The sequence below is a fragment of the Rhodococcus sp. PML026 genome (assembly GCF_000963615.1).
Lineage (GTDB): Bacteria > Actinomycetota > Actinomycetes > Mycobacteriales > Mycobacteriaceae > Rhodococcoides > Rhodococcoides fascians.
In genome coordinates, this window is sequence record NZ_KQ031375.1 from 57,672 (window position 1) to 115,342 (window position 57,671).

The 57,671-nt window shown below is 65.1% G+C and carries 52 protein-coding genes and 1 riboswitch (2 of these 53 cut by a window edge); of the genes, 25 read left to right on the forward strand and 27 right to left on the reverse strand.

Annotated elements, in window-relative coordinates; all coding sequences use genetic code 11:
• The 3 genes from VF34_RS15890 to VF34_RS25330 all read right to left on the reverse strand — a co-directional run.
• Positions 1-873, reverse strand: partial view of a cupin domain-containing protein gene (locus VF34_RS15890; RefSeq protein WP_052061584.1) — the 5' portion only. Its footprint begins 390 nt before the window's first position; 873 of the gene's 1,263 nt are visible here — the first part of the coding sequence; it begins with the start codon at positions 871-873; the stop codon falls past the left edge of the window.
• On the reverse strand, positions 870-1,124 hold the full coding sequence (locus VF34_RS15895; protein WP_027497175.1) for a hypothetical protein: 255 nt from the start codon (positions 1,122-1,124) through the stop codon (positions 870-872). The genes VF34_RS15890 and VF34_RS15895 overlap by 4 nt, the downstream gene beginning before the upstream one ends.
• 104 nt (positions 1,125-1,228) lie before the next feature.
• Complete coding sequence (locus tag VF34_RS25330) at positions 1,229-1,390, reverse strand: hypothetical protein (protein ID WP_179274192.1); 162 nt, start codon at positions 1,388-1,390, stop codon at positions 1,229-1,231.
• A gap of 44 nt (positions 1,391-1,434) precedes the next feature.
• On the opposite strand from VF34_RS25330, the gene idi reads away from it, so the two are divergent.
• From idi to gcvP, 12 genes are all read left to right on the forward strand, one after another.
• Positions 1,435-2,043, forward strand: coding sequence for an isopentenyl-diphosphate Delta-isomerase (gene idi, locus VF34_RS15900; RefSeq protein ID WP_032372389.1), 609 nt, complete (start codon positions 1,435-1,437; stop codon positions 2,041-2,043).
• Between the two features lie 24 nt (positions 2,044-2,067).
• On the forward strand, positions 2,068-2,694 hold the full coding sequence (locus VF34_RS15905; protein ID WP_032372390.1) for an NUDIX hydrolase: 627 nt from the start codon (positions 2,068-2,070) through the stop codon (positions 2,692-2,694).
• A gap of 67 nt (positions 2,695-2,761) precedes the next feature.
• Positions 2,762-3,367 carry a CDP-alcohol phosphatidyltransferase family protein gene (locus VF34_RS15910; protein ID WP_032366166.1) on the forward strand — a complete coding sequence of 202 codons (606 nt, stop codon included), beginning with the start codon at positions 2,762-2,764 and terminating at the stop codon, positions 3,365-3,367.
• A gap of 59 nt (positions 3,368-3,426) precedes the next feature.
• Complete coding sequence (locus VF34_RS15915) at positions 3,427-4,224, forward strand: DUF881 domain-containing protein (RefSeq protein ID WP_230595108.1); 798 nt, start codon at positions 3,427-3,429, stop codon at positions 4,222-4,224.
• 56 nt (positions 4,225-4,280) lie between these two features.
• Entirely contained in the window at positions 4,281-4,661 is a 381-nt protein-coding gene (locus VF34_RS15920; protein ID WP_027497171.1) for a small basic family protein, read from the forward strand.
• Positions 4,662-4,664: 3 nt separating this feature from the next.
• Entirely contained in the window at positions 4,665-5,396 is a 732-nt protein-coding gene (locus VF34_RS15925) for a DUF881 domain-containing protein (RefSeq protein WP_027497170.1), read from the forward strand.
• Positions 5,397-5,436: 40 nt separating this feature from the next.
• Positions 5,437-5,841 carry a glycine cleavage system protein GcvH gene (gcvH, locus tag VF34_RS15930; protein WP_027497169.1) on the forward strand — a complete coding sequence of 135 codons (405 nt, stop codon included), beginning with the start codon at positions 5,437-5,439 and terminating at the stop codon, positions 5,839-5,841.
• Between the two features lie 229 nt (positions 5,842-6,070).
• A complete protein-coding gene (garA, locus tag VF34_RS15935; protein WP_027497168.1) occupies positions 6,071-6,568 on the forward strand; it encodes a glycogen accumulation regulator GarA in 498 nt (165 codons plus the stop codon).
• Entirely contained in the window at positions 6,565-7,302 is a 738-nt protein-coding gene (gene ftsR, locus VF34_RS15940) for a transcriptional regulator FtsR (RefSeq protein WP_027497167.1), read from the forward strand. Before garA ends, ftsR begins: the two co-directional genes overlap by 4 nt.
• A 97-nt stretch (positions 7,303-7,399) precedes the next feature.
• On the forward strand, positions 7,400-7,873 hold the full coding sequence (locus tag VF34_RS15945; protein ID WP_027497166.1) for a bifunctional nuclease family protein: 474 nt from the start codon (positions 7,400-7,402) through the stop codon (positions 7,871-7,873).
• Between the two features lie 413 nt (positions 7,874-8,286).
• A complete protein-coding gene (locus VF34_RS15950; RefSeq protein WP_157226114.1) occupies positions 8,287-8,826 on the forward strand; it encodes a MerR family transcriptional regulator in 540 nt (179 codons plus the stop codon).
• Between the two features lie 12 nt (positions 8,827-8,838).
• Positions 8,839-8,936, forward strand: a riboswitch (glycine riboswitch).
• Positions 8,937-9,141: 205 nt separating this feature from the next.
• Positions 9,142-11,982 (forward strand): aminomethyl-transferring glycine dehydrogenase, encoded by a 2,841-nt coding sequence (gcvP, locus tag VF34_RS15955; protein ID WP_032372753.1) that lies wholly within the window; start codon positions 9,142-9,144, stop codon positions 11,980-11,982.
• Positions 11,983-12,013: 31 nt separating this feature from the next.
• On the opposite strand, the gene VF34_RS15960 is transcribed toward gcvP, so the two are convergent.
• The 9 genes from VF34_RS15960 to VF34_RS16005 form a co-directional block, all read right to left on the reverse strand.
• A complete protein-coding gene (locus VF34_RS15960; protein WP_032372392.1) occupies positions 12,014-13,153 on the reverse strand; it encodes a metallophosphoesterase in 1,140 nt (379 codons plus the stop codon).
• A gap of 3 nt (positions 13,154-13,156) precedes the next feature.
• Positions 13,157-14,821 (reverse strand): VWA domain-containing protein, encoded by a 1,665-nt coding sequence (locus VF34_RS15965; RefSeq protein ID WP_230595109.1) that lies wholly within the window; start codon positions 14,819-14,821, stop codon positions 13,157-13,159.
• A 67-nt stretch (positions 14,822-14,888) separates the two neighbouring features.
• A complete protein-coding gene (locus VF34_RS15970) occupies positions 14,889-17,063 on the reverse strand; it encodes a malate synthase G (RefSeq protein ID WP_032372755.1) in 2,175 nt (724 codons plus the stop codon).
• Between the two features lie 64 nt (positions 17,064-17,127).
• Complete coding sequence (locus VF34_RS15975; RefSeq protein ID WP_032372393.1) at positions 17,128-18,042, reverse strand: hypothetical protein; 915 nt, start codon at positions 18,040-18,042, stop codon at positions 17,128-17,130.
• The gene (locus VF34_RS15980; protein ID WP_032370576.1) at positions 18,043-19,164 is read right to left on the reverse strand and encodes a hemolysin family protein; all 1,122 of its coding nucleotides are present in this window, start codon (positions 19,162-19,164) and stop codon (positions 18,043-18,045) included.
• Positions 19,157-20,536, reverse strand: a complete 1,380-nt coding sequence (locus VF34_RS15985) for a hemolysin family protein (RefSeq protein ID WP_027497158.1) — start codon at positions 20,534-20,536, stop codon at positions 19,157-19,159. The genes VF34_RS15980 and VF34_RS15985 overlap by 8 nt, the downstream gene beginning before the upstream one ends.
• Positions 20,537-20,867: 331 nt before the next feature.
• Complete coding sequence (locus tag VF34_RS15995; RefSeq protein ID WP_027497156.1) at positions 20,868-22,304, reverse strand: GMP reductase; 1,437 nt, start codon at positions 22,302-22,304, stop codon at positions 20,868-20,870.
• 11 nt (positions 22,305-22,315) lie between these two features.
• Positions 22,316-23,215, reverse strand: coding sequence for a DMT family transporter (locus tag VF34_RS16000; RefSeq protein ID WP_032372395.1), 900 nt, complete (start codon positions 23,213-23,215; stop codon positions 22,316-22,318).
• Entirely contained in the window at positions 23,212-24,540 is a 1,329-nt protein-coding gene (locus tag VF34_RS16005; protein ID WP_032372396.1) for a DEAD/DEAH box helicase, read from the reverse strand. Before VF34_RS16005 ends, VF34_RS16000 begins: the two co-directional genes overlap by 4 nt.
• Positions 24,541-24,627: 87 nt before the next feature.
• Between VF34_RS16005 and VF34_RS16010 the strand changes: the two genes are divergently transcribed.
• Positions 24,628-25,155: a DUF4262 domain-containing protein gene (locus tag VF34_RS16010; RefSeq protein WP_052053297.1), complete on the forward strand. Its 528-nt coding sequence runs from the start codon at positions 24,628-24,630 to the stop codon at positions 25,153-25,155.
• A gap of 71 nt (positions 25,156-25,226) precedes the next feature.
• Here VF34_RS16010 and gndA read toward each other — a convergent pair whose 3' ends face one another.
• The 4 genes from gndA to VF34_RS16030 all read right to left on the reverse strand — a co-directional run bounded on the left by gndA (position 25,227) and on the right by VF34_RS16030 (position 30,283).
• Positions 25,227-26,678 (reverse strand): NADP-dependent phosphogluconate dehydrogenase, encoded by a 1,452-nt coding sequence (gene gndA / locus VF34_RS16015; protein ID WP_032372397.1) that lies wholly within the window; start codon positions 26,676-26,678, stop codon positions 25,227-25,229.
• Positions 26,679-26,842: 164 nt separating this feature from the next.
• On the reverse strand, positions 26,843-28,606 hold the full coding sequence (locus VF34_RS16020; RefSeq protein ID WP_032370571.1) for a DEAD/DEAH box helicase: 1,764 nt from the start codon (positions 28,604-28,606) through the stop codon (positions 26,843-26,845).
• Positions 28,607-28,886: 280 nt separating this feature from the next.
• A complete protein-coding gene (locus VF34_RS16025; RefSeq protein ID WP_027497150.1) occupies positions 28,887-29,843 on the reverse strand; it encodes a M56 family metallopeptidase in 957 nt (318 codons plus the stop codon).
• Between the two features lie 23 nt (positions 29,844-29,866).
• Positions 29,867-30,283 carry a BlaI/MecI/CopY family transcriptional regulator gene (locus VF34_RS16030; RefSeq protein WP_032366177.1) on the reverse strand — a complete coding sequence of 139 codons (417 nt, stop codon included), beginning with the start codon at positions 30,281-30,283 and terminating at the stop codon, positions 29,867-29,869.
• 194 nt (positions 30,284-30,477) lie between these two features.
• On the opposite strand from VF34_RS16030, the gene VF34_RS16035 reads away from it, so the two are divergent.
• Entirely contained in the window at positions 30,478-31,779 is a 1,302-nt protein-coding gene (locus VF34_RS16035) for an alpha/beta hydrolase (RefSeq protein ID WP_032372398.1), read from the forward strand.
• Positions 31,780-31,880: 101 nt separating this feature from the next.
• Positions 31,881-34,403, forward strand: coding sequence for a bifunctional lysylphosphatidylglycerol flippase/synthetase MprF (locus tag VF34_RS16040; RefSeq protein WP_032372757.1), 2,523 nt, complete (start codon positions 31,881-31,883; stop codon positions 34,401-34,403).
• Positions 34,404-34,412: 9 nt separating this feature from the next.
• On the opposite strand, the gene VF34_RS16045 is transcribed toward VF34_RS16040, so the two are convergent.
• The 3 genes from VF34_RS16045 to VF34_RS16055 are packed head-to-tail and all read right to left on the reverse strand — an operon-like array spanning position 34,413 to position 37,854.
• Complete coding sequence (locus tag VF34_RS16045; RefSeq protein ID WP_032372399.1) at positions 34,413-35,282, reverse strand: ABC transporter ATP-binding protein; 870 nt, start codon at positions 35,280-35,282, stop codon at positions 34,413-34,415.
• Positions 35,279-36,331: a FecCD family ABC transporter permease gene (locus VF34_RS16050; RefSeq protein ID WP_174557250.1), complete on the reverse strand. Its 1,053-nt coding sequence runs from the start codon at positions 36,329-36,331 to the stop codon at positions 35,279-35,281. Before VF34_RS16050 ends, VF34_RS16045 begins: the two co-directional genes overlap by 4 nt.
• A gap of 47 nt (positions 36,332-36,378) precedes the next feature.
• A complete protein-coding gene (locus VF34_RS16055; RefSeq protein WP_080733139.1) occupies positions 36,379-37,854 on the reverse strand; it encodes an iron chelate uptake ABC transporter family permease subunit in 1,476 nt (491 codons plus the stop codon).
• A gap of 222 nt (positions 37,855-38,076) precedes the next feature.
• Here VF34_RS16055 and VF34_RS16060 point away from each other — a divergent pair, with 222 nt between their 5' ends.
• The 8 genes from VF34_RS16060 (at position 38,077) to VF34_RS16095 (ending at position 45,282) form a co-directional block, all read left to right on the forward strand.
• On the forward strand, positions 38,077-38,799 hold the full coding sequence (locus VF34_RS16060) for a hypothetical protein (RefSeq protein ID WP_228139410.1): 723 nt from the start codon (positions 38,077-38,079) through the stop codon (positions 38,797-38,799).
• 222 nt (positions 38,800-39,021) lie between these two features.
• Positions 39,022-39,483: a PaaI family thioesterase gene (locus tag VF34_RS16065; protein WP_027497142.1), complete on the forward strand. Its 462-nt coding sequence runs from the start codon at positions 39,022-39,024 to the stop codon at positions 39,481-39,483.
• A gap of 5 nt (positions 39,484-39,488) precedes the next feature.
• Positions 39,489-40,760, forward strand: coding sequence for a DUF6986 family protein (locus VF34_RS16070; RefSeq protein ID WP_045841896.1), 1,272 nt, complete (start codon positions 39,489-39,491; stop codon positions 40,758-40,760).
• Positions 40,761-40,810: 50 nt separating this feature from the next.
• On the forward strand, positions 40,811-41,443 hold the full coding sequence (locus VF34_RS16075; RefSeq protein WP_045841750.1) for an urease subunit gamma: 633 nt from the start codon (positions 40,811-40,813) through the stop codon (positions 41,441-41,443).
• Positions 41,443-43,164, forward strand: a complete 1,722-nt coding sequence (locus VF34_RS16080; RefSeq protein ID WP_032372401.1) for an urease subunit alpha — start codon at positions 41,443-41,445, stop codon at positions 43,162-43,164. The genes VF34_RS16075 and VF34_RS16080 overlap by 1 nt, the downstream gene beginning before the upstream one ends.
• Positions 43,164-43,853, forward strand: a complete 690-nt coding sequence (locus VF34_RS16085) for an urease accessory protein UreF (RefSeq protein ID WP_045841751.1) — start codon at positions 43,164-43,166, stop codon at positions 43,851-43,853. The genes VF34_RS16080 and VF34_RS16085 overlap by 1 nt, the downstream gene beginning before the upstream one ends.
• A gap of 61 nt (positions 43,854-43,914) precedes the next feature.
• Positions 43,915-44,619 carry an urease accessory protein UreG gene (ureG, locus tag VF34_RS16090; protein WP_045841752.1) on the forward strand — a complete coding sequence of 235 codons (705 nt, stop codon included), beginning with the start codon at positions 43,915-43,917 and terminating at the stop codon, positions 44,617-44,619.
• Positions 44,620-44,622: 3 nt separating this feature from the next.
• Entirely contained in the window at positions 44,623-45,282 is a 660-nt protein-coding gene (locus tag VF34_RS16095) for an urease accessory protein UreD (RefSeq protein WP_027497138.1), read from the forward strand.
• A 90-nt stretch (positions 45,283-45,372) separates the two neighbouring features.
• Here VF34_RS16095 and VF34_RS16100 read toward each other — a convergent pair whose 3' ends face one another.
• The 5 genes from VF34_RS16100 to dapA all read right to left on the reverse strand — a co-directional run bounded on the left by VF34_RS16100 (position 45,373) and on the right by dapA (position 51,772).
• Entirely contained in the window at positions 45,373-46,776 is a 1,404-nt protein-coding gene (locus VF34_RS16100; protein ID WP_032372402.1) for an NAD(P)/FAD-dependent oxidoreductase, read from the reverse strand.
• Positions 46,777-46,887: 111 nt separating this feature from the next.
• Positions 46,888-47,688 carry a HugZ family pyridoxamine 5'-phosphate oxidase gene (locus VF34_RS16105; protein ID WP_032366230.1) on the reverse strand — a complete coding sequence of 267 codons (801 nt, stop codon included), beginning with the start codon at positions 47,686-47,688 and terminating at the stop codon, positions 46,888-46,890.
• A 99-nt stretch (positions 47,689-47,787) separates the two neighbouring features.
• Positions 47,788-48,348 carry an isochorismatase family protein gene (locus tag VF34_RS16110; protein WP_032372403.1) on the reverse strand — a complete coding sequence of 187 codons (561 nt, stop codon included), beginning with the start codon at positions 48,346-48,348 and terminating at the stop codon, positions 47,788-47,790.
• Positions 48,349-48,380: 32 nt separating this feature from the next.
• Positions 48,381-50,762 (reverse strand): ATP-binding cassette domain-containing protein, encoded by a 2,382-nt coding sequence (locus VF34_RS16115; protein ID WP_032372404.1) that lies wholly within the window; start codon positions 50,760-50,762, stop codon positions 48,381-48,383.
• A gap of 71 nt (positions 50,763-50,833) precedes the next feature.
• Positions 50,834-51,772: a 4-hydroxy-tetrahydrodipicolinate synthase gene (dapA, locus tag VF34_RS16120; RefSeq protein ID WP_230595110.1), complete on the reverse strand. Its 939-nt coding sequence runs from the start codon at positions 51,770-51,772 to the stop codon at positions 50,834-50,836.
• 79 nt (positions 51,773-51,851) lie between these two features.
• On the opposite strand from dapA, the gene VF34_RS16125 reads away from it, so the two are divergent.
• A complete protein-coding gene (locus tag VF34_RS16125) occupies positions 51,852-52,772 on the forward strand; it encodes a LysR family transcriptional regulator (protein WP_032372405.1) in 921 nt (306 codons plus the stop codon).
• On the opposite strand, the gene helR is transcribed toward VF34_RS16125, so the two are convergent.
• Positions 52,728-54,890, reverse strand: a complete 2,163-nt coding sequence (helR, locus tag VF34_RS16130) for an RNA polymerase recycling motor ATPase HelR (protein WP_045841753.1) — start codon at positions 54,888-54,890, stop codon at positions 52,728-52,730. The two genes, VF34_RS16125 and helR, sit on opposite strands and share 45 nt — an antisense overlap.
• Positions 54,891-54,984: 94 nt before the next feature.
• Here helR and VF34_RS16135 point away from each other — a divergent pair, with 94 nt between their 5' ends.
• Positions 54,985-55,494 (forward strand): hypothetical protein, encoded by a 510-nt coding sequence (locus VF34_RS16135; RefSeq protein ID WP_155289450.1) that lies wholly within the window; start codon positions 54,985-54,987, stop codon positions 55,492-55,494.
• Here the strand turns inward: VF34_RS16135 and VF34_RS16140 are convergent.
• Both VF34_RS16140 and VF34_RS16145 read right to left on the reverse strand, forming a co-directional pair.
• Positions 55,467-55,874: a hypothetical protein gene (locus VF34_RS16140; protein WP_032372764.1), complete on the reverse strand. Its 408-nt coding sequence runs from the start codon at positions 55,872-55,874 to the stop codon at positions 55,467-55,469. The two genes, VF34_RS16135 and VF34_RS16140, sit on opposite strands and share 28 nt — an antisense overlap.
• Positions 55,875-56,091: 217 nt before the next feature.
• Positions 56,092-57,671, reverse strand: the 3' portion of a protein-coding gene (locus tag VF34_RS16145) for a sensor domain-containing protein (protein ID WP_230595111.1). The gene runs 697 nt beyond the window's last position; the window shows 1,580 of its 2,277 coding nt (coding positions 698-2,277); its start codon lies beyond the right edge, outside the window; its stop codon occupies positions 56,092-56,094.

A 57,671-nucleotide genomic window follows, 5' to 3' on the forward strand; every position in this document is an offset into this window, starting at 1 on the left:
GTCGCCGAGCACGCGGCGTACGTGGGGGAGAACGGACTCGGAGTCGGTCGGGTCCCATCCGGCCGGCAACGGTGCGCGCAGTCCCTCGACGTCCTGAAGAGCACCGAGGGTGTGATGGGCGATGTCGTAATCGTTGAACGACGCGACGCCTATCGTCAGATGCACCGTCGTCTCGCCCAGGGCCTGCGCCGAATGGATCCAGCCGCGCGGGAGATACAGAACGTCACCGGGATCGAGCACGATGTCCAACTCCGGGGAGTCGTCGGCGTGACGTTCCACTGCTGCTCGTCGGTCCGACCACGGCTGATTGTTCAGTGGATGGCGATGCACCGGCGAGTGAATCGTCCACCGCTTACTACCGGCGATCTGCACGACGAACACGTCGTGAACATCGTAATGCGGCGAAAAGCCCTGGGACGCAGCCGGAGTGACGTAGGAATTGACCTGTACCGGGTGGCCGAGCTCGCGAACGAGCTCGCCGGTGAAAGCAATCAAGGGCGGCCACAGGCGATGCAGGCCCTGCAGCACCAGAGTGTTGCCGGCCGCGAAGGCCGACAGAACCGCCGCGGAATCGACCTGGTCGGTGATCTCGGCGCCGAACCCTCCGGACCCCGTGAACTTGTTCTTCTCCAGAAGGCGGCCGTCCTTGGCCATCCGCACGAATGGGGTGCGTACGCCGCGCTCGGCGATCAACTCGTCGACTGCGTCGACCGTCATCAGATCCTCGAACGATCCGGACAGTTCGGCAGATCGGGTGAACTTGGGTGCTGTGCCCCAGTGACGCTCCGCGAAAGTGGCGGCGTCGATTCCGGTGAGACGACGAAGCGCGGACCGGTTGCCCGGTCCGCGCTCGTCGTTCGACTCGATGATCAAGCGGAACCGTCCGCACCGCCGTCGTGTCCGCCGGGGTTGGATCCGCCGTCGGCCGGGCCTTCTCCACCCGCTGGGCCGTCGGCTCCGCCGTCGTGTCCGTCAGGATTCGATCCGCCGTCAGCGGGTCCTTCGCCTGCTCCGGCCGGGCCGTCTGCTCCGCCGTCGTGTCCGCCGGGATTGGATCCGCCGTCAGCGGGTCCTTCGCCTGCAGATCCGCCTGAGGTGGTGATGTCGTCGTCGTTGATGCTCATCGAGGTCCTTCCGTTGATGGAGGTTCGTGCTCTCGCACAGCGCGGGAACATCGGGGGTATTGACGCAATCTCTGTGATTCAAACAGCGACGGCACCGGGAAATATCATTCCTGATCGTCGGCGATCTCCGGGGCGTTCTCCCGTGTCGCCATCCCACCGCCGCCTCCGCCGTCCACCGGTCCGGGGCGGCCGCCCTTGGGGGAATCCGCCGTGTCGTGTTCGGTCGAGGTGCCGCCGTTTGTCTTGTCCTTGTCGTCCTGTCCCATGGTTCGACACTAGACCGGCCGTCCGGCCGTGGGAGCATGGAACGATGGATCGATCCCCTGCGCAGCACGTGGTGCTGCTCGACGACGAAGGCCGCGCCGTCGGCACCCAGGACAAGACCACGGTGCACACCGAACAGACCCCGCTGCACCTGGCGTTCTCCAGCTACGTGGTGCGTGAGGACGGTGCCGTGTTGCTCACGCGACGGGCGTCGAGCAAGACGACATGGCCCGGCGTGTTGACGAACAGTTGTTGTGGACATCCAGCACCCGGCGAGGACCTGGAGTCGGCAGTGCTCCGGCGCATCGGCGAAGAGCTGGGTCTGCAGGCACGGTCCGCGGAACTGGTGCTGCCGCATTTTAGGTACCGCGCTGTGATGGACAACGGGATAGTCGAGAACGAGATCTGCCCCGTCTACCGAGTGACGGTCGGCGACGACGCGACACTCGACCCGGATCCTGACGAGGTCGACGAAACGCGGTGGGTGTCCTGGGCCGAATTCTCGGCCGACGTGCTCGCAGACCGAATCGATGTATCGCCCTGGTGTCGAACACAAGTGGAGCAACTCGCCGGGTTGGCCGAGCACGCACTGGCCTGGCCCGCGTCCGCCGACGAACTCCTTCCTCCGGCAGCGCGTCTCGCGGATTCCCCATGACGGCAACCGAATCGGTGGGTACTCATGGCGGGTAGCGACGAATCGAGCGACTGCCTCGGCCGCGACTCGATGGAGCGTGCACTCGGCCACTTCGAGTTTCGGACAGCCGATGCCGACGGTCTGCGCCACGCAGCTGTTGCTCTGGCGGTCGGCGGGGAGCGCGGAGACCGTCGCCTGCTGTTGACCAGACGGCCGAGCCGATTGCGCGCTCACCCGGGTCAGTACGCGCTACCTGGTGGCGGAGTCGATCCGGGCGAAACCCCGGCACAGGCCTGCCTGCGTGAACTCCAGGAAGAGTTGGGCATTCGTACCGACCCGGGTGAGGTACTCGGGCGCCTCGACGATTACGTCACCCGTTCGGGTTACGTCATCACACCGTTCGTGGTGTGGGTGGGCGAGTACTCGTCGTCGCTGCAGCCCAGTGCCGACGAGGTGGCCGAAGTGTTCGAGGTGACCGAGGCCGAACTCGATGTCGATGCGGAATTCGTCACGATCCCCGAGTCGCCCCGACCCGTGATTCGGTGGCCGTTCCGAACCGGTGCCATCCATGCTCCCACGGGTGCGATAGTGCACCAGTTTCGTGAAGTGGTCCTTCGCGGTCGACACACCCGGGTCGCGGACTTCGAGCAGCCGGTGTTCGCGTGGCGCTAACGTGGCCTCGAACCGCCGGTGCGCTCGCGCCGGCTGCCACGACGCCCGAGGCGACAGGAGGTGAGCGGTGACGGACAAGAGCGAACTCGAGGTAACGGATCGGATCGCAACTGTTCCCAACCTGCTCAGTGCCGTGCGACTCGCCGGCGTTCCGCTGTTCTTGTTTCTTCTTCTCGGCCCCCAGGCAGACGGCTGGGCGCTGGTCATTCTGCTCGTCAGCGGCGGCACCGACTGGCTCGACGGAAAACTCGCGCGTTTGCTCGGGCAGTCGTCGCGGCTGGGGGCGATTCTCGACCCGCTCGTCGATCGCTTGTACGTCGTCAGCACGCTGGTCGCATTCGTGGTGCGCGGCATCATCCCGTGGTGGGTCGCTGCCATCCTGATCGGGCGAGACGCGGTTCTCGGCCTGACCATGTTCGTCTACCGACGTCGCTCCCTCCCGCCTCCGGACGTGATCTATCTCGGGAAGGCAGCCACGTTCGTGGTCATGATCGCGCTGCCGGTGCTGTTGGTCTCCGTGGGCACCGGTTCCGTGGCCGACGCCGCTGGGCCGCTCGGTTACGCGCTCCTGATCTGGGGGACGGTGCTGTACACGTGGACCGGTGCGTTGTACCTCGGCAAGGCAGTGGCCGTCGCGCGAGCGATCGCGCCCACCTCCGCACCGGGCAGGTGACGGTGCAGCCACCAGCACGACCGAAGAGGAACCCGACTCCGTCACTGCTCACATCGCTGTTGACGGATCACCTCGATCCGGGTTACGCAGCCGCTGCCGTCGAACGGTCGGCGCACCACGTGCGTACCCCTAGGGTGCCGCCTGTCCTCTGGCTGATCACCGGTGCCGTCGCTGTCGGAGTGGTCTTCGGGGTCGCGATGTCGCAGCTGGCCTCCGACGCGGCGGAGATCGACCGGGCCAGTGCCGACGCCTCTGCTGCAGTGCGTGCTGCCCAGGAGCGTGAGGCCAGACTGGACGTCACGAGGGACGAACTCGCAGCCCAGGTATCGACCGAGCGTGATCGCGCGCTCCAGTCCGATGCTGCCGGGAGCGAGCTCCTGGACCGTCTCGATGCGGTCGAGTCGGCGGCCGGTATCGACTCGGTGACCGGTCCCGGCTTGTCGGTCGTCGTGACAGAACCTGCCGCAGGCGGTGCATCCAACAGATCGGTCCGTACCGGTTCCGGCGCAACCGTTCTCGACCGCGACATCGCTGCCGTCGTCAACTCCCTGTGGGCCAGCGGCGCCGAAGCGGTGTCCGTCGACGGCAATCGAGTCGGGCCGAACGTGACGATCAGACAGGCAGGCGGCGCGATGCTGCTCGACAATCGCCCGATCACCTCGCCCTACGACATCGATGCGATCGGTCCACCGCAGCGCATTCAGGTGCAGTTCGCCGTCAGCGACGCGTACCTGCGCATGAGCACGGTCGCTCAGCTCTACGGTGTCGGTTTCTCGGTACGGCCTGCCACCGATCTCGAGTTCGGGCCGGCCGTCGCCAGGGAGTCGTTCGAGGCGAAGGAGGTGGCCCCACGATGACGGCGAGTGACGTCCCGGACGTCGAGGCATCCGACTCCGGCAGCCCCGGTCCCGAGGTGCCCGGCGGCACCGAGCCCGCCGCCACCGGCCGCGCCGGATTCGCGCTCGCAGCATTGGTCGCGCTCGTCGTCGGAGTCGTGATCGGTCTCGTCGCCGGGCCTCGAGTTCCAGCAGTCGTCGCCCCATACCTGCCGATCGCCGTCGTGGCCGCTATCGATGCAGTGTTCGGCGGCGTGCGCGCCTTTCTCGACGGCATTTTCGACGCCAAGGTGTTCGTCGTGTCCTTCGTCTTCAACGTCCTCGTCGCGGCGCTCATCGTGTGGCTCGGCGATCAGCTCGGAGTCGGAACGCAACTGTCCACCGCCATCGTCGTCGTGCTCGGAATACGTATCTTCGGCAACGCCGCTGCGTTGCGCCGACGGCTTTTCGGTGCCTGACCGATGAACGCAGGCCCCGGACGGCACGGTCGGCGCACCCGACGTGGACAGCGCACGTGGTTCGGCATTCTCGCTCTCGTGTTGATGTGTGCCCTCGGAATCGGAATCGCGACACAGGTGCGGGAAACGAGCACGTCGGGCAATCTGGAGAACTCGCGGCCCGAGGACCTGTTGGTGGTGTTGGACTCCCTGACGCGACGCGAGGCGTCGATCCGCGACGAGATCAGCGCGCTTCAAGGCACGCTCGCCACCCTCCGGCAGTCCGGTTCCGGGTCGGACGCCGCGGTGGCGGAAGCCCAGGAAAGATTGTCCGCGTTGTCCATTCAGATCGGCACCGTGGCGGCCCGAGGACCCGGCGTCACGTTGACGATCGACGACACCGACGCCGGCGTCGGAGCAGAGGTTCTGCTCGACGCGTTGCAGGAGCTGCGGGCCGCCGGTGCCGAGGCGTTGCAGATCGACGGTGGTGGGGTCGCCGTCCGCATCGGTGTGGATTCGTGGATGGCCGGACCGGCCGGCCGAGTCGTGGTGGACGGCCGAGAACTACGCGCTCCCTACACCTTCACTGCCATCGGAGATCCGGCGACTCTGGAAGCTGCACTGAACATTCCGGGAGGGGTGATCGACACGGTCGCCCGCAACGGGGCGAGCTCGCGAGTCGAGCGATCGGACCAGGTCACGGTCTCCGCCTTGCGGGATCCGCGCCCACGTCAATACGCTCAGCCCGGAAACTGATCGCCCGCTCGCCCCGGGCACGATGGAAGGGAATGCCGCGTTGAGCGACATCGACACACCAGCTGATCTGCTTTACACCCCCGAGCACGAGTGGGTGCAGCGGACGGGGCCTGCGACGGTTCGAATCGGTATCACCGACTACGCCCAGACTCAGTTGGGCGACGTCGTGTTCGTTCAGCTTCCGGCGATCGGTGACAGCGTCACCGCGGGCGAGTCTCTCGGTGAAGTGGAATCGACCAAGAGCGTGTCCGACGTGTTCAGTCCTCTCACGGCCAAAGTCGTTGCCGTGAACGAAGATCTGGATTCCGAACCCGAGAAGGTGAACTCCGGACCGTACACCGGCGGGTGGCTGATCGAGCTCGAGGTCGCATCCTCGGAGGCATTGGACGCGGCGCTGGCACCGATGCTCGATGCCGCCGGATATGCTCTCATCACAGCTGAGTGACGAAGGGCCGTACACACCGGCCAACCGACCACAGGTCCTCGGCGCGCAGGGTACGGTCGACACCGAGCGAACAGCCTGTCGGGGCGAAGGTCGCGCATGGTGAGTGGTCCGCCACGCACCGAGGAACCGAAACGCACCACCGAACGCCAGCAGAACCAGAAGTGAAGACCATGTACTGCGTTACCCGAGGTGATCGTTGCCCGGGTCAACGGACTGAGAAGGAGTAACGGTGAGCCAGAACGACAACGACAGCAACTACGGGGAGTCGCCGGCCGAGACCACCTCGGTCTTCCGCGCCGATTTCCTCCAGGAGCTGGACAACTCCGCTACCGCCCAGAGCACCGAAGCTCCGGTATCGGGTGTCGAGGGCTTGCCTGTCGGAGCTGCCCTGCTCGTCGTCAAGCGTGGTCCCAACGCCGGATCCCGATTCCTGCTCGACCAGCCGACCACGTCGGCCGGTCGTCACCCCGACAGCGACATCTTCCTCGACGACGTCACCGTGAGCCGTCGACATGCAGAGTTCCGCCAGGACGAGGACGACTTCCAGGTCGTCGACGTGGGCAGCCTCAACGGCACCTACGTCAACCGTGAGCCGGTCGACTCCGCCGTGCTCGCCAACGGTGACGAGGTGCAGATCGGCAAGTTCCGTCTGGTCTTCCTCACCGGGCCGCGTGGCGGCAATGGATCTGCAGTCGGCGAGTCGTCTGCGGGTGCAGGAAGCCAGTGACCGCCGTCGGGCAGCAGTCCAGCGGGGGGATGTCGATTGGCTCCGTCCTCGATCGACTCCGGCCCGACTTTCCCGACGTGACTATCTCGAAGATCAGATTCCTCGAAGCCGAGGGTCTGATCTCTCCGGAGCGCACTCCGTCGGGCTATCGGCGTTTCTCGATCGCGGACTGCGAACGGCTGCGGTTCGTGCTCACCGCTCAGCGTGATCAGTACCTGCCGCTGAAGGTGATCAAGGAACAACTCGAAGCGATCGACCACGGCGTTGCAACCGTCGAGAGAGCAGACGCCTCGGTCAAGCGCCCACGGTCGTTGACGATCGCGGCCGGTGAAGTCTCGCCGGAGGAGTTCCTGCCCGATCGCGAGGTCCGCATCAGCAAGGCAGATCTACTGGCTCAGGCCGGCATCGACGACGCCTTCCTGACCGAGTTGCTGCGCAGCGGTCTGATCACTCCCGGGCAGGCCGGGTTCTACGACGACGGTGCCGTCACGCTCGCTCGTACCGCGCACGCGATGTTGCAGTTCGGGCTCGAGGTTCGTCACCTCCGTGCGTTCAAGCTCGCGGCGGACCGCGAAGCGGGTCTCGTCGCTCAGATCGCCGGGCCGGTCGCCAAGGGGCGCGATGCCGGTGCACGTGATCGTGCCGAAGAGATGATCCGGGAATTGGCAGCTCTGTCGTTGACCTTGCATACGTGTCTGGTCAAAGCAGCGGTGCGTGGTGCGCTCGACCGGTGAGGTTCGCTCGCGCCGGTTCGGATTCCAATAGACTCGGTTCTGGTGAGCTGGACCAGCGACGACCAGCGAAGATTTCTCGAGGTGTGAGGTGGACACGATGAGTGAAATGCGTGTGGTCGGTATTCGTGTCGAACAGCCGCAGAACCAGCCCGTGTTGCTGCTGCGTGAATCCGACGGAGATAGGTACCTCCCGATTTGGATCGGCCAAACCGAAGCTGCCGCAATAGCTTTGGAGCAGCAAGGTGTGCAGCCGGCTCGGCCGCTGACGCACGATCTGGTGAAGAACCTGATCTCTGCGTTGGGGCACGAGCTCAAGGAGGTGCGCATCGTGGACCTCCAGGAAGGCACCTTCTACGCCGATCTCGTATTCGACAAGGACATCCGCGTGTCGGCGAGGCCGTCGGATTCGGTTGCCATCGCGCTCCGTGCCGGAGTCCCGATCTATGCGGAGGAGCCTGTGCTCGCCGAGGCCGGCCTGCTGATGCCGGACGAGCGGGAGGACGAGGTGGAGAAGTTCAAGGAATTCCTCGAATCGGTGTCGCCGGACGACTTCAAGGCCACCGACGGGTAACGGAATAGTCTCAACCTCAACTTTAGGTTCAGGTTTACGGCGCGTTGCGTTGAATCTGGTCGATCGCCCCCATAACGTTCGTGCCAGTGAAGTTCATCGCCGGCGCAGTTCGCACCGACGCAGTTCACGCCTCTTCGGTTGCCGCCGAGGCGTAGTCTGGCCCTGGTACACGGTATGACTTCACGCGAGTACACCGAGGCGTTCAGGCGCGCTTCGGACGGATCCCAGTACTGACTGGATCCGAACGCAGTGAGACATCCGAGAGGGAGCAGTCAGTGGGAGATCAGCCGCAGCAGCATCACGGCAGTCGAGAATCCGACGCCGCAAGCCGGACAGAGGACGCGTCCGCAGCCGATGCTCGGGTCGAGACCCCCGACGAGGCGTCGAATCGCCCTGTCGCACAGCCGCAGGACATTCAACCCGGCCTGTTCCCCGACGATTCGGTCCCTGACGAACTCGTCGGATATCGCGTACCCAGCGCGTGCCAGATTGCCGGCATCACCTATCGGCAACTCGACTACTGGGCGCGTACGGGCCTGGTCGTACCGTCCATCCGAGGCGCAGCAGGTTCGGGCAGCCAGCGGCTGTACTCGTTCAAGGACATGCTGGTCCTCAAGATCGTCAAGCGCCTACTCGACACCGGAATTTCGTTGCAGAACATCCGCGTCGCCGTGGATCACCTGCGCCAGCGTGGCGTCGGCGACCTCGCCAACATCACCCTGTTCTCCGACGGCACAACCGTCTACGAGTGCACGTCGGCCGAGGAAGTAGTCGACCTGCTGCAGGGCGGGCAGGGCGTCTTCGGTATCGCCGTCAACGGCGCGATGCGCGAACTCACCGGCACCATCGCCGACTTCCCGGCCGAGCGAGCAGACGGCGGAGAGAGCCAGCCGAGCCCCGAAGACGAACTGGCGTCCCGCCGCAAGAATCGCGCGAGTCGTAAGACCGGCTAGACTTCTCACCGTCGCGCCTGCGCGGGAGAGTTCCGAGGCATCCAGTCTCGGACGCCGAAGGAGCAATACCTCCCCGTCAATCTCTCAGGCACACGGACCGTGTGGGCTTCGACAACTCTGGAAAGTGGTGGGAGCACCCACCCGCCCAAGGGGAAAGGTGCCGGTGCGCGCACGTCAGCGCGCCGTGTTCTACCGAATCTCTCAGGCGCACGCGTCAGCGAGCACACGACAGAGGGGGAGGAGCGGTCGGCGCGTATGCCCCGGCCGTCCGACGCCTTGTCTTGGGACCCCTGGGAGTAGACCGTGACCGACCGAATGACTTCGACCGCATCGGCTTTCGTCGACAGACACGTCGGCCCCGACACCACCGAACTGGCCCGCATTCTCGATGCAATCGGTGTCGACGGCCTCGACGAGCTGGCCCGCAAGGCTGTTCCCGAGTCCATTCTCGATACCATCGTCGACGGGGTTCCCGATGGTCTGGCAACATTGCCGCCTGCTCTGAGCGAGCACGATGCGCTGGCCGCGCTGGCCGATCTCGCCGGCCGCAACACGGTGGCCACCTCGATGATCGGCCTGGGCTACTACGACACCCTGACGCCTCCGGTGCTCACGCGCGGCATCCTGGAGAATCCGGCCTGGTACACCGCCTACACCCCCTATCAGCCCGAGATCAGTCAGGGCCGACTCGAGGCACTGCTCAATTTCCAGACGATGGTGTCGGATCTGACCGGTATGGATGTCGCGAATGCCTCCATGCTCGACGAGTCCACTGCCGCAGCCGAATCCATGACGCTCATGCGTCGCGCCAACCGAGGCTCGAAGTCACCCCGCCTCGTCGTCGATTCGGATATCTTCCCGCAGACCAAAGCCGTCCTCGCCACGCGCGCCGAACCCCTCGGGATCGAGCTGGTGTACGCCGACCTCGCCGACGGCCTGCCCGAAGGCGAGTTCTTCGGAGTGCTGGCGCAGCTGCCGGGAGCGTCAGGCCGTCTGGTGGACCACACCGCCACGATCGAGGCTGCACACCAGCGCGGTGCGCTGGTTGCAGTCGGGGTCGATCTGCTGGCCGCCACCCTGGTGACCGCGCCCGGCGAAATCGGTGCCGACGTCTGCTTCGGAACCACCCAGCGCTTCGGGGTTCCGATGGGGTACGGCGGTCCGCATGCCGGTTATCTCGCAGTGCGCTCCGGGCACTCGCGCCAGCTGCCCGGGCGGTTGGTCGGAGTGTCCGTCGATGCAGACGGACATCGGGCCTACCGCTTGGCCCTGCAGACGCGCGAGCAGCACATTCGCCGTGAGAAGGCGACCTCCAACATCTGCACCGCCCAGGTGCTGTTGGCCATCGTGGCCGCGATGTACGCCAGCTACCACGGCGCGGATGGGCTGCGCGCGATCGCACGTCTCGTCAACACCCGTGCTCGAACCGTCGCAGCAGGGTTGCAGGCTGCGGGCATCGACGTGGTGCATGCCGAGTTCTTCGATACCGTGCTCGCCGCGGTCCCCGGCGCGGCCCACACCGTCGTCGATGCCGCCAAACAACGCGGTATCAACCTCCGACCGGTCGACGACGATCACGTCGCGATCGCCTGTGACGAGGCAACCACGGAGGCTCACATCGTCGATGTGCTCGCTGCATTCGGTGCCGAGCCCGCCGGACCGGGAGCCGAGTCCGTCCCGGCCGATTGGGCCCGTACGTCCGAGTACCTGACGCATCCCGCCTTCACGCGCTACCGCACCGAGACAGCCATGCTGCGCTACCTTCGGGCGCTGTCGGACAAGGACATCGCCCTCGACCGCAGCATGATCCCGCTGGGATCGTGCACGATGAAGTTGAACGCGACCGCTGAAATGGAGTCGATCACCTGGCCTCAGTTCGCGCGCCAACACCCGTTCGCGCCGTCGACCGACGTTCCCGGACTACTCCGGGTGATCGCCGACCTCGAACAGTGGCTCGTCGACATCACCGGCTACGACGCGGTCAGCCTGCAGCCCAATGCAGGAAGCCAGGGCGAGTACGCGGGACTACTTGCGATCCGCCGATACCACCAGGCCAACGGCGACACCGGTCGCACGGTCTGCTTGATCCCGTCGAGCGCACACGGCACCAACGCCGCCTCCGCGGTGATGGTCGGGATGCGCGTCGTCGTGGTGGCGTGCCGACCGAACGGAGACGTCGACGTCGACGACCTGCGGGCCAAGATCGCCGAGCACGCCGACACCCTCGCCGCCATCATGATCACCTACCCCTCCACCCACGGTGTGTACGAGCACGAGATATCCGACATCTGTGCCGCGGTGCACGACGCGGGTGGACAGGTGTACGTCGACGGTGCCAACCTCAACGCTCTGGTCGGGTTGGCTCGGCCGGGTCGTTTCGGCGGAGACGTCAGTCACCTGAACCTGCACAAGACCTTTTGCATCCCGCACGGCGGTGGCGGTCCCGGAGTCGGGCCCATTGGCGTCCGTTCGCATCTGCAGCCGTACCTGCCCGGCCACCCGCTGGCACCGCAACTGGGCGACGGTCCGACCGTTGCGGGCGCACCGTACGGAAGCGCGTCGATCCTGACGATCACGTGGGCATACATCGCGATGATGGGCGCGGAGGGGCTGCGCCGGGCGACCTTGACCGCCATCGCGTCGGCCAACTACGTCGCGCGCCGCCTCGACGAGTACTTCCCCGTGCTCTACACCGGCGACAACGGCATGGTGGCGCACGAGTGCATCCTCGATCTGCGAGGTCTGACGAAGGACACCGGCGTCACCGTCGACGACGTGGCGAAGAGACTGGCGGACTACGGCTTCCACGCGCCGACGATGAGCTTCCCGGTGCCGGGGACCCTGATGGTCGAGCCGACCGAGAGCGAGAATCTGGAGGAGATCGACGCATTCTGCGACGCGATGATCTCCATCCGCAGGGAAATCGACCGCGTCGGCTCCGGCGAGTGGACCGTAGAGGACAACCCGTTGCGCGGCGCTCCGCACACGGCGCAATGCCTCGTCGCCGACTGGAACCACCCGTACTCGCGGGAACTCGCGGCGTACCCCGCAGGCTACGACCGACCGAAGGTGTGGCCCGCGGTCCGGCGGATCGACGGCGCGCACGGCGACCGCAACCTGGTGTGTTCCTGCCCGCCGATCGAGGCGTTCGCCTGACCTGCTGTTCGCCCGATGGACGGGCAGATGGTCAGCCCCGCGTGAGTTCGAGCATCGCGATCTCGGGCGGGGCTGCCACGCGCACCGGCGGACCCCACGCGCCTGCACCGCGGGTGGTGTAGAGCGTGGTGTCACCGATCGTGTCCAGCCCCTCGACACTGGGCTGCTGGAGCGGCACCAGATAGCGGATCGGCCAGATCTGCCCGCCGTGAGTGTGTCCGGACACCTGCATGTCCACGCCCAGCTCGGAGGCCTCCACAGCCTGCTTGGGCTGATGAGCCATCAACAGCACGAAGCGATCCGGGTCGATGCCGTCGAGCGCAGCGCCGAGATTCGGTTCGTACGGTTCCGGGGCAGTGGCGTCGTTGATGCCGGCGATATCGATGGCAACGCCATCACGGGTGATCGTCGTGCGCTCGTTGCGCAACACGTCGATGTCGAGGGTCGACCAGAAGTCGAGCCACTCTCCGCCGTCGCCCGCGTAGAACTCGTGGTTGCCGCTGACAGCGAAGACCCCGAGAGGGGCTTCGAGGTCGCGCAGCGGCTCGAGGTCTTCTCCGACCAACTCCACTGTCCCGTCGATGAGATCGCCGTCGAGCAGCACGACATCAGGCTGCTGCGCGTTGACCGAATCCACGACCGTGCGCACGAAGCCCGCACCGCGAGACGGTCCGGCGTGAATATCGGACACCAATGCCACTCGCAGACCGTCGAATTCGGCCGGCAACCGGTCGAGCGCAACCTGGGTGCGTGTGACACGAGGCGAGGCGGCTTCGACGAGGCCGTACCCCACTGCGACGACGCTGACGAGAGCCACGACGACGGAGCCGACCCGCGATATGCGCAGCCGAACAGCAGTCGAATCACGATGCGACAGCGCGAACATCACCCGCACGACGGTGCAGATAAGAGCAACGAGGACCGTGCCGAGGAACAGATACAACACCACCGCCAACCAGGTCAGGCCGAGGAAAGCCGGGCCACGGGCCCAGGACGGATCGAACTCGACGCCGCTGCCGAAGCCGACCACCGCGCACAACCACAGAAGTATCAGCAACAGATCTGCAGGGCGTCCGACACGTGCCGGTGCCCTCGTTACGGAGAGAAACCGCCAGTGCAGGAAGAGCGTGACGAGGAGTAGGAAGACGCCGACAAAAAGTACACGAGACATGTTCTAGTACAGCAACTTTCCGAGTCGATCGAGGAGGTCTGGGGAATCCGATGTCGGGACCGTGTCCACGGTGCCGCCGGTGCGAGCTGCGATGTCGGTGAACACGGGGGCAGGGCTGCCGTCGCCGATGCGCACGACGTTCACCGCGACCGGCCGCGCCGGATCGGACGCCGATGTCAGTTCGGTGAGTAGCTCGTCCGCCGACAAGGGTGAGTCGTCCGGGCCGTCCGTGATCAGCACGACCGAATTGACGCGGCCGGGGACGTAACCGGCCACGGCGTCGAGATACGCGACGAGGACGGACGCGTACGTGAACGAGCCGGTTGCCGGCGTCAACGCCTCAGCGGTCGCATCGAGGGCGGAGCGCCTCGGAGTGGTCCCGACGGGAACTGTCATCGGTCCGGTCGGGACATCCACCCGGAAGGGCAGCGAGTTGTTCAGGTCTTCGCTGAAACTCCACAGACCGAGTTCGGTGGCGTCGGGGACTCGTCGGAACTGCTCGCTCAGTGCGCGAACAGTGTTCTGCAGCCGCGTCGCACCGCCTTCGGTGGTGCGCATCGACTCGGACACGTCGAGTAGAACAGTGGCACGGCGGGGCAGAACCGGATTGCGAAGCACAGCGAGCAGAGCGTCGGCAACCGGCCCCGATGGTGGGGCGACGATGCCCGCGTCCTGGGGCTCGTCCACGCTGAATCCCGCGTCCAGGAGTGTCTGCGTACCGTCGGGCTGACGAACGAAATCCACGAATGCCGCGGCTGCTCGGGTGGAGGTCTCGTCACCGGAGAGCACGACCGCCGGATGATCGGCGACAGGCGTTGCACCCTGTGGGCGAACGGCGGTCAGCGTCGAGGAATCGGTCGACGCGAGTTGCTGTTCGGTGACCGGGACCGCGTGGACGGCGGCGTCGGGGCCTGCAGCATTCTCGAGCGCCGCGAGGGCGTCGTACGTGGTGGAGGCCAAGGTTGCGGCAGCGCCGGTATCGGTCACCGCCAACTCCGACATCGCCGACACCAGTTGCGTCGAGGAGGCCTCCTCGACGGTGAGTGTGGTGGTCGGGTCACCGCGTACGCCTGCCGCGATGGCCGTGACCGCAAGAGTGCTCGCGCCGGTGTCGGAGCCGGACGGCACGGCGAGTCGAAGCCCACCCCACTCGGGGAGTCCGAGAGCCTGCGGGTCGCGTTGCAGTCGTATCAGATCTGCCCAGCTAGAGCCTGCAGCGACGACGGCGTCGGCCACCGCGCCCGGTGCAGCGAGGACGATCGGACTCGATGCGACGGGCCGCGGCGTACCGTCGATGGCTCCACGGTCTACGACGGCCTCGACGTCTGCCGAGGACTGGGGTATCCACAGACCTGGACGAGCGCCGAGCGCACCGACATCCCAGTTGTCGGCGCCGGAGTTCAGTGCCGCCCGCACCGCATCGGACGCGATGGCTCGAACCTCTACTGTTACACAGTGATCGCGAATTACCGGGGCGGTCGCGTCGAATCGTGTTGCCAGCTGTTCGATCGCGGCGGAGATGTCGGGGTCGGCCGCCACGGTGAGGACGGCCGGTCCCTCCACGCAGGTGTCGGCTGCCTCGATCCCCTGATCCGAAATTCGATCACGCAGCGCAAACCATCCGAACACGGCTGCCACCAGGACCGCGATCGTCAGTACGACGATCACGGGCCCGGCGGCTATGGAACGTCCGCGCCCTGAGTTCCGGTGTTCACCCACGTGGTCGACAAGTCCGTCAGGCGTTGACGGCCTTGTACTCCCGTCGGCGACGATGCAGGATCGGCTCGGTGTACCCGTTGGGCTGGCTCGTGCCCTGGAAGATCAGATCACTCGCAGCCTGGAAGGCGATGTTGGTGTCGAAATCGGGTGCCAACGGCTTGTACGTCGGATCGGACGCGTTCTGCCGGTCGACCACCGGTGCCATTCGCTTCAGCGATTCGCGCACCTGCTCCTCGGTGACAATGCCGTGCCGCAACCAGTTCGCGATGAACTGGCTCGAAATGCGCAGCGTCGCACGGTCTTCCATGAGAGCGATGTCGTTGATGTCGGGCACCTTGGAGCATCCGACACCGTGGTCGATCCAGCGCACGACATAACCGAGGATGGACTGCGAATTGTTGTCGAGTTCGTTCTGCTTCTCCTCGTCGGTCCAGTCGGTGGACGGCGCGAGAGGGATCTCGAGGATCTCGTCGACGGTGGCGCGCTTGGCTTTCGCGATCTCGTGCTGACGGGCGAACACGTCGACCTTGTGATAGTGCAAGGCGTGCAGGGTCGCTGCGGTGGGGGAGGGAACCCACGCAGTGTTCGCGCCGGCCTTGGGGTGGCCGATCTTCTGCTCGAGCATGTCGTGCATCAGATCGGGCATGGCCCACATGCCCTTGCCGATCTGCGCCTTGCCCTGCAAGCCGGCCGCCAGCCCGGTGTCGACATTGAAGTCCTCGTAGGCGGCAATCCACTTCTCGCCCTTCATCGCTCCCTTGCGAACGACGGGCCCTGCCTCCATCGAGGTGTGAATCTCGTCGCCGGTGCGGTCGAGGAAGCCGGTGTTGATGAACACGACCCGCTCGGACGCGGCCTGGATGCAGGCCTTGAGGTTGACCGTCGTGCGGCGCTCCTCGTCCATGATGCCGACCTTGAGCGTGTTGGTGGGCAGGCCGAGGACCTGCTCGACGCGGCCGAACAGTTCGGCGGTGAAGGCGACCTCGTCCGGTCCGTGCATCTTCGGCTTGACGATGTAGAGCGAGCCCGTACGCGAGTTCGAGAGCACGTTGTCCGGAGTCAACGAGTGCAGACCGGCGAGCGAGGTGAACAGTGCATCGAGAATGCCCTCGGGAACCTCGTTGCCCTCGGCGTCGAGGATCGCGTCGGAGGTCATCAGGTGGCCGACGTTGCGGACGAACAGCAGCGAACGACCGTGCAGCGTCAGCTCGGAACCGTCGACCGAGGTGTAGGTGCGGTCCCTGTTCATCGCGCGAGTGAACGTCTTACCGCCCTTGGAGACCTCCTCGGTGAGATCGCCCTTCATCAGACCGAGCCAGTTGCGGTAGCCCAGAACCTTGTCGTCGGCATCGACTGCGGCGACCGAATCCTCGAAGTCCATGATCGTGGTGACAGCCGACTCGAGGAGCACGTCCTTGACGCCCGCTCCGTCGGTCTTGCCGATCGGGCTCTCGGGGTCGATCTGGATCTCGAAGTGCAAACCGTTGTGCACGAACAAGATTGCCGTCGGCGCATCGGGTGTGCCCTGGTAGCCCAACAGCTGGGACGGATCCTTCAGGCCGACGGTGCTGCCGTCGGCCAACGTCACCGTCAGCGACGCGGCGTCGACGACGTATCCGGTGGTCCCGACGTGCGAGCCGGAGCTCAGCGGCAATGCCTCGTCCAGGAAGTCACGCGCGAACGCGATGACCTTGTCTCCGCGGACCTTGTTGTAGCTCGTGCCCTTCTCGGCTCCGTCGGTCTCGGGAATGGCGTCCGTTCCGTAGAGGGCGTCGTAGAGCGAGCCCCATCGTGCGTTGGAGGCATTGATCGCAAAGCGTGCATTGAGCACAGGAACCACCAGCTGCGGCCCGGCCGTGGTGGTGATCTCGGTGTCCACGCCGGAGGTGGTGATCTGGAAGTCGGCAGGCTCGTCGAGCAGGTAGCCGATCTCTGTCAGGAAGGTCTTGTACGCTGCGCGGTCGTAATCGGCACCGGCATGTTCGCCGTGCCACGCGTCGACCTTGCCCTGGATCTCGTCACGGACGGCAAGCAACGCTTTGTTCTTGGGAGCGAGATCGGCGATCACCGACGCGGCACCGGCCCAGAAGGCCTCCGAATCTACGTCGGTACCCGGCAGCGCCTCCTTCTCGACGAAATCGAATAGGACCTTGGCGACCTGAAGTCCACCAGCCTGCACACGATCGGTCATGAATTCCTCACTCTTTCCGGTCACGGACACCGGTGACGGTGTCCCCACGACAACGCTGTCGATGTTACTCGGCGGTAGGTCCGACGCCGAACCCGCCGCCGGTGAGCAGATTTCGACACCGATCCACCAGTGCCGAGCGTAGGGGAGCGGCCTTTTCCGACAGCTCTCCCTGCGCGCGAACGTACTCTGCCCGTCCAACCGCAGTTTCGATTCGGATGGGATCGAGATGGTACTCGCTCAGATCGTACGGACTTGCGCGCATATCGATCGTTCGCGCCTCCAACGCCAACTCGAAACAGTCGGTCACGAACTCCGAGTCGATCAACGGACCCAATTTGTAGCACCACTTGTACAGATCCATCGACGCGTGGATGCAACCGGGCTGCTCGGACCCCAGGCGCGACTCGGGGGACAACGCGAGGGCGTTACGCGGTACCGCGTCCTCGGTGAAGAAGCGGTAGGCGTCGTAGTGAGTGCACCGCAACGTCATCGAGTCCACCACGGCGTCGGTTCCCTCGTGACCGAGTCGCAACGGGACCTGGCTGTGCCGGACTGCCGAGTCGCCGCCGCGGTAGACCATCGCCCATTCGTGCAGACCGAAGCAGCCGAGCAGGGGCGGTCGCTCCCGCGTCGCCGACAGCAGACCCAGAACGAACTCGATGCTGGGCCGGCGTCGCTCGAGCAGATCCGACCGCACCCGGAATCCTGGACCGTCCGCAGTCTCGACCTGCTCGTACGAGGCGAACTCGGCGAAGTCACGCGCCCGATCGCCCGTCAGAACCGTGCCGTGGCCGGGATTCCATCGGCGCAACTGACCCGGGCGGTGGCTGTAGTAGGTGAACAAGAAATCCACCACCGGATGCACATTGCCGTGTCCGCGATCGACCAGATAGCTGCCGACGAGACTCTCCACCCGCGCCGAGTGCGCGTCTCGCCGGGCAGTCCACTCCGCCTCGGTCAGCGTTGCCGATTCGCCCATTCAGACGTTCCGCGGGGTACCGGTAGGTGCGGACTGACCCGGTCGGGGACCGGCGACACGGTGAGTCCCGTCTCGAACCGTGCCCACGAACTCCTCCACCAGATCCTCCAGCGCGACGATGCCGACCGTGGCACCGGTCGCATCGTGCACGGCACCGAGGTGGCTGCTGGCGCGCCGCAGCTTCGTCAGCGCGTCGTCGAGCACGGTGTCTATGGACACCACGGGCAGGGCCCTGACATCGCTGCGGGGAATGACGGTCTCCGGGCCGGCGGAGTCGTCGGCCATGTCGTCGAGCACGTCCTTCAGGTGCAGATAGCCCACCAGGGAACCGCTCGCATCACGCACCGGGTACCGAGAGAACCCGGTTTCGATGACTGCGCGTTCCACCGAACCGAGGGTCGGACCGAGAGTGTGGTCCGGCCCGGACAGCTCGATACTCCGAACCTGATGCGAGGGAATCAGAACCTCGGCCACGGTTCGGCCCGAGGTCTCGAGAGCCTGGCGCAATCTGCGGTGTTCCTCGGCGTCGATCAGTCCCTCCGAGCGCGATTCGCCGATCATCTGCGACAGCTCCACCGCCGAGACGGACGAACTCAGTTCGTCCTTGGGCTCGATGCGAAGCATGCGCAGCGTCAGGTTGGCGCACAGGTTGTAGAACGAGATCAGGGGCAACGCCACCTTGATGAACATCAGGTGGATGGGCACGAGCACCATGGCGGTGCTCTCCGGGCCGGCGATGGCGATGTTCTTCGGGACCATCTCGCCGACGAGAATGTGCAGAACCACGACGAGCGTCAGCGCGATGGCGAAGGCGATCGGGTGCAGGAACGAGCCGGGGATGCCGACCAGCTCCAGGGGCACCTCGATCAAGTGCGCGACCGCGGGCTCGGCGACGCGGCCGAGCAGAATCGAGCAGATCGTGATGCCGAGTTGTGCCGCGGCGAGCATCTGCGACAGATTTTGACCGGCCTCGATGACGCTCTGCGCGCGCTTCTTGCCCTGCGCCAGCAATGCTTCGAGACGATCACGGCGAGCTGAGATCAGTGCGAACTCGGCACCGACGAAGAAGGCGTTTCCGGCCAGCAGCAGAACTGCCAGACCTACCCCGAGAAAGTCACCCATCGACCTCACCGTCCGATCGCAGACGCGCCACTGCTTCGGCGTCGACCGGCAGGATCAGCACACGATCGATACGGCGGCCGTCCATGCGGATCACGCGCGCCATCCACCCGCCGTCGCCGTCGGGGACGTCCTCCGTCGCCGGGGACGGTAGAAGCACCGCGTCTCCCTCTGATGGAATCCGGCCGAGTTGCATCAGTACCAGGCCCCCGATGGTTTCGTATTCGCCTTCCGGGGCCGAATAGCCCGTCGCCGACGCAACCTCGTCGATGCGAAGCAGCCCCGCGCAGTCCCAGCCGTCGCCCGAACGAGCGACGTCCAGTTCCGGCTCGTCGTGTTCGTCGCGCACGTCGCCGACGATCTCCTCGATCAGATCTTCCATCGTCACCATGCCTGCGGTGCCGCCGTACTCGTCCACCACGAGGGCCACCTGCATTCCGTCGGCTCGCACGCGTTCCATCACAGCGTCGCCGTCCAGGCTCGACGGAACGACCGGAACGTCGCGCGCCAGGGACTCGACAGTGGTGGACCGGCGGTCCGCTCCGGCCACCGTGAACGCATGCTTGATGTGTACGACACCGACGGTGTCGTCCAGGTCGCCGTCGACCACCGGGAACCGAGAGAAGCCCGTTCGCGCAGCGGTTTCGATCAGGTCGGCGACGGTCGCGTCGGTGGCGAGAGTCTCGATCTTGACCCGCGGAGTCATCAGTTCCTCGGCGGTGCGGTCGCCGAACTGCAACGACCGGTCGACCAGACGTGCGGTGTTCTCGTCGATCGAGCCCTGCTGGGCCGACGTTCGGACCAGTGAACCGAGCTCCTGCGGTGATCTTGCCGAACGCAGTTCCTCGGCCGGTTCGATGCCGAGCCGTCGCACGAGCCAGTTGGCCGAGCCGTTGAGTCCGTTGATCGCCCATTTGAAGATCAGGGAGAACCCGGCCATCGCTCCGGCTGTGACCCGCGCGGTCGACATCGGTTTCGCGATGGCGATGTTCTTGGGGACCAGTTCACCGAAAATCATCGAGAACGACGTGGCCAAGATCAGAGCCACCGCGAGGGAGATGCCCGACGCAAGAGAGTCCGAGGCACCGAGCGCGGTGGTCACCGGCCGAATGAATCCTGCCAGCACCGGCTCCGCGAGATAACCGGTGATGAGGGTGGTGATCGTGATGCCCAGCTGCGCGCCCGACAACTGAAAAGACAGCGTCTTGTGAGCATGCAGAACTTGGCGCGAGCGTAGGTCGCCGTTCTCGGCCTGAGACTCGACCGCACTGCGTTCGAGAGCAGTGAGGGAGAACTCTGCCGCGACGAAGAGGGCAGTACCTGCCGTCAGCGCCACGAAGCCGATCAGGCTGACGATGGTGACGAGAGTGGCCACAGGTCAACGCCGCCGAAGTTGAGAGAGCAGTACCGCTCCGCTCGTCTGCGGGGACCTGTCGAAATCGGTGTCGCCGGGTTTCTCTCCCGGCTCGATAGAGGATCCCTCCGATGTGGAACCGTCGTCGTGCTGTTCCGCAGTTGCCGAACCGGCAACCGAAATAGTGGGTGCCTCGGGCACCTGATTCCCTTCTGTCTGGTTCGCGTTGCGGCACACCGGTGGTGGCCGACGCGTCGTCGATCCGCGCCGAGTCGACGTTGTCGTCTCGGCGCGGGCAACGACAGCGAACGTCGTCGAACTCGTAGTGGGTGAGTCTAACCGTGTCGGTGCGTTACCACCCGGACGGCAGGGGGCGCCCTTCGGCAAATCCTGCGGCCGACTGGACTCCGAGGACGGCTCGTTCGGCCAATTCGGGCAGGGAACGGGCCCCGGCATAGGTGCATGTGCTGCGCACACCTGCGCAGATGTGATCGATGAGGTCTTCGACGCCGGGACGATCCGGATCCAGTCGCATCCGGGAACTGGAAATCCCTTCCTCGAACAACGCCTTGCGGGCGCGGTCGAAGGCCCCGTCGGTGGCAGTGCGCGCCGCGACGGCACGCTTGGACGCCATGCCGAAGCTTTCCTTGTATCGGTTGCCCGCCGCGTCGACGCGAAGGTCTCCGGGAGATTCGTAGGTGCCCGCGAACCAGGATCCGATCATGACGTTGGCGGCACCGGCCGCGAGCGCGAGCGCGACGTCGCGAGGATGGCGAACACCGCCGTCGGCCCAGACCGACGCACCGAGTTCGGCTGCGGCAGCCGAACAGTCGGCCACGGCGGAGAACTGCGGCCGACCCACGCCGGTCATCATGCGAGTGGTGCACATGGCCCCGGGGCCGACACCGACCTTGACGATGTCCGCACCCGCCGCCACCAGGTCACGGGTGCCCTGAGCGGAGACGACGTTGCCGGCGGCGAGCGGTACGCCGAGATCGAGCGAACGCACTTCGGCCAACGCTTCGAGCATCTTCTGTTGGTGCCCGTGGGCGGTATCCATCACCAGGACGTCCGCACCGGCCTCGACCAGTGCCGTCGCCTTCTTCGCCACGTCGCCGTTGATGCCGACCGCGGCGGCGATCCGCAGCCGTCCCGACGCGTCGACGGCAGGGGCGTAGATGCCGGTGCGGACGGCACCGGTGTTCGTCACCACACCGGCCAACGAACCGTCGTCCTCGACGACGATCGCGAGCTGGGCGTGGGCGGCCTCCATCAGCTCGAAGACCTCTTTGGGTGAGGCGTTGCGGGCCACCCGCACGAAGTCGGTCGCGGCCACCGAGCTGAGCCGAGCGAAGCGATCGACGTCCGCGCAGGCGCTCTCGGTGACGACACCGACGGGCTTGCCGTGCTCGACGATCACCACGGATCCATGAGCGCGCTTGTGCACCAGGGCGAGCGCATCGGAGACCGAGGCGTTGGGGCCGAGAACGACCGGTGTGTCGGCAACGAGATCTCTGCTCTTGACGAATGCGACCGTTTCGGCGACGGCCTCGGTGGGCAGGTCCTGCGGAATGACGGCAATGGCACCGCGTCGTGCGACGGTCTCGGCCATCCGCCGACCCGATACTGCGGTCATGTTCGACACCACGATCGGAATGGTCGTTCCCGACCCGTCGACCGTGCTGAGGTCCACGTCGAAACGAGAAGTGACATCGGTCCGGTTCGGGACGAGGAAGACGTCGTCGTAGGTGAGATCGTAGGGCGGCTGGTGACCATCGAGGAACTGCACGTTGATCGAGACTACCGGTCGGATGGACTTCCTGGGTTCGACGCCCCGTCCCGAGCGGTCGGTTCGGACGCGTTCGCAGCCTGCGTACGCGACAGCAGGACCGTCGTGACGATCATGACGGCCACGGCCACGACGATGACCGTCAGGGCTGCGCCCTCGGTTCTGATTCGCTCGTTCAGGACAGTGACTCCGACGAACGCCGCGCCGAGTGGTTCACAGATCGTCACGGCCGGCATCGACGCCGACAGCGGACCCACCTGGAATGCACGCTGCTGCAGGTAGAAGCCGACGACGCCGGATCCGATCAGCGTGTAGGTCTGCCAGGCCGTCAGCGCCTCGACCGGGTTACCGTCGACGAGGTCGGTGACGTTCTTGGTCAGCGCAGCCGCCAGGCCGAACAGCAATCCTCCCGCTGCACCGAGCAGTAGTGCCCGAACTCCCGGCGAGGTGAGCAGCAATCCGCCCGCGGCGGCGCAGCCGACCACGACGGCCACCGCGATCAGTGGAACGAGCCATTGCACGAAAGGGGCGTCGGTATTGCCCTCGCTCGGGTCGCCCACCACGATGAAGACGGCGAGTGCCGCGGCCATCGCCACGGCGAGCGCCCAGGTGGTGGCGGGCAGTGTTCTCCCGACCAGCTTTGCCGACATCGGGAGAGCGAACAGCAGTGCTGTCACCAGCAGAGGTTGGACGATCAGTACCGAGCCGACCCACAGCGCGGCGATCTGAACCGCATAGCCACCGCCGTCTCCGAGGACCCCTACCCACCACCGCGGGCTGCGCACCAGTGCCGAAACGAGGGATTCACCTTCGGGGACGGACGCGGCCGCGCTCTGTTGCGCGACCGACGCGCAGGCGAACAGGAACGCCGAAATCAGCGCGAGTACGACCGCCGGCCAGGACGCGGTCACCCGCGTCGTCCTCTGCTACCGCCACCCCGCCGACTCTGGGTGCCATCGCTCCGCCCACGCCTGCCCGGCGTACCCGTCCGGCCCGCACCGCGCGCAGTTCGGGGGTCGGCCGCAGCACCGCTCGTCGTCGGTACCGAGGCCGGTAGCGGTCGACCGATCGGGGTGCGTGCGCCCGTCGGTCGACGCCACGCGGACTGGTCCAGATCGGTATCGATGATCGTGGCGGCAACGCCGGCCTCGTCGGCCATCGATCGGACGCGATCCAACTGGTCGTCCGTTGCCAGCGTCACGACGGTTCCGCGGGCACCGGCACGTGCAGTACGTCCGGCGCGATGCAGGTAATCCTTGAAATCGACCGGGGGATCGACGTGAACCACGAGCGTCACGTCGTCGACGTGAACACCGCGGGCTGCCACGTCGGTTGCGATGAGAGCCACGGACGTGCCCTCGCCGAAGGCCGCGAGCGATCGGGTGCGGTGCGCCTGAGTCTTGTTGCCGTGCAACGACGATACCGGCACACCCAGCGCGAGGCACTCGTCGGTGAGTCGATCGACGGCATGGGTGGTCCGTAGGAACAGAAGTGTCTTCCCGTCGCGGTTGGCAAGTGCAGCAGCGACTTCGGTCTTCCTGGCCGCCTCGATTCGGAAGACGAAATGGGTCATGTCGGGTTCGCTGACGGCTGCCGCAGTGGAGTGCACAGCGGGGTCTTTCAGAAACTTCTCGACCAGCCCGTCGACCTCCCCGTCCAGCGTCGCGGAGAACAGCATCCTCTGACCGTGTGCCGGGGTGGCGGCGAGCAGTGAATCGACCTGAGGCAGGAAACCCATGTCCACCATGCGATCTGCTTCGTCGATGACGGTGACCTCGACATGCTCGAGTGTGATCGAGCGTCGCTGGAGGAGATCGATGAGCCGGCCGGGAGTCGCGACCACGATGTCGACTCCGCGCTGAATATCTCGGACGTTGCGTTCGAGCGGAACACCTCCGACGACGCCGACGGTTCGAAGTCCGAAGGTGGCACCGTGGATGTCGAGTACTTCACGAATCTGCAGTGCCAGTTCCCGCGTGGGGGCGAGAATCAACCCGCGCGGTGCCGCAGGTGCGCTTCGCTTGCCGGCGAGGTGGACGAGAATCGGCAGGGAGAACGCCAGGGTCTTACCCGAGCCCGTGGGTGCGCGCCCGAGGACGTCCCGTCCGGCAAGGGCATCGGGGATCGCCGCGACCTGAATGGGAAACGGGTCGCGAGCACCTGCATTCCTGAGGGAGTGCACCAGAACGACGGGGAGACCGAGGTCTGCGAACGATCGAGTGGATTGACCCGGCATGGAGCTGACCTTACCGCCGGATCGACGACGCGTTCGACCGTTCTTGTCGGTACCGCACGCAATACTTGCCCTAGAACGTGAGTTCGAATGGCGTTCGAGACGCAATCTCCGCAGGGGCGGTTGCACGGCGAAGGTGGGGGAGTCATGTGCAAGATGTGCCGAGGGTTCGGTGTCGACAATTACATCGATGACGTGAGGGCAACGATCGAGACATTCGGGTGGGCGCTGCAGTACGTGGAATCGGAGGTCGATCGAGACGGCGTTCATCCCGCGTTCTGCTACACGGTCGGTCTCACCGACCTGGGCAGTCCCGAAATCGTCGTGACGGGACGCGGGCCACGTGAATCCTCGATGATCCTGAACGCGCTGGGGACTTCGGTGGCGTCGGGGATGTTGGAGATCGAATCCGGAATCGGTTGTGCAGCAGCAGGATTCGATCTTCTGGCCATCGACGTGCCGGATTGTGCGGACATCCTGTACGTCGCCTCCGACGTGTACGGCACGGGACGCTTCAGCGCCGTACAAGCCGTCTGGAGGGACCTCGAAGGTGCACTGCCGTGGGAGGGAATTCCGTCGACGGTGGTGCAACCGATACTCGGGCCGGTGCCCTTCTGAGCGAGCGAAGACCGATCACACCGGTGGCACCGCACGAAAGTACGCGCGGTGCCACCGGCGAGGGACCGATGTCAGGCTTCGATCTCGGAGCGATCTCCACTCCACAGAGTGTGGAACTTGCCCTCGGAATCGGTGCGCTCGTAGGTGTGCGCACCGAAGAAGTCGCGCTGTCCCTGTGTCAAGGCCGCAGGCAGACGCTCGGCACGCAGCGCGTCGTAGTACGAGAGCGAGGATGCGAACGCAGGCACCGGGATGCCGAGCGACGCAGCCGTGATGACGACGCGCCGCCAACTGTCGATCGCGTTCTCGATGGCGTCACGGAAGTACGGCGCCAGGATGAGGCTCGGTAGTTCGGCGTTGACGTCGTACGCGTCCTTGATGCGGTTCAGGAATCGCGCCCGAATGATGCAGCCACCACGCCAGATCGTGGCGAGATCGCCCGGATGCAGATTCCAATCGTATTCGGCGCTACCCGCCGCGATCTGATCGAAGCCCTGTGCGTAGGCGACGATCTTCGACGCGTACAGCGCCCGGCTGATGTCGTGGGTGAACTGCTCGGCATCGGTCGGCTTGTCGGCCAGTGATCCCGAGGCGAGGCCGACAGCGGCCTTGCGCTGGGCCCGCGATCCCGACAGAGCCCGTGCGAACACTGCCTCGGCGATGCCGGTCACGGGTACTCCGAGATCGAGTGCCGCCTTGACGGTCCATCGACCGGTGCCCTTCTGCTCGGCAGCATCGACGATCACATCGACCAGTGGCTGCCCGGTCTTCGCGTCGACCTGGCGAAGGACCTCCGCAGTGATCTCGACGAGATAGCTCTCCAGATCGCCCTTGTTCCACTCGGTGAAGACGTCTGCAACCTGCGCAGGCGAGTACCCGAGCGCGTCGCGAAAGAGGTTGTACGCCTCGCCGATGAGCTGCATATCGGCGTATTCGATGCCGTTGTGCACCATCTTGACGAAGTGGCCGGAGCCGTCGGGGCCGATGTGCGTGCAGCACGGCGTGCCGTCCACCTGCGCAGCGATGGACTCGAGCAACGGTCCCAATGCCTTGTAGGACTCGGCCGGACCACCCGGCATGATCGACGGGCCGTTGAGCGCGCCCTCTTCGCCGCCGGAAATACCGGCGCCGACGAAGAGCAGACCGCGGTCCTTCATGGCCGCCTCGCGGCGGATCGTGTCGGTGTAGAGCGCGTTGCCGCCGTCGATGATGATGTCGCCTTCCTCCATCACACCGGCGAGTTCCTCGATCACCGCATCGGTCGGGTCGCCTGCCTTCACCATGATGAGCACGCGCCGCGGCTTCGCCAACGCGGCCACGAACTCCTCGATGGTCTCGGTACGGATGAAGTTGCCCTCGGTACCGTGCTCGGCGATCAACGCGTCGGTTTTCGCGATACTGCGGTTGTGCAACGCGACAGTGTGCCCGTGGTGGGCGAAGTTACGCGCGATGTTGGAGCCCATGACGGCGAGTCCGGTGACTCCGATCTGAGCCAGTTCTGTCTCTTTTGCTGCTGAGGTCATACAGACAGCTTTCCTTGCCGCGCGATTTCGCGCGAGCCAACCCCCTGGGTCGGGTGCGACGCCGGCCGATACGAAGAAAAAGGTGCCGCATTCGCGAAGAATGCGGCACCTCGGGGTTCGAGCGACGAAGCCCGTCCAATCAGGACTTCGCCTCGAACAATGGATCAGTGGCTGCGTGCAGGCCCGTCGAAACCGTCGTACGAACGACGCTCGGTGCGGCTACGGAACCCACCCGATCGGTTCTCGTCCTGGCGCGGGGCGGATGCGGGACGACGGTTGTCCGAGCCACGGTTGTCCGAGCCGCGACCTTCGTAACCGCGACCCTCTGAGCCGCGGTACGAGCTCGAGTCGGAGCGACGCGGGCGGTCACCCTGGTAGCCGCCTTCGCTGCGCGGGTTGGATCCCTGGTAGCCGCCGGTGCGAGGGCTCGATCCCTGGTATCCCGTGCGGGGACGGTCACCCTGGTAGCCGCCTTCGCTGCGCGGGTTGGATCCCTGGTAGCCGCCGGTGCGAGGGCTCGATCCCTGGTATCCCGTGCGGGGACGGTCACCCTGGTAGCCGCCTTCGCTGCGCGGGTTGGAACCCTGGTAGCCACCGCTGCGGGGGTTGGACCCCTGGTAGCCACCGGTGCGCGGGCGGCTGTTGCGATCACGCGGGGTGGATTCGGCACGCAACGGCTCACCGGTCGGCTTCTTGGCTCCGGTGATGCTGTTGAGTTCGGCCGAACCGGGGGAGACGTTGACCGCGGTGGCCTTGACGCCGGCCATCCCGGTCAAACGCAGAACCTGACGACGCTGATTGGGGAGCACGATCGCGACGACGGTGCCCTTTTCTCCAGCGCGTGCCGTGCGGCCGGCGCGGTGCAGGTAGTCCTTGTGGTCGGCGGGCGGATCGACGTGCACGACCAGGTCGATTCCGTCGACGTGAATTCCGCGGGCCGCGACGTCGGTGGCCACGAGCACAGGGGTGCGACCGTTCTTGAATCGCTCGAGCACTCGGGTGCGCTGGTTCTGTGCCTTGCCGCCGTGCAGCGACTCTGCAGCGATGCCGAGGGCGCGCAGGCGATCGGTGATGCCGTCGCAGCCCAGCTTGGTGCGCGCGAACATGATGGTGCGGCCGCCTTCACGGGCACCGATCTCCGAGAGCACCAGATCCTTCTGGCCGCGGTCGACCATGAGGACGTAGTGGTCCATGGTTCGGACGCTGGCCTTGCCGTCCTGGGTGGAGTGCTCGACGTGGTCGGGCAGGAACTGGCGAACCAATGACTGGACCTCGCGGTCGAGGGTGGCCGAGAACAGCATCCGCTGGCCGTCTGCGGGTGTATCGGCGAGTACGGCGCGCACCTCGGGCAGGAAGCCCATGTCGGCCATCTGATCGGCCTCGTCGAGCGCGGTGATCTCGATGGAGTCGAGGATGCAGGTGCCCTGACGCAGGTGATCTGCCAGTCGTCCCGGAGTGGCGACCAGTACGTCGACTCCGCGGCGAAGCTGCTCGACCTGCTTGTTGAACGGGGTGCCGCCGACGGCAGGCATGACCCGGAGGCCCTGTGCGTTGGCGTAGGGAGCGAGCGACTCGACTACCTGGAACGCGAGTTCGCGGGTGGGAACCAGTACGAGCGAACGCGGGCGCTTGGCGGCCGGTCGATCGGTGTGCAGCGACAGGCGCTGCAGGATCGGCAGGCCGAAGGCGAGGGTCTTGCCCGAACCTGTCTGCGCGCGACCGAGGACGTTCTTGCCGGCGATGGCGTCGGGAAGCGCCTTTTCCTGGATGGGGGACGGCACGGTGATCGAGTTACGAGCGAGAGCCGCGACGACTGCCTCGGGCAGACCGAGCTCGGCGAATGTGAACGCCGGTGCCGCTGCGGGCGTCGGTACGGCCGTCGAGTCGGACTCGGGGGAAACGGTGGTATTGGAAACAGCGTTGGTCACGCAGTAAAGCCTCTCCGGATTGCGGGCACGCCAATAAGCCCGAAGCTGAGAGACCCGACGAGAAGGGAAACACGAAAAACAGCCAGAACACATTGATACGAGCCAGGGCACTGTCACCTGGCCATCGGTACGCAGGTCGAACCTGCATAAAGTGGGGCTGTTTGTGCCATTTCGATTGCTTGGTCGCGATGGCGACCGAGTTCTACTGTACGGGACGTACCGCCATTTGTTCACCCGGATGGGTGTGACCTGCGTGACCCCCTGACGTGGCGGCGCTCGATCAGCCGAGGAGTTTGCTCAGCTCTTCGAGCCACGGCATCGCGACGTAGATGGTCGGCAGCACGAGTATGACGACGGCGGCCAGATATGCCACAGCGGCGATCCGGACGTCGCTGCCCGGCCCGCTCAACCGCTGGACGCGTATGAGTGTGTGCGGTCCGCCGGCTGCCATGGCACCCCGCGGTGCGGTGGATCCGGCACACGTCACGAGTGCGCGCGCGAGAGGGGTGGGTCCGGTGACCTTGACCGCCGTGTCATCGGCCAGTAGCTCGACCAACAGCTGAACGCTGCTCAAGGCGGACTTGCTACGAACGATTCTGGGGAACGCCTCGTTGACCGCGGTGAACGCTTCCAGCACGAGGTCGTGACGGGATCGTAGGTGTGATCGCTCGTGACTGAGGATCGCGGTCACCTCCGCTTCGGAGAGGCTGGCAAGCGTTCCGCGGCTCAGCACCACCCGCTGCCGTAGTCCGGGCAGGCAATACGCAATAGGTTCCGCCGCGTCCAGAACCCGGATGTCTGCATCACGCAGGCTCCTGAACGGATTGTCGCTCTTGTCGGTCCGGTCGAGCAGATCGACCAACATGCGATGACGGGAGCGGCGACGGCGGGTACGCACCGCCACCTGAGCCACCGAGAACATCAGTTTCGCTCCGATGCCCAGAGTGATCGCGAGCACCACCACGTACAAGGTCCACAGAGGCAGGCCCAAGGCGTCGATCTCGTCGGTCGGAGCCGTGGTCGGACGGCCGTCGGGGCCCGGCACGAGCAGCAATCCGCCGATTGCCAGGCCGGAACTGAAGGCCGACAACACGGCCGCGAGGGCGATGGCCTGCCACAGCACCAGAGCAGCGCGAGGCGACCGGTACGGCCAGCTCGCACGGGCGAGCATCGCCGGCACAGGTCCAGCCAGGATCAGCGCGAGTATCGCGAATACCAGCGCAGTGGTGGAGTTCATGTCCTCACTTACTACGAGGAGCCTCAGTCCGTCGGACGGCCTTCTGCAGCAGAAGGTGACTCTGTCGTCGATTGTGCCACTTCCAGCGCCGCGAGTGCTTCACGGAGGGCGGCGGCCTCATCTGCTCCGACCTGCCCGACGAAGTGCACGAGGGCAGCTGCACGACCGCCGGAGGCGGGGGCCTGGGACAACGCGTCGACCATCAGGCTCGCGACCAACTCGTCGCGACCGTGGACCGGGGCGTAGCGGTGGGCTCGGTCGTCGCGCTGCTGGACGACCAAACTCTTCTTCGCCAGACGCTGCAGGACCGTCATCACGGTCGTGTACGCGAGTTCACGATGAGTCGCAAGGGCCTCGTGAACCTGACGAACGGTCTGCGGCTCCGTCGATTCCCACAGATGGTCCATTACTGCGCGTTCCAATTCACCAAGGCCAGCCATTCCTCCGAGTCTACGGCCAGTCCGACGCGGATGCGTACTACTCGTAGTAGTAACTGCCGTCCTAGTGCTGTGGTCTCGGTCATAGCCGCGGTCGAGTGGCGTCGGCGGGTCGTGACCGTGAGCGAGTCCGTGGGCATACTCTGTCGAGAGTTGGTGCCGCTGGGCCGAGTCGGAAAGATGAGTGGAGACCTCGCGTGAAGTGGTTCGATTCACTGTCGTTGCTCGATGGGCCACTGCCGGTGATCGTGTCCGTGCTCGGCGCCGCCGGCGGACTGTGGTTGCTGGTCTCGAGGTCGCGTCGGTACGCCAGGCGTGCGCTGCCGATCGCTGCCACCGCGGCGATCGTCGTCACGGCCATCGGTTACGTAGTGGTCGAAAAAGTATGGCGTCCGTTCCCCGATCCGATCGACATCTCGATCTACGTGTGGATCGGGGTGGGTGTGGCTGCCCTGTTCGCACTCGTACCACGGTCGATCGCTGCCCGCGGCGTGGTCGGCACAGTGTTGTCGGTGCTGGCGGCGGTACTCGTGGTGGCGACGTCTGCTCTGCACGTCAACCTCGAATTCGATGCGTATCCGACCGTGGGAAATGCGCTCGGTGTCGAGTCGGCCGAGCGCATAGCGTTCTCGGACGTGCCGCCTCCGGTCTCCGACACCGTCACCGGCACACCCCTGGAATTTGCCTGGTCCGCACCTGCCGGCCTGCCTTCCGCCGGCCGCGTCACCTCCGCCACCATTACTGCCACCGCGTCGAACTTCACGGCGCGAGACGCCCAGATCTACCTACCGCCGGCCTATTTCGCCGATCCCCGTCCGCTTCTTCCTGTCCTCGTACTGCTCGCCGGCCAGCCCGGCGCACCCGAAGACTGGTTCAACGGGGGCAAGCTCGCCGAGACCATGGACAACTTCGCGCGTGATCATGCCGGTTTGGCACCGGTGGTGGTCGTGGCCGACGGCACCGGCTCGTCGATCGCCAATCCGCTCTGCGTGGATTCGACACTCGGCAACGCGGCCACCTACCTCGCACGTGACGTTCCCGATTGGATCGACAACTCCCTACAGGTGGATCGAAACCGTGCTCATTGGGCGATCGGCGGATTGTCCTACGGCGGAACGTGCTCGATACAGATGGCCACCAGTCATCCCGAGGTCTATCCCACGTTTCTCGACCTGTCGGGTCAGCGCGAGCCGACCCTCGGCGATCGAGATCGAACCGTGCAGCAGGCGTTCGGCGGCAACGCCGCAGCGTTCACCGCGATCAACCCTCTCGACCTGCTGAAATCGCGTCGATACCCGGACTCTGCCGGTATTTTCGTCGTGGGGTCCGAGGACAAGGATTACCAACCGGGCCAGCAGGAGATGTACGACGCGGCGAAGGCCGCTGGAATGGATGTGCAGTACGTGGAGGTACCAGGGGGACACAGCTTCGCGGTGTGGTCCGAAGGCTTACGTCGAGAACTGCCGTGGCTGGCTACGAGAACAGGACTGACGGCGTGAACACCGACGAGTCGGGGGGTCCGACGGAAGCGATCGATGCTGCGGCACCGACGTGGATGTCCGAGAAGGTGGCCGTCGTGAGATCCGCCGCCTCGGCGACGATGCGGCAGTCGCGGCGATTGTGGTCGCTGATCCTGTTCGGTGCCGTGGGTGCCCCGGTCAGCTTCACCCTGCTCGCCGTGGTCTGGCTTTCGGGGATGTATGCCGTCGTGTCGGACGGCCATGGTCAGGTCGACAGGTACTTCGCGGTCGGCATCGTCCCGTTCGAGCACTGGCATCTCTGGACGCCGCTGACATCTGGTCTGGCAGCGCCGAATATTGCGGGCTGCGTGGTGGCGACCGTTGCGGTGCTCCTCGCTGCTGCCCCGATCGAACGTCGTATCGGTTCCCGTCGGTTCGCGGTAGCCGCATTCGTGACGCAGGTTGCGGGGTCGTTGTTCGGGCTGGGCCTGGCCGTGCTGGCGAAGACCGTCGACGAGGATTGGGGTTTCCGCCTGCACGTAGGTACGGCCGTGGGCCCGACGACATGGGTCTGCGGAGTTGTGCTGGTTGCCACGTCGCGGATGGACACGCTGTGGCGCAGGCGGATTCGCGTCGGACTGCTGACCCTTCTGGTGACCCTGGCCTTGTTCGGCGGTCACCTGCAGGACGTCGTTCGGTTGGCGGCAGCGGTGATCGGTCTGATCGTGGGCCCGTGGATCGTCGGCCGCTCGGCGCGCGGTCCGAGATTGGCGGGAACGCAGCGTGAAGGACGTGTGCTGGTCGCGCTGATCGTCGCCGCCAGTGCCCTCGGTCCGGTGCTGGCGGCCTTGAGCCCCAATGCCGTGGGGCCGTTCGCGGTGCTTCGCGACGTGGTGCGCGGCGTGCCGTACACAGCTGCCGAGGTTCGTGAGATCTGCGCCGATGCCACGACCGATCCGGTGGAATGCCGCCGCGGGCTGCTCGACCTCAGGCTGGGCGGAGTCGGACCGACGATCCTGAGCATCATGCCGTCGCTGTTCCTGTTGGTGGTCAGTGACGGTTTGCGCCGCGGTCGACGGTTCGCGTGGGCGATGGCAGTGATCTCGCAGGTGGTTCTGCTCGCGCTGTCGGTGGCGAACTACGCCATCCGATTCCTCGAAGCCGGTGACGACGAATCGTTGTTCTACGGGCTGGAATCTCCCACGGCCTACCGCACTGCCGTGCCCTTCCTTCTGCCCCTGATCGTCCTGCTGGTCCTGATCGTCACTCGGAAGTTCTTCGACGTGTCGGCACCGGCTGGCACGTACCGACGCTGGGCCGCGTCCGTCGTGGCCGCCGTAGTAGGACTCGGCCTGATCTACTCGATCGGTGGCTATCTCGGTCGCGGCGGTTTCGCCGACTCGCCGTCCTTCGGCGGATTGCTGGTCGATTTCCCGCAGAGGCTGGTTCCGCCGGTCTATCTGCAGTGGCTCGAGCCCGCCCTTCTACCCCAGAGCACCCCGACCACCTTGCTGTTCGAGTGGACCGGCGTCGTGTTCTGGGTCGTGGTGTGTGCGCTCACGATCAGCACCTTCCTCACACCGGTGTACGGCCCGGAGACCGATGCCACCGAACGGGCTCGCAGCGTGCTGATGTCGAGCAGCGGCTCGGCGCTGTCGTGGATGACGACCTGGCGCGGGAACAAGTACTGGTTCAGCGCCGACGGCCGCAGCTACGTGGCGTATCGCGTCATTTCCGGCGTGGCTTTGACCACCGGTGACCCTGTCGGGCCGCGAGCATCGTTGCGAGACAACGTCGTCGAGTTTGCCGAGTTCGCGTCGAAGAACGGGTGGATTCCGTGTTTCTACTCCGTCACCCCGGCCGTCCGGCGTATCACCGATTCTCTGGGATGGGGCGGTATCCAGGTCGGTGAGGAGACCGTGCTCGATCTGGACGGAATAGCGTTCACCGGCAAGCGGTTCCAGGATGTTCGTACTGCGCTCAATCGAGCGAAGAAGGCAGGCGTCGTCGCGGAGTGGATTCGGTTTCCCACCGCTCCACTGGCCATCACCGATCAGATCACCGCGATCTCCGAGGAGTGGGTGGCAGACAAGGGGATGCCGGAAATGGGCTTCACCCTCGGCGGACTCGAGGAGGTCGACGACGAGAACGTGCGATGCCTGATTGCCGTCGACGAACATCGAACCGTGCACGGGGTCACGTCGTGGATGCCCGTCTACGAGGACGGCGTCATCGTCGGGTGGACGCTCGATTTCATGCGGAGACGGTCGGAAGGTTTTCGGCCGACAATGGAGTTTCTCATCGCCTCTGCCGCCCTGCTCCTCGAGCAGGAGGGGGCCAGGTTCCTGAGCCTGTCCGGTGCACCTCTGGCCAAAGTCGACGAGAAGCAGCCCGAGCACGTGTCCAGCGCCGAGCAGTCGACGCTGTCCGGCTTGCTCGAACGGTTGCTCGATGTACTCGGGCGAACCCTCGAACCTGTCTACGGGTTCCGGTCTCTGCTGGCATTCAAATCCAAATTCCAGCCGCGCTACGAGCCGATGTACATGACGTTCGCCGATCCGGCCGCCCTGCCCAGTATCGGCAACGCAATCGGCCGGGCCTACCTGCCCGACGTGTCCATCGGTCAGGGCTTCAAGCTCGTCCGAACGATGATCGAGCGGTGACGCTCTGCGCTAGACGGCCCGCGAGTCCAGTGTCCCGGAACGCCTGTCCGATTTCACCGGACCACCGACCGACCCGTACACGTGGCGAGTTCCGATCGGAACGATGAGCGGGCGATCCGACATGGGATCGTCGATCACGGCTGCCTCGAGTCCGAACACGTCGAGCAGTAGTTCCTCCGAGATGACGTCCTGGGGGCGACCGGACGTAACGATGGTTCCTTGCTTCATGACGATCAACTGGTCGCTGTATCGCAGTGCGAGGTTGAGATCGTGCAACACCATGACGATGGTGCGGCCGAGCTCCTCGTGCAGGCGATCGACGAGGTCGAGTACCTCGATGGAGTGGGCGAGGTCGAGGTAGGTGGTCGGCTCGTCCAACAGCAGGATGTCGGTGCCTTGCGCCAGTGCCATCGAAATCCAGGCGCGTTGCCGTTGACCACCGGACAGCTCGTCGACGGGACGGTCGGCGAGGTCGCCGACGCCGGTGAGTTCGAGTGCGTTAGCCACTTCTGCCTCGTCGTCCGAGCTCCACTGCCTGATCCACGACTGATGGGGGTGACGACCGCGCGAGACCAGATCGGCGACGGTCAGTCCTTCCGGAGCAGTAGGTGCCTGCGGCAGCATGCCCAGGGTTCGGGCAACCTCTTTGGTCTTCATCGAGGAGATCGCCCGGCCGTCGAGCATCACGCTTCCGGCCTTGGGCTTGAGCAGGCGTCCGAGCGATCGCAACAGGGTCGACTTGCCGCAGCCGTTCGGGCCGATGACGGTGGTGATCACTCCGGTGTGAATCGCGAGGTCGAGGTGCTCGATGATGGTCCGGTCGCCGTAACCGAGGCTGAGATCGTCGGCGACCAAACGCGAGGCGTGGCTGATTGTCATACGGAAGCCTTTCGATTGCTGCGCACGAGAAGGTACAGAAGGAACGGTCCACCGAGTGCCGAGGTGACGATGCCGACCGGCAGTTCCACCGGCAGGATCGTCCGCGCGATGAGATCACTCGCCACTACCAGCAGTCCGCCCAGTAATGCCGAGGCGATGATCGGCGGTCCCGGGGTTCGAAGGAGCCGTACCGCGATCTGCGGGGCTGCCAGTGCGACGAACGCGATCGGTCCGGCCGCAGCCGTGGCAACGGCAGCGAGTGCGACGGCGGCGAGCAACATCACGGCTTGGCTGTGCTGCAACCGCACTCCGAGCGATCGTGCATTGTCGTCACCCAGACGCAGTGCTCCCAGCGTGAACGTCGACACGATGGTTGCGCCCCCGACGATGACGACGGCGACAGCGACCGGCCACACCGTCGACCAGTTGGCTCCGTTGAGAGAACCGTTGAGCCAGACCTGCGCGCGCGACACGTCGTTGATGTCGGCGCTGATCAGCAACCACCCGATGACGGCCGTGAGCATGGCGTTGACGGCGATTCCCACCAGAATGAAGCGAAAGCCGTCGACGCCTTTCCGCCAGGCGAGTGAGTAGATCGCTATTGCGGTGAGTACTCCGCCGATCAGCGCTGCCAGTGGCAGCCCGAGGGTGGCGAGCAGACCGCTGAAGGTACCGCCGCCGCCCAGGACGATCAGCGCGACGGCTGCAGCACTGGCACCGGCGGTGATGCCGAGAATATCGGGACTGGCGAGTGCGTTTCGAGAGATGGATTGCGTGATCGCACCGGAAATTCCCAGGGCCGCTCCGACGAGCAAGCCCGTCAACGACCGGGGCAGGCGCAGGTCCATGACGATGAACCGTTCGATCCGCGTTCCGCCGCCGAGCAGGACGTCGAGCACCTGGGGGATCGACAGCGGAAAGTCGCCGCGGCCGATGTTGACACACATGACCAGAATCAAGGCGGCAGCCACGAGGACGGTGGTGACGACCATCAGTGGACGGCGGACGAGGGACACCCGCCCCAGGCGAACGGCGGGCCGCGCGGGCACGGTGCCGGGGCCGGCCGTGGAGGGTTCGGGGGACCGGATCTCGGCGGTCACAGGCTCGCCAACTTTCTACGGCGTACCAGTGCGATGAAGAACGGCGCGCCGAAGAGGGCGAGGACGATGCCCACCTGCAACTCGCCCGGGCGCACCACGACGCGTCCGATGACGTCCGCGATCATCAGCATCACGCCGCCCATGAGGCCCGCGTAGGGCACGAGCCAGCGGTAGTCGGGTCCGGTCACCGCTCGGGCGATGTGCGGAACGACGAGGCCGACGAAGGCAATGGGCCCGCACGCGGCCGTTGCCGCTCCGGTCAGCAGAGTGATGGCCAGGATGCCAACGGTTCGGGTGACCGCGATGTTGGTTCCGAGGGACCGCGCAACGTCCTCGCCCAGGCTCATGACGTTCAGGCCCGGGGTGCTGGCGAGTGCGATCAGCACACCGAGAATCAGGAAGGGGAGAACCTGCCACAGCACGTCGAGCCCCCGACCGGCGACCGATCCGACCACCCAGAAGCGGTAGCCGTCGAGGCTCGTCTGGTCGAGCAACACGACGGCATTCGTCATCGCGGAGAGGAAGAACGCGACACCCGCGCCCGCCAGGGCGAGGTTGATCGGACTCGATCTGCCCGACCCGATGGACGACAGACCGAACACCACGACGCTCGCCACTGCCGAACCCGCGAACGCGAACCACAGGTACTGGCTCGGAGAGGTGAACCGGAACAGGTAGATGGCCATGACGACGAAGAACGCAGCCCCGGAATTGAGGCCGAGCAAGCTGGCATCGGCCAGCGGGTTGCGCGTATGTCCCTGGATGAGGGCACCTGCGATACCGAGCGCGATGCCGACCACCAACGCCAGCACCGTTCGGGGGACCCGCAAGGTGCGCACGATGATGTCGGTGTCCGTGCCGTTCGAATCGATCAATGCACGGGCGATCTCGGCGAACGTCAGTGGTCGGGCACCGATGGCGATGCTCGCAAAGATGCCGGCGGCCAGAGCGACGACCAGCACTGCCAGGCCGAGCAATCTGCGTCGGCGAATGGCGGCAACCGAACCATCCTTGGGAATGGGCTCGAAATCATCCGCTGCAGCTGTCTTCTCGCGCACGACCTCCGAAGTGGACCGGCCGAGACCGAACTGGCGACGGAGAGCTCGACGGACACCGACCGGGCCGGTGGTGTCGGTGTCGCGGAGCGTCAGACTCATCCACCGTCTACCTGTGCTCTGCCCCTCGTTGCCATCGCGGTAGCCGCGGTTCCAGACGAACAAGGCGACGGCCACCGAGAGAGAAATGGCTCCGAACACGACACGGTCGGCCTGGCCACCGCCGTTGTCGTCGCGAAGGGCGTCGACGATCGACCACCCGATGAACAACGGCACGAGCACGATCAGCGCGTCGATCCCCGCGGCTGCGATGCGTGTACTCCACGGTGCGGGCCCGGTGGGCACGTCCTCGGTCCCGTATCGCTCGTCGGGCGAGCGACGCGAGCCGTGAGGGCCGAGTAGCGGAGCTGTGGTCACTGGGGTCGTGACTCCTCGCTGGATCGAAGGGACACGGTTTAGGTTACGGAACCCTTGCTCGCCGTGCGACACGAGGTAAGGGTAGCGGTGCCTGACTCGGCAGCCGGATCTGGTTAGGCTAACCTACATCCATTGGTCGACGGTGGGGCGAGTTCACCGGTCACGAACAGAAGGAGCGTTCAGGTGTCACTTGCAACTGCGGCATTCACGGGCTGGGCCGATGTGCACCGATTCTCGGACCGATCCGGTGGGCACGCTCTGTTGGCCGAGTCGTGTTCCACTCTGCGCGCGCTCAATCCCGACTATCCGCGGATGTACGCGGTGGCCGCCATGGCCGACGAGGGTAAGCGGCGTTGGTGGCAGCTGTCGGTCGGTCTCGACGACGGTCGCGTCGAGCAGATGTACCGCCGTTCGCTCGAGGATCTCGAAGTGCCGCACGCTGCGGCGGTGCAGGTGGCGACTGCGCTGATTCATGCGGTGGTCGGGCGGGTTGCAGCACTGCTCGTGCTCGAAGCGCGTGCCTGGGATCCGGGCATCGAGAACTTGTGGATCCATATGGACAGCGACGGGGGAATCGATTGGGCGGGTGTTGCGTCGCCCATCTTGCGAGTGCTGCCGGAGGATCCGGCAGCCGGCGAGCCCGGAACCGTGACATTGCCCTGTGAACAGGCTCTTCTCGTCTGGACCGCGCATCGGTGCCTGACGTCTCTCGGATCTGTCTATCGTGCGATCAGTGAGCGGGCTCCGCTGGATGCTCGCGTCTTCTGGGCGCTGGTGGGTGACGCGATCCTCGGTGCGTCGACGTACGTCCCGATTTTGGCCGGGACCGGCCCCTCCGCCGGAACGCGGCGAGGCCAGTTACTGCTCGACGCGATGGTCGCTGCCGGCGCGCCCGTGCGATCGCGAGTCGGAGTCCCGGGCCGGCAGCGGCTACGCGCCTCGTGAAGGCCTTGCGTCCGAACTGAGGTATGCCTATGCTAATTTCAGACCAGCGGACCGCGCCGGAGACCTGAGGGCTGCAGTGTCTCCCGGTCCTTGCCACGGTGGGCCTCTCGTTCGACTCGAACGAGAGGCCCACCGATTTTCTCGGGCGGAGTGTCGTGTATTTCTGGTCATGGGTCGACTGCAGTCGGCGAACATTCTCAGTACGCGACCGGAAGCGGAGCAATGACCGATTCGAACGGCACCACCGAAGCGAGCCCCTTCGAGACCCTCACCCCGGAACAGCTGACCGAACTCTGCGGACGCGGATTCGACGGCGTGGTCGGACTGACCTACCGAGAAGTGACCGGCGACGTCGTTCGCGCAGAGTGGGATGTCACCCCGCAACTGCACCAGCCGGCCGGGATCATGCACGGTGGTGTTCTGTGCGCCGTGGTGGAATCGGTTGCCAGCATCGGTGGATCGGCCTGGTTCGGTTCGCGCGGTCATGTCGTCGGGGTGAACAACAGCACGGACTTCCTGCGAGCAACGCGCTCGGGCTCTCTTGCCGCGCACGGACATCCGATCCATCGAGGCCGCACCCAGCAACTCTGGCAGGTCGACATCTCCGACGAGGGCGGCCGCCTGGTGGCACAGGGCAAAGTGCGGCTGGCGAATATCGAAAACACAGCACGTCTGGGACAGTGAAGCCCATGACCGGACACGACGATGTCGTTCCCCCTTCCGCCGGCGGAGCGCTGACCGACGACGCGTTCGACCGCCTCGAAGCACTCTTCGAGCCCATCGATGCCGATCTGGCGCAGCACTATCCGGGAGACCGAATAGGCGGGCAGCCCTCCCACACTGTCTACATCCCGGCCTCCGAGGCGTCCGAGAACATCCCGGCCGCATGGGGAACCGCAGCCCTCGGCCTGCTCGATGCGCACCCCGAGGCCTTCGCCGGCCTCGGCACCACCGATGCTCTACCGGTGGTACGGGACCGGCTGAACGCAGCACCGATCCAGGACCTCAGGTTCGATTTCGAGGACGGCTACGGGTGGCGCTCCGACGCCGTCGAGGATCGTCACGCCGCGGCAGCAGGTGCAGCGTTGGCTGCGCTGGCACACGACACGGCGGGCCCGTCGTGGCTGGGCATCCGTGCGAAAGGCCTTGCCGCTCATGAGCGTCGGCGTGGCATTCGAACCCTGGAACTCGTCCTGGACGGGGCCGGGGGAGTGCCCGACGGGTTCGTGTTCACAGTGCCCAAACTCCGCGCGGTCGAGCAGGTTTCGGCCGTGGTCGCGTTGTGCGAAGAACTCGAGCGGGCTCACGGTCTTCCCGATCGGGCACTCCGTTTCGAGTTGCAGATCGAAAGCCCGCAGGCCGTGATCGGTGCCGACGGTACGACGACGTTGGCGCGTGCGATAGCCCGCGCGGATGGTCGCTGCACGTCGCTCCACTACGGCACCTACGACTACAGCGCGGCGTGTGGAATCACATCGGCGCAGCAATCTCTGGCTCATCCGGTGGCAGACCATGCCAAGAACGTCATGTTGGTTGCGGCAGCGCAGACAGGCGTGTGGGTGTGCGACGGGTCGACCCAGGTGGTTCCGACCGGTAGCTCCGAACAAGTGGCAGCGTCGGCGCGGCGCCACTTCGATCTGGTGACCAGATCCCTCGAGCGGGGCTTCTACCAGGGGTGGGACATGCACCCCGGTCATCTGGTGACGCGGTGGTTGGCCACGTTCGAGTTCTTTCGTCACGCGATGCCCGTCGCCGCAGCTCGACTGGGCAATTACCTCGATCGCCGCGGCGGAGATGTGATGGACGAGCCGGCGACGGCGCAAGCTCTCGCGGGCGTATTGGTACGCGGCCTGGACGCGGGCGCGTTCAAGGTCACCGAACTGCAGGACGTGGCCCCTTCTGTCGACCGAAATGTCCTGCGGGGTCTGCTCGATCGGTCGGTCACCGTGCCCTTGGGCTGACTGCGTGTCAGAATTGCCGAGCATCATCACCGATCGGACGGAGAACCTACATGCGGTTGTCTCCGCACGAGCAGGATCGACTGCTCGTCAGCTACGCCGCCGAACTCGCGCGGCGGCGCCGTGCTCGCGGCCTGAAACTCAATCACCCCGAGGCGATCGCGGTCATCACCGATCACCTCCTCGAGGGTGCTCGTGACGGAAAGTCCGTGGCCGAGCTGATGGCGTCGGGCCGGGAAGTGCTCACGGCCGACGACGTGCTGAGTGGTGTGCCCGAACTGCTTCCCGAGGTGATGGTGGAAGCGACGTTTCCCGACGGAACGAAACTGATCACGGTGCACGAGCCGATCTCGCCCGAGCGCGGAGACGGCCATCTGGTTCCGGGTGAGATCTTCACCGTCGCAGGAGATATCGAGATCAACGACGGTGTCGAATCGATCACCTTGACGGTGGTGAACGGCGGCGATCGACCGGTGCAGGTGGGAAGTCACGTGCATCTTCCTCAAGCGAACGCCGCCCTGCAGTTCGATCGCGATCGCGCCTACGGGTGTCGGCTCGACATTCCGGCCGGCACTGCCGTGCGCTTCGAGCCGGGCATCGAGCAGACGGTGCAACTCGTGCCCCTCGGTGGGACCCGCGAGGTATACGGCTTGAGCATGACACCTCCAGGAAAGTTGGACAGCTGATGGCGCGTATGAGTCGCAGTCGATACGCCCAGTTGTTCGGCCCCACGACGGGTGATCGGATTCGGTTGGCCGACACCGACCTTCTGATCGAGATCACCGAGGACCGTAGTGGTGGTCCGGGCAAGGCCGGCGAGGAAGCGGTGTTCGGCGGCGGCAAAGTGATCCGTGAGTCGATGGGCCAGTCTCGCGCCACCCGGGCAGACGGTGCCCCGGATACCGTCATCACCGGCGTCGTCGTCGTCGATTACTGGGGAATCATCAAGGCAGACCTCGGTATTCGCGACGGTCGGATCGTTGCGCTCGGAAAGGCCGGCAATCCCGACACCATGACCGGCGTTCATCCGGATCTCGTGATCGGACCATCGACCGAGATCATCGCGGGCAACGGAAAGATCGTCACGGCCGGCGGCATCGATTGCCATGTGCACCTCATCTGCCCGCAGATCAAGGAAGAAGCCCTGGGCGGCGGCATCACCACGGTGATCGCGGGTGGTACCGGGCCCGCCGAAGGGAGCAAGGCAACCACCGTCACCCCGGGTGCCTGGCATCTGTCCAGGATGCTCGAATCTCTCGACGACTGGCCGATGAACATCGTGCTGCTCGGCAAAGGCAACACGGTCAATCCCGATTCGATGTGGGAGCAGTTGCGCGGCGGCGCTTCGGGATTCAAGTTGCACGAGGATTGGGGGTCGACTCCCGCCGCGATCGACGCGTGCCTGCGAGTGTGCGACGAGGCGGGAGTTCAAGCGGCTCTTCACTCCGACACCCTCAACGAGGCCGGATTCGTCGAGACCACCCTCGCTGCGATCAACGGCCGTGGAATACACGCTTATCACACCGAAGGTGCAGGCGGCGGACACGCTCCCGACATCATCACCGTTGCCGCGCAAGCACACGTACTGCCCAGCTCGACCAATCCGACGCGTCCGCACACCGTGAACACGTTGGACGAGCATCTCGACATGTTGATGGTGTGCCATCACCTCAGTCCGAGCATTCCGGAGGATCTGGCGTTCGCAGAGAGCCGCATTCGGCCGTCGACCATCGCGGCCGAGGACTTGCTGCACGACATGGGAGCGATCTCGATGATCGGCAGCGATGCTCAGGCCATGGGACGTATCGGTGAGGTGGTACTGCGAACCTGGCAGACGGCTCATGTCATGAAGGCGCGGCGCGGATACCTGCCCGGGGACAACGGTGCCGACAACAATCGGGTCAGGCGATACGTCGCGAAGTACACGATCTGTCCGGCCGTGGCCCACGGTCTCGATGCGGAGATCGGGTCGATCGAAACGGGCAAGCTCGCCGATCTGGTGTTGTGGGATCCAGCCTTCTTCGGTGTGCGTCCGCACATGGTCATCAAGGGCGGCATGATCGCGTGGGCCGCGATGGGCGACGCCAATGCATCCATTCCTACGCCGCAACCCGAGCTGCCGCGGCCGATGTTCGGAGCGTCACCCAAGGCAGCTGCTGCGACGTCGCTGCATTTCGTTGCGCCACAAGCGATCGAGGACGGTCTGGCCGATCGCCTTGCGTGCGATCGTCGTCTCGTTCCGGTTGCGAACGTGCGCGGGATCAGGAAAGCCCATATGCCGCTCAACGATTCGCTTCCGGAGATCGAAGTCGATCCGGACACCTTCACCGTGCGTATCGACGGCGAGGTGTGGAAGGAACAACCGGCGTCCGAATTGCCGATGGCGCAACGGTATTTCCTCTTCTGATGGCCCTAGGATCCCTCTCGTCGACTGCGTCGTCGTACGCTGCACGTCGACAGGTCACAACCCTTCTCTCGCTTGCAGATTCGCGGTTTCCCACCGGTGGGCACGTCCATTCCGGGGGAGTCGAAGAAGCGATCGCATCAGGTTTCGTGCGCGACATCGATACCCTCGAGGCATTTCTGCGTCGGCGAATTCGGACGTCGGGAGCCACGGCGGCGTCCATCGCGGGTGCGGTTGTTCTCGGCTCGTTGGACACGGATGCGGCCGATGCCGAGTGCGATGCCCGGACGCCGTCGCCGGCAGTGCGAGCTGCGTCGCGAGCTCAGGGTCGGGGGTTGCTCAGATTGGCCAAATCAGCATGGCCGCATCACGATTGGCTGTCCATTGGCCGGCGGCCGCATCTGGCCGTCGCGGCCGGGCACGTGGGACTCGCAGCCGACCTGTCCGTCGCCGACACCGCGGCTGTGCAGGTGTACATCACCATGACCGGCTCGGCGATCGCGGCGCAACGTCTGCTTGCGCTCGACCCCGCCGAGGTTGCCTCGTGCACCATTCGGTTGGGGGACTTCTGCGACGAGGTGGCCGACGCCGCGTGCGCATCGCTTCCGGTTCTGATGGAGCTGTCCGATCCGCTGCTGGACATGTTCGCGGAAGCCCACGCCGTCCGCGATCGCCCATTGTTCGTATCCTGAATTCACGACCGCTGACACGGTTCTCGACCGCAGTACCGTTTTCTCGACCGAAGGAGATGTCATGCCCCCGCACCTGATCGACGGTGAGCCCCACGACCACGGGTTGGACCGACCCAAGCGCACACGGGTCGCAGGCGATGCTTTGCATGTGGGAATCGGCGGACCCGTCGGGTCGGGCAAGACCGCCTTGGTGGCCGCCTTGTGCCGCCAGCTCCGCGACGAGCTGTCTCTGGCCGTGCTCACCAACGACATCTACACCACTGAGGATGCCGACTTCCTGCGGCGGCACGCAGTGTTGCCGGACGAGCGCATCACGGCCGTGCAGACCGGCGGCTGTCCGCATACCGCGATACGCGACGACATCACCGCCAATCTCGACGCGATCGACGACCTGATCGAGAACAACCCCCCTCTCGACCTGATTCTGGTGGAGTCCGGCGGCGACAATCTCACCGCCACGTTTTCGTCCGGTTTGATCGACGTCCAGATTTTTGTCGTCGACGTCGCGGGAGGAGACAAGGTGCCTCGTAAGGGTGGTCCCGGCGTGACGTTCTCCGACCTGCTCGTCGTCAACAAGACCGATCTCGCGCCGTACGTCGGTGCGGATCTGGGTGTCATGGAGCGCGACGCCGCGCAGGTGCGCGAGGGTCGCCCCACGGCCCTGATCTCTCTCACGGACGATCCCGCAGCAACGACGGTGCTCGGCTGGGTGCGTGAGCAATTGAAGGTTATCGCCGACGCCGACGCACACGACCACGCGCACTGAACGATGCACACCGAGCTCCGCATCGACGCGAGTCGTCGACGCAGTCCCCGCATCACATCGGTCGGCGGACTCGCAGGTAGGCAAACGGGGCCCGACACCGTCCACCTGATCGGCACCGCGGCCACGCCTCTCGGCGGAGACACCATCAGCGTCAGGATCTCGGTGGCTGCCGGCGCTCGTCTGGATGTGCGCAGTGTGGCAGCGTCCTTGGCGATGCCCGGTGCAGCACAACGTCATTCGTCGGCGCACTGGCACGTCGAGTTGGGGGCGGGGGCGTCACTCGTTTTCGACCCCGAGCCGATGGTCGTCGTCTCCGATGCCTCTCATACGGTGCTCAATGTCATCGAACTGGAACAAGACTCGGATCTGTGGCTGCGTGAGCGCGTACAGATCGGCAGGCTCGACGAGGTGGCGGGACAGTGGGCGAGTTCGATGCACTGCGATGTGGGAGGCCGGCCGCTGTTGCGCCACCGGGTGGAACTGGGGGAGGGGACGGTGGCGCACGACGGGTTGTCGGCACCGATGTCGATGTCCAGCACGCTTCGCTATCCGGACAGTCGGGATTCCGAGGTCGATCTGGCGGGCGGCACCGTGCGCTTGGCCTTGGCCGGGGGTGGCTCGCTGAGTACCTCCGTCGGTCATCGCCTTCAGCCGACCCGATAGATCGGGCAGGGCAGAAAGAAAGGGCTCCGTCCGACGATGTGCGTCGGACGGAGCCCTTCTTGCTTCGCTACTCAGTGGGTTCTGCGTGAATCAACCCGCTGCTTTTTCGCGTTCCTCTTCGACCTCGGCTGTCCGCTGGTTCACGTCGCCCGCTTTTTCGAGAGAGTTCAGTTGTTCGATGGCAAGCCGCGCGAACACCTGCTGCTCCGTCGATGCCATCTGAGCACGGCCTCTACCGAGGAACGTGACGAACCAGGAAATGACCGTGGTGATACGGCTGCGGTACCCCACCAGGTAGTACAGGTGGAGGGCGAGCCACATGAGCCATGCGATGAAGCCACCGAACTCCAGCTTACCGACCTTCGCCACCGCATTGAACCGCGACACCGTGGCCATGGAGCCCTTGTCGAAGTACTTGAAGGGTGCTCGCTGGGTGGGGTCGTCCTGCCCCTTGACCGACGCCTTGATCAGCTTGGCTGCGTAGGTGGCACCCTGGATCGCACCCTGTGCCATGCCGGGAACGTCCTTGACCGACATCAAGTCGCCGATGACGAAGACGTTCGGATGACCCTTGACAGTCAGATCCGGTTCCACCAGAACTCGGCCGGCGCGGTCCGTCTCCGAACCCGACTGGTCGGCCAGCTGCTTGCCGAGCGGGCTGCCCTGCACGCCCGCGGACCAGACCTTGCACTGAGCCTCGATACGACGCGTCGTTCCGTCTTTTTCCTTGACGGTCAGGCCGTCGTTGTCGACGTCGGTGACCATCGCGTTGAGCTGGATCTCGACACCGAGCTTCTCGAGCCGTTCGGCTGCCTTGCGGCCGAGTTTCTCGCCCATCGGGGGAAGGACGGCCGGTGCGGCGTCCAGCAGGATGACGCGCGCGTCGCGGGGATCGATGTTGCGGAACGCTCCGTCGAGGGTGCGGTCGGCGAGTTCTGCGATCTGCCCTGCGAGTTCGACACCCGTCGGACCTGCTCCGACGACGACGAACGTCATCAGGCGGTCCTTCTCCTCCTGGTCGTCGGAGAGTTCCGCCTGCTCGAAGGCTCCGAGGATGCGTCCGCGCAGTTCGAGTGCATCGTCGATTGTCTTCATGCCGGGCGCGAACTCGGCGAAATGGTCGTTACCGAAGTACGACTGCTGGGCACCGGCGGCCACGATCAGGCTGTCGAACGGGGTGACGGTGACGCGCTCGAGCAACTTGGACGTGACCGTCTTGGCCTCGAGGTCGATGTTCAGCACGTCGCCCAGCAACACCTCGGCGTTCTTCTGCTTGCGCAGAATGACGCGGGTAGTGGGAGCGATCTCACCGACGGACAGAATGCCTGTGGCCACCTGGTAGAGCAGCGGCTGGAATAGGTGGTGGGTCGTCTTTGCGACGAGGGTGATGTCGACGTCGGCCTTCTTGAGCGCCTTGACGCCGAACAGACCTCCGAACCCGGAACCGATGACGACGACACGGTGACGCTTCGATTCGACCGGTTGGATGCTCATTACCTGCTCCCTAGACGTTGCGATGTAGCCACAACGGTAGTCGCCCCGGGGCGGAGCGTCTCGCCAAGGGCCCAGCTATCGGTCGAGGTGCAGCTCTCACTGTCACGAGGACTACGGGGCGGTCGCCGACCTCCTGGCCAGTTCCACCGTTGCAGCGCGCAGCTCGTCCGCGGAATCGATGGGCTCGGAGTAACCGACTCTGGTGTAGGCCACACCGCGCGGTGTGTGGACGTTCAGATCGAGGCCGTATCGATCTGCGGCCGTACACGTCGCCGAGGTCGCGTCCGGGTATCCACCCAGCTGACGGGCCATCGCCAACAGTGACGTCGCATGGTCCGCGTTGAGGTGCTCGACGGCGTAGGCCGAGGACGGAGACACGGGATCCGGGGACGCCTCGGAGTACGCGTCGGCCGTCGCCGAATCCATTCGGCCGTACCCGCCGACCCATCGCACCCGATGCACTCGCATGACCCACAGCGTGAAGTCGCTGTAATCCACGTAGTACTTGGCGGCCGGCACCGCGTCGAGATGCGCTTGTCGTGCGGCAGTGAGCTCGGCTCCTGCCGGTCGCTCGACCACCCCGGCCAGCGTGATGCGGCCCGAGGCCAGCGGGTCCGTCTGTGACTGAGGTGCAACGATCGACAGACTCGCTCGTGGATCACCGTCGAGATTTCGACCATGCTCCGCCATCCGCGACACGCACAGCACGGGTGCTCCGTCGAGCAAGCCGTATGTCACGAACGACGCCCATGGATCGCCGTCGGCGGTCAAACTGGCCAGCGTCGCGATATTGGTGGACGCAGCGATCGTGCGCGCCTCCTCGGCCGCCGACGGACGACGGTCCGCGACCACCGGAGACAGGGGAGGGGGAACGGACGGGGCGTCGCCGGGATCGCCGTGATCGAGTGCCATGGGCGGCAGTCTACGTTCGTCCCGGAACGAGATGGTGTGCGTGCGTGACCGCGTCGCCGATCAGCGCGAGTCGAACAGAGCAACAATAGGAGCGTCAGGCTAGCGGCCGACGAACGTGACGTCCTCTGTGGCGACGGCCGATGCGGTTCGGCCGGGTGCGGTCTGGTTGTCCCAATACATGTTCGTGTGCGCGATGACCTGCTGCGGTGTGGGCAGGGCGGGGTCCGGCAGGTTCTCCGTCGTGTGGGCGTCGCTGACCAAGGTCACGTCGTACCCACGAATCAGAGCTCCGTGCAGAGTCGATCGCACACAGAAGTCCGTTTGCGCGCCGGCAACCACCACATGACCGACGCCGGCATCGGCGAGCACCTCCTCCAAGGACGTGCCCTCGAAGGCGTCTCCATGCTTCTTGTGCACCAAGGCGTCTCCGGCTTCGATCGGAAGTTCCTCCACGAGTTGCCAGCCCGGGCTGCCGGACACGAGCTCGTGGTCCGAGGAATGCTGCACCCAGATCACTGGTGTGTCGGTCTTTCGCGCTCGTGAGACCAGTCGCACCATGTTGTCGACGACGCGAGTGCGATCGAGGGCGGCGGCCATGACGTCGTTCTGGACGTCGACGATCAGCAGCGCAGTTGCAGGGCGGTCGGGCAGGGTCGTCACGTCGTCTCCATCGAGTATCCGGTTCTGGTCAGCTATCCGACGTACGCGGCCAGGTGCTTCGCGGTCAAGGTGGATCCGTCCGCCACCAGGTCTGCGGGGGTGCCCTCGAACACCACGAGGCCGCCGTCGTGCCCGGCCCCGGGGCCGAGGTCGATGATCCAGTCGGCGTGGGCCATGACGGCCTGATGGTGCTCGATGACGATCACCGACTTACCCGCGTCGACCAGCCGGTCGAGCAACCCGAGCAGTTTGTCCACATCGGCGAGGTGCAGCCCGGTGGTCGGCTCGTCGAGTACGTACACGCCACCCTTCTCAGCCATGTGTGTCGCGAGCTTGAGTCGTTGCCGTTCGCCGCCCGAGAGGGTCGTCAGCGGCTGGCCGATCTTCAGGTAGCCGAGTCCGACGTCGTTGAGCCGTTGCAGAATCTTGTGTGCCGCAAGCAGTTTCGCCGGTCCGTCGGAGAAGAAATCCTCGGCCTCGGCCACCGACATGGACAGCACCTCGTCGATGTTTCGGCCACCGAAATGGTACTCGAGTACCGAAGCTTGAAACCGTTTGCCCTCGCACACCTCACACGTCGTGGCGACGCCGGCCATCATGGCGAGGTCGCTGTAGATGACTCCCGCCCCATTGCACGTCGGGCAGGCACCTTCCGAATTGGAGCTGAACAGAGCGGGTTTGACCGCATTCTCCTTCGCGAAGGCTTTGCGGATGGGTTCGAGCAGACCCGTGTAGGTCGCGGGGTTGCTCCGCCTCGATCCGCGGATGGCACCTTGATCGACCGAGACCACATCGTCGGTGCCCGAGAGCGACCCGTGAATCAGCGAGCTCTTACCGGAGCCCGCCACTCCGGTGACAACGACCAGCACCCCGAGTGGAACGTCGACGTCCACGTCTCGCAGATTGTGCGAATCCGCCCCTCGAATCTCGAGCACCTCCGAGAACTCGCGAACCGAATCCTTGAGACTCGCGCGGTCGTCGAAATGGCGGCCGGTGACCGTATCGCTCTGCCTCAGTTGGTCGACGGTGCCCTCGAAGCAGACGTGCCCACCCGCACTGCCGGCACCGGGCCCCAGGTCGACGACATGGTCGGCGATGGCGATCGTTTCCGGCTTGTGCTCCACGACGAGAACGGTGTTTCCCTTGTCCCGCAACTGCAGAAGAAGGTTGTTCATCCGTTCGATGTCGTGGGGGTGGAGACCCGTCGTCGGCTCGTCGAACACGTAGGTGACGTCGGTCAACGACGAGCCGAGATGTCGAATCATTTTCGTGCGCTGCGCTTCTCCGCCCGACAGGGTGCCCGACGGCCGATTCAGGCTCAGGTAGCCGAGGCCGATCTCCACGAACGAGTCCAGGGTCTCGCTCAGCGTCGTCAGCAGCGGTGCCACCGACGGTTCCTTCAGGCCTGCGACCCATGTGGCCAGATCGCTGATCTGCATCGAGCAGGCGTCGGCGATGTTGATGCCCTTGATCTTCGACGATCGTGCACCCTCGTTGAGCCGCGTTCCGTCGCATTCGGGACACGTGGTGAACGTGATCGCACGCTCCACGAACGCCCGGATATGCGGCTGCATGGCGTCGACGTCCTTCGAGAGGAACGACTTCTGGATCTGAGGGATCAGGCCGGAATAGGTCAGATTGATGCCCTCGACCTTGATCTTCGTGGGCTCTCGATACAGCAGATCGTCGAGCTCTTTCTTCGTGTATTTCGCGATGGGTTTGTCGGGGTCGAAGTAACCGCAGCCGCGAAAGATCCTGCCGTACCAGCCTTCCATGCTGTAGCCGGGAATCGTGATGGCGCTCTCGTTGAGCGATTTGTCGGCGTCGTACAGGGCATTGAGGTCGAAGTCGCTGACCGAGCCGCGTCCCTCGCAGCGCGGGCACATTCCACCGGTGACGGAGAAGGACTTCTTTTCGGTGGTCTGACGGCCTCCCTTGTCCACCTTGTAAGCACCTGCACCGGAGACCGATGCCACGTTGAACGAAAAAGCCTGTGCAGAGCCGATATACGGCTTCCCCACTCTGCTGAAAAGAATGCGAAGCATGGCATAGGCGTCGGTGGCGGTTCCGACGGTGGAGTGGGGATTGGCACCCATTCGCTGTTGATCCACGATGATAGCCGTGGTGAGCCCGTCCATCACATCGACGTCGGGCCGCGCGAGAGTCGGCATGAAGCCCTGAACGAAGGCGCTGTAGGTCTCGTTGATCATGCGCTGGGATTCGGCCGCGATGGTGCTGAAGACGAGGGAGCTCTTTCCGGACCCGGAGACACCGGTGAACACGGTGAGGCGTCGCTTGGGAAGTTCGACGCTGATGTCGGCGAGATTGTTCTGCCGCGCGCCCTGTACTCGAATCAGATCGTGACTGTCGGCGGCGTGCGCTGCCGATTTCTGCGTGACCTTGGTCGTCGCCATGCTCGCGGTGTCTCCTGATCGTCACGGCAACCGAAACCGAGAAGGTCGATTGCACCGAGGTATGTGTGCGATCACGGTAGTCGTATCGGAACGCGCATGCTTCTCGATTCCTGATCGATTCCTGTCACCGCCAATGCGTGGGTCAGACGCTGCAGATCTGCGGCGGACGATTCGAGCAACGGGCGCCGCACCGTGGCGTCGGCCAGCACACCGATGGCGACCAAGGCCGCCTTGGCCATGATCGCTCCCTGCGTGGTGCGCATGACGGCCTCGACGAGAGGTAGCAGCGATCGCTGTATTGCGTTCGCACGATGCAGATCTCCGGCTCGGACCGCGTCGAAGAGGTCGGCGTAGCGGTCGGCGACGACATTGCCGACCACACTCACCGAACCCGTTGCACCGCAGCACAGATAGGGCAGAGTCAATTCGTCGATACCGCAGTAATAGGCCAGGTCGGTTTCAGCCATGACGTTCATCGCCTCGTACAGGTCGCCTTTCGCGTCCTTGACCGCCGTGATCGAGGTGTGCCGCGAGAGTTCGACCAGCGTCGACGCGTCGATCGGCACACCGGTCCGAGCCGGCACGTCGTACACCATGACCGGGAGCGCTCCGGCGTCGGCGATGGCAACGATGTGATCGGCGATGCCGGCCTGCGTGGGGCGCGAATAGTAGGGGGCGGTGACGAGCAACGCGTCGGCCCCTGCATCGGCGGCACGTCGCGCCGACTCGATCCCGGCGGAGGTGTCGTTGGTGCCGACACCCGCGATCACGCGCAGGGCGTGGCCCGAGAATTCGCGCGTCGCCGTGATCAGATCGGCCTGCTCACGCGGCGTGAGAGTGGGTGCCTCCCCGGTGGTGCCGGCGACGACGACGCCGTCGCACCCGGTCGCGAGCAAGTGGGTCAGCAAGGCGTCCGTGCCGGTGCGGCTCACCTGCCCATCGGCGTTCATCGGTGTGCACATGGCAACCAGGTTGATGCCGAACGTCGACGTGGCCGAAGGAGTGGACATGTTCATCGTCCGAGTGTGAGCCCACATGATCGTCTCGGTCCAGCGATGTAATTTCGGCAGTATTGCGTACCTTTGCTTCATGATCGATATCAATGCACTCCACGCGCTGCGCGCAGTTGCCGCCCTGGGCACGCTGACGAAAGCGGCCGACGAGCTCGGTTACACCGCGTCGGCCGTCTCCCAGCAGATCAAACGGCTCGAACGCCAGGTCGGAACGCCGGTACTTGCGCAGGCGGGCAGAGGTGTTGTGCTCACGCCGGCTGGACGGGCAGTGGTCGAATCCGCGGACGAGGTGTTCCACGCCCTCGAGCGGTGTCTGGAGTCGGCGAGATCGGCAGACGAGGGTGCCGCGCGCGGGGTGGTACGAGTGGTTGGATTCTCCACTGCGATCCGCGGTCTGCTCGCACCTGCACTCGCGACCTCGAGCGCTCGTTATCCCGACCTCACCGTGCAGGTCGGAGAGGAGGACCCGGATAAGGCGCTGCACAGTGTGCATTCGGGGGCAGCAGACCTGGCGCTGGTGCACGACGCCGACGGAGTTCCCGCAGTGGCTCCTCGCTCGATCGTTCGGCGATCCATTCACACCGACCACGGCGATGTCGTCATGAATCGAACCCACCCCCTCGCCGCAGGGGAGTCTCCACTGACACCGGTAGGCCTCGCGACGTACCCGTGGGTGACGAGTCCGGCGGGCACCGTGTGCCACCAGTGGTTTCGTCGATTGTTCGCGGATACGTCGAGCGAGATCGACGTTCGGCACCTCGTCGACGACTTCTCCACTCAGCTTTCCCTGGTGGAGGCAGACAATGTGCTGGCACTGATTCCCCGTCTCGCGCGACCGCCTCTGGGCCCGACGCTCGTGGCGGTCCCGCTGGCGCGCGCCCCCAAGCGAGAAGTGCATGCCGCGTGGAGGCGCAGCGCCGATGCGAGTCCGGCGATCCACGCCGTGCTGGATCTACTCGATTCGCTCGCGATGCGACGAGGTCAAGACGACGAGTAGACCTGTGGCTCGTGTCATCGCCACATACGTGTCGACCACACCTGCGATGCCGGAGCCGAAAGAATCCGGGTCGATCAGAACGACCAGATCGAATTCCAGACCTTTGGCGAGCTGCGGTGTCAGCGAGCTGATTCGATCGGACTGCGGAAAAGTAGGATCACCGATCACGCATGCGGTTCCGCCGGTCGTCGAACCGAGCCAATCGGCGAGAACCGTCGAAAGCGATGCGACGTCACCGTATTCGACCGGCACGCCGGTGATGCGTATCGACGTGGGAACGTTGGCGTCGGGCAGCGCCGCCCGGATCACCGGCTCGGCCACGTCCATAATTTCTTGCGGCGTCCGGTAATTCACGCCGAGAGCGGCGACGGTCACCTCGTCGATACCTACTCGTTCGAGCCGATCCGGCCACGTCTCGGTAAAGCCCCGACGAGACTGCGCTCGGTCTCCGACGATGGTGAAACTCCCAGCAGGGCATCGCCGAATCACCATCTGCCACTGCGCATCGGTCAACTCCTGAGCCTCGTCGATCACGATGTGCGCGAAGGGACCCGCCAGCGGATCCGTCGGATGGTCCTCGAAGCCGGACGAATCGACGAGTGCATCCCGAATTATCTCCTGACGGAATTGCGCGGCCATCATCTCGTCGTCGTCGACCGCCATCAACTCGTCGACGACACTGTCCATTCGCGAGCGTTCGATCGCAGCAGCCAGTGATCGGCGTCGTTGTCGTAGAGCATGTTTCGGATCGCCGAGTCGCGCCCGTGCCGCGTCGAGCAGCGGTAGGTCGGCCACAGTCCAGCGTGTCGCATCAGCGCGTCGAAGTGCTCGAATGTCGTCCGCGTCGAGCCAGGGTGCGCATGTGCGCAGGTATGCCGGAACGGTCCACAAGTCCGCGACGAGGTCTGCGGCATCGACGATCGTCCACGAGCGTTCCAGGACGTTACGCAGATCCTCGTTCAACTGCAGCGACTGCCGAAATTCTTCGCGGGATCCCTGTGCGGCACAGCGATCGGTCACGATGGTCGTCAGTAGGTCCCAGATCAGCTCGCGAGCCTCGTTGTGCGGCGTACCGGGATCTGGCGCACCGAATGCCTCCACCCAGTCGTTCGGCGTCAATACAAATGTTCCCCAGTCTGTTTCGACTGTGACGTCGTGGGTCGGTGGTTGTTCGTAGAAGGCAACAGCCGCCTCGATGACGGCGTCGACGTCGAGGTCTTCCTTGAGCCGCGCCGCAACAGGATCGGTGTCGTCGAGCGCATGTGTTCCCTCTGCGACGAGGTCGCGCAGGGTGCATGTTTGTACTCCCTCCTCGCCGAGACTGGGGAGTACGCCCGAGACGTACGCGAGGTAGGGCTGATGCGGACCGATGAACAGTACTCCGCCGCGGTTGTGTCCTATCCGTGAGTCTGCGTACAGCAGGTACGCGGTGCGGTGAAGGGCAACAACAGTTTTCCCGGTTCCCGGTCCGCCGTCGACCACCAGTGCCCCGTGCGCATCGGCTCGAATGATCGCATCTTGATCCGCCTGGATCGTGCCCACTACGTCACGCATCCGAGGTGAGCGCTCGGCACCCAGACTGGCGATGAACGCGGACTGATCGTCCAGCGCGGCGTTGTCGTCCAGAGACGTGGGATCGAACACTTCGTCCCAGTAGTCGGTGATGCTGCCGTTCGTCCACCGATAGCGGCGACGGCTCTTCAGCCGCATCGGGTTGGCATGGGTTGCACCGAAGAACGGCTCGGCAGCGGGGGAGCGCCAGTCGACGAGCAGTTGCTCGCCCGCATCGCCGAGCAAGCCGGTACGCCCCACGTACACCGGTTGGTCCGAGTCGATGGGGACGAACCTCCCCAGACACAGATCGGCACCGTAACGACGCAGTTGGCGCAGTCGCCCGTTCAATCGGTGAATCTCGAAATCACGTTCCATCACCTCCTGCCCCATCCGCCCGGATGACTTCTGGATGGCGTTCAATCGAGCGATCGTGTCGGAACGTGACTTCTCGATGCTGGCGGTGATTGCCGAAAAGTGCTGTCGGTCATGACCGATGAGCGTGGGTTGGCGCTTCGGTGCGAGCCTGTCGGGGAGGTCGAAGACATGAGGCGGCACTGATTTCACGGGACTCCGATCCGATGGTGCGGGTGTGCAGCGAGCCATTCTGAACCCTCGACGGGGTCTTGCCGCAAGACCCCGGGTGAGCTATACATTGAAAGTGGAAAGAGGGCGGATCTTCTTCTCCGCATCACGCCGCAGACGCCCGTTGCGTGTTCTGCGTGGATTACTTCCCTTGATCGGCACGGGCGTATTGGCCGGCGGAGCCGTTCAGCTCGGTTTTGTGACCGGCGTACGGGTCGACGGTCACGGCGGTGAGGTCGGCGCTGCTGTCGCTCTGATCGGCCTGACATGTTGCGTAGCGCTTCTCGCGTGGGGTTGGACCGGATTTTGTGCGTCCCCGAAGGCGCTCGCGGCGGCCATCTCGACCGGGGTCCTGGCGTTCCTCACCACGGCGCTGACCATTTCCTTCGTGGCAACGCCTTACGACGCGATCGTGTGCGGACACTCATCGGACTTCTGCGGACTGGGAGTGCTTCAGGTGGTTCCGACTGTCGGGGCGGTAGCGCCATGGACCGTCGCCGGAATTCCCGGTCTACTTCTCGTACTCAAGGATCGGCGTGCACGACGCGTAACAAACGATCAGACGGTCAGCCCACCACCGCGGTGAAGCTCGAGTCGGTAGATGACGCCGCCGAACAGGCTTCGTTGTACTGCTTCGTCGGCGAAGTAGCTGTCGATGTGCAGGGGTTCGAGATTGGGGTGCGCGTCGAGGTGTTCACGAATGACCGGTACGACAACATCGGGCGTGAGCACGAATCGCTCACCACCGAGGTCGGTGATGCTCGCTCGGCCGCAGCCGTCCCAATCGTGGACGTTGGACCAGTGGCGGATTCCGCAGCCCTCGATCGCTTCGATCAACAGTCGCTGCGCGTAGGGCAGCACGATGGTGCAGTTCGCGCGCACCGCCGCAAGGCCCTGCCGATACGTGACTCCGTGAGCCGCGGCGTAAGCCCGAGCTGCGTGCTTTTCGACGTGGTTCCTGGTCATGAGAGTTCCAATCGCATTGTGCACCAGCCCCGCGCGCCGTTGCACCGGTCGGAAATCATGAACACGGCGTGACGTAACTGAACGTTCTTCATCGCAGATCCGGGCGGACCTTGCCCCTGAAGCGCTGTCGGAGGCGGCGCGGGTGCCTTCTGCAGCTGGGGTGGCTATGCGAGTAGCTCTGATTCGGCACGCTATCACGAAGCGAAGTGACGGGGGTTCACTCAGAAGAGAGCAGCAGATCGGTGATTGCTGCGGCGCTCATCGGACGTCCGAGCAGGAATCCCTGAGCTACGTCGCATCCTGTTGCGGCGAGTGCTTCGAGTTGTTCTTCGGTTTCGACGCCTTCGCCGACGACTGTGACGTCGAACGCGCGGGCGAGTGCAACGATCGCCGAGATTATTGCCCTGGCGCGGACGGCGGGCAACCGGGCCACGTATGACTTGTCGATCTTGAAGCTCTCGAACATCGGGTACCGGTCCAGATACGACATGGAACTGTGCCCTTTGCCCATATCGTCGAGGAGCAAGGACACACCCATTGCGTGCAGCGCAGCAACGGTATTCGCCACTCGTTCGGTGTCTGCGACCCATACTGTTTCGGTCACTTCCAGACCCAATGCGTTCGGTGGTAGGCCGGTGTCAGCCAGGACAGTGGCGACCTGCGCCGGAAACTCGTGGTCTCGCAGTTGGAGCGCACTGACATTGACGCGCACCACGACGTCGGAGAATGCGCGCCACCGCACTGCGTCGCTGCACGCGACGCGGAGCGCCCATGCGCCCAATGGTGTTGCGAGACCTGTTCTTTCGGCGACTGCGACGAATTCGGTCGGCTCGACAGGCCCTAGATCATGATGATTCCAGCGGGCGAGCGCCTCGACTGCAACGACCTCACGCGTCGAGATGTCCACCAGAGGTTGGTATGCCATGGTGAGTTCGTTCGAGCTCAATGCCGCGCGCAGGTCGACCGACAACGATCTGATCCGGTCGGCGTCGTACAGGTCTCCCGGGTCGAAAACTGCATGGCCACCGGTTCCGCTGTCCTTGGCGCGGTACATTGCCAGATCTGCCCGGTGAATCAGCTCATGCCTTGTCGAATTCGAGTCGGAGACAGCGACACCGATGCTGGCACTGAGGGGGATGGGGACGTCCTCGGCAGCGAATGGTTTCGCGATGGTGCGGGCGATGTGTCGCGCGATCTCCTCCGCTCGTTCCACAGTGCGCACCCCTTCGCAGATGATCAGGAATTCGTCCCCGCCGAGACGAGCAATGGTGTCGGTCGCGCTCGTTGCGGACACCAGTCGCTCCACGAATTTCACCAGCGCCCTGTCTCCGGCGTCGTGGCCCAGGCTGTCGTTGATGATTTTGAAGTCGTCGATATCCAGCAGAAGGAGGGCCAAAGTATCGGACTGAAAGCGTGCCCGAGCCAGAGCGGTGTCGAGGACGTCGTAGGCGAAAGTGCGATTGGGCAACCCGGTGAGTGCGTCGTGGGTGCTGCGCCGTCGGAGTTGGCTTTCCAGTTCCATTCGTCGAAGTGCCGCGGAGACGATACCCGCGACGGAGCTGAGGAACGAGACTTCCTGTTCGCGATACAGCCGTGCTTCCACACTGTGGATCGAGAGGACTCCCCAGGCGTCTCCAACCGCAGTCATGATCGGTACTGCCACACCGCTGCGCAGTCCGAGCTCCGCCATCGTGTCTGTACGAAACCGGCTTTCGTCGCCGCGGTTGCTGCAAATCACTGGCTGTTCGTGAGCGAGTGCGTACCCGGTCATGGAGCCGTCGCCGGAAGGAACGTCCC

Coding starts and splice junctions, on each gene's coding strand:
- VF34_RS15905 (WP_032372390.1), top strand. CDS start 2,068: ATGGCGGGTAGCGACGAATCGAGCGACTGCCTCGGCCGCGACTCGATG.
- dapA (WP_230595110.1), bottom strand. CDS start 51,772: ATGTCCACTCCTTCGGCCACGTCGACGTTCGGCATCAACCTGGTTGCC.
- VF34_RS16125 (WP_032372405.1), top strand. CDS start 51,852: ATGATCGATATCAATGCACTCCACGCGCTGCGCGCAGTTGCCGCCCTG.
- VF34_RS25330 (WP_179274192.1), bottom strand. CDS start 1,390: ATGGGACAGGACGACAAGGACAAGACAAACGGCGGCACCTCGACCGAA.
- VF34_RS16085 (WP_045841751.1), top strand. CDS start 43,164: ATGGCCCTAGGATCCCTCTCGTCGACTGCGTCGTCGTACGCTGCACGT.
- VF34_RS15895 (WP_027497175.1), bottom strand. CDS start 1,124: ATGAGCATCAACGACGACGACATCACCACCTCAGGCGGATCTGCAGGC.
- VF34_RS16095 (WP_027497138.1), top strand. CDS start 44,623: ATGCACACCGAGCTCCGCATCGACGCGAGTCGTCGACGCAGTCCCCGC.
- VF34_RS16080 (WP_032372401.1), top strand. CDS start 41,443: ATGGCGCGTATGAGTCGCAGTCGATACGCCCAGTTGTTCGGCCCCACG.
- ureG (WP_045841752.1), top strand. CDS start 43,915: ATGCCCCCGCACCTGATCGACGGTGAGCCCCACGACCACGGGTTGGAC.
- gndA (WP_032372397.1), bottom strand. CDS start 26,678: ATGACCTCAGCAGCAAAAGAGACAGAACTGGCTCAGATCGGAGTCACC.
- VF34_RS16045 (WP_032372399.1), bottom strand. CDS start 35,282: ATGACAATCAGCCACGCCTCGCGTTTGGTCGCCGACGATCTCAGCCTC.
- gcvP (WP_032372753.1), top strand. CDS start 9,142: ATGACTTCGACCGCATCGGCTTTCGTCGACAGACACGTCGGCCCCGAC.
- VF34_RS15925 (WP_027497170.1), top strand. CDS start 4,665: ATGAACGCAGGCCCCGGACGGCACGGTCGGCGCACCCGACGTGGACAG.
- VF34_RS16075 (WP_045841750.1), top strand. CDS start 40,811: ATGCGGTTGTCTCCGCACGAGCAGGATCGACTGCTCGTCAGCTACGCC.
- VF34_RS16105 (WP_032366230.1), bottom strand. CDS start 47,688: ATGGCACTCGATCACGGCGATCCCGGCGACGCCCCGTCCGTTCCCCCT.
- VF34_RS15945 (WP_027497166.1), top strand. CDS start 7,400: ATGAGTGAAATGCGTGTGGTCGGTATTCGTGTCGAACAGCCGCAGAAC.
- VF34_RS16115 (WP_032372404.1), bottom strand. CDS start 50,762: ATGGCGACGACCAAGGTCACGCAGAAATCGGCAGCGCACGCCGCCGAC.
- VF34_RS16005 (WP_032372396.1), bottom strand. CDS start 24,540: ATGCCGGGTCAATCCACTCGATCGTTCGCAGACCTCGGTCTCCCCGTC.
- VF34_RS15975 (WP_032372393.1), bottom strand. CDS start 18,042: ATGGGCGAATCGGCAACGCTGACCGAGGCGGAGTGGACTGCCCGGCGA.
- VF34_RS16040 (WP_032372757.1), top strand. CDS start 31,881: ATGCGGCAGTCGCGGCGATTGTGGTCGCTGATCCTGTTCGGTGCCGTG.
- idi (WP_032372389.1), top strand. CDS start 1,435: ATGGATCGATCCCCTGCGCAGCACGTGGTGCTGCTCGACGACGAAGGC.
- VF34_RS15980 (WP_032370576.1), bottom strand. CDS start 19,164: ATGGGTGACTTTCTCGGGGTAGGTCTGGCAGTTCTGCTGCTGGCCGGA.
- VF34_RS16070 (WP_045841896.1), top strand. CDS start 39,489: ATGACCGGACACGACGATGTCGTTCCCCCTTCCGCCGGCGGAGCGCTG.
- VF34_RS16065 (WP_027497142.1), top strand. CDS start 39,022: ATGACCGATTCGAACGGCACCACCGAAGCGAGCCCCTTCGAGACCCTC.
- VF34_RS16140 (WP_032372764.1), bottom strand. CDS start 55,874: ATGACCAGGAACCACGTCGAAAAGCACGCAGCTCGGGCTTACGCCGCG.
- VF34_RS16010 (WP_052053297.1), top strand. CDS start 24,628: ATGGCGTTCGAGACGCAATCTCCGCAGGGGCGGTTGCACGGCGAAGGT.
- VF34_RS16100 (WP_032372402.1), bottom strand. CDS start 46,776: ATGAGCATCCAACCGGTCGAATCGAAGCGTCACCGTGTCGTCGTCATC.
- VF34_RS16025 (WP_027497150.1), bottom strand. CDS start 29,843: ATGAACTCCACCACTGCGCTGGTATTCGCGATACTCGCGCTGATCCTG.
- VF34_RS16030 (WP_032366177.1), bottom strand. CDS start 30,283: ATGGCTGGCCTTGGTGAATTGGAACGCGCAGTAATGGACCATCTGTGG.
- VF34_RS15960 (WP_032372392.1), bottom strand. CDS start 13,153: ATGTCTCGTGTACTTTTTGTCGGCGTCTTCCTACTCCTCGTCACGCTC.
- VF34_RS15970 (WP_032372755.1), bottom strand. CDS start 17,063: ATGACCGATCGTGTGCAGGCTGGTGGACTTCAGGTCGCCAAGGTCCTA.